53 protein-coding genes are annotated in these 57,671 nt (G+C 42.2%); 23 read left to right on the top strand and 30 right to left on the bottom strand.

Translation table 11 applies throughout. From position 1 onward, the window contains the following. The first annotated feature begins 254 nt into the window (after positions 1-254). Together yihA and rsmI are read left to right on the top strand one after the other, a co-directional pair. Positions 255-944 carry a ribosome biogenesis GTP-binding protein YihA/YsxC gene (gene yihA / locus U9670_RS08465; protein ID WP_323842425.1) on the top strand — a complete coding sequence of 230 codons (690 nt, stop codon included), beginning with the start codon at positions 255-257 and terminating at the stop codon, positions 942-944. A 165-nt stretch (positions 945-1,109) separates the two neighbouring features. Continuing rightward, positions 1,110-1,943 (top strand): 16S rRNA (cytidine(1402)-2'-O)-methyltransferase, encoded by an 834-nt coding sequence (gene rsmI, locus U9670_RS08460; protein ID WP_323842424.1) that lies wholly within the window; start codon positions 1,110-1,112, stop codon positions 1,941-1,943. Positions 1,944-1,998: 55 nt separating this feature from the next. Here the strand turns inward: rsmI and U9670_RS08455 are convergent, their stop codons facing one another. The 7 genes from U9670_RS08455 to U9670_RS08425 form a co-directional block, all read right to left on the bottom strand. Continuing rightward, a complete protein-coding gene (locus U9670_RS08455) occupies positions 1,999-2,850 on the bottom strand; it encodes a nitrilase-related carbon-nitrogen hydrolase (RefSeq protein ID WP_323842423.1) in 852 nt (283 codons plus the stop codon). Between the two features lie 54 nt (positions 2,851-2,904). Beyond that, positions 2,905-3,114 (bottom strand): sulfur carrier protein ThiS, encoded by a 210-nt coding sequence (gene thiS, locus U9670_RS08450; protein ID WP_323842422.1) that lies wholly within the window; start codon positions 3,112-3,114, stop codon positions 2,905-2,907. Positions 3,115-3,240: 126 nt separating this feature from the next. Further along, entirely contained in the window at positions 3,241-3,648 is a 408-nt protein-coding gene (locus tag U9670_RS08445; RefSeq protein WP_323842421.1) for a DUF423 domain-containing protein, read from the bottom strand. A 240-nt stretch (positions 3,649-3,888) separates the two neighbouring features. Next, positions 3,889-4,743 carry an RNA polymerase sigma factor RpoH gene (gene rpoH, locus U9670_RS08440; protein WP_323842441.1) on the bottom strand — a complete coding sequence of 285 codons (855 nt, stop codon included), beginning with the start codon at positions 4,741-4,743 and terminating at the stop codon, positions 3,889-3,891. A gap of 353 nt (positions 4,744-5,096) precedes the next feature. Beyond that, complete coding sequence (locus U9670_RS08435; protein WP_323842420.1) at positions 5,097-5,447, bottom strand: sulfurtransferase TusA family protein; 351 nt, start codon at positions 5,445-5,447, stop codon at positions 5,097-5,099. 246 nt (positions 5,448-5,693) lie between these two features. Next, positions 5,694-6,140 (bottom strand): GatB/YqeY domain-containing protein, encoded by a 447-nt coding sequence (locus U9670_RS08430; RefSeq protein WP_323842419.1) that lies wholly within the window; start codon positions 6,138-6,140, stop codon positions 5,694-5,696. Positions 6,141-6,258: 118 nt separating this feature from the next. Further along, complete coding sequence (locus U9670_RS08425; RefSeq protein WP_323842418.1) at positions 6,259-6,897, bottom strand: DedA family protein; 639 nt, start codon at positions 6,895-6,897, stop codon at positions 6,259-6,261. Positions 6,898-7,288: 391 nt separating this feature from the next. Between U9670_RS08425 and U9670_RS08420 the strand changes: the two genes are divergently transcribed. The 6 genes from U9670_RS08420 (at position 7,289) to U9670_RS08395 (ending at position 13,625) form a co-directional block, all read left to right on the top strand. Then, positions 7,289-8,176: a LysR family transcriptional regulator gene (locus U9670_RS08420; RefSeq protein ID WP_323842417.1), complete on the top strand. Its 888-nt coding sequence runs from the start codon at positions 7,289-7,291 to the stop codon at positions 8,174-8,176. A gap of 297 nt (positions 8,177-8,473) precedes the next feature. Further along, complete coding sequence (locus tag U9670_RS08415; RefSeq protein ID WP_323842416.1) at positions 8,474-10,696, top strand: NADP-dependent isocitrate dehydrogenase; 2,223 nt, start codon at positions 8,474-8,476, stop codon at positions 10,694-10,696. 101 nt (positions 10,697-10,797) lie between these two features. Continuing rightward, positions 10,798-11,298, top strand: a complete 501-nt coding sequence (locus tag U9670_RS08410) for a thioredoxin domain-containing protein (RefSeq protein WP_323842415.1) — start codon at positions 10,798-10,800, stop codon at positions 11,296-11,298. Between the two features lie 82 nt (positions 11,299-11,380). Then, the gene (gene gmk, locus U9670_RS08405) at positions 11,381-12,004 is read left to right on the top strand and encodes a guanylate kinase (RefSeq protein ID WP_323842414.1); all 624 of its coding nucleotides are present in this window, start codon (positions 11,381-11,383) and stop codon (positions 12,002-12,004) included. After that, positions 12,004-12,963: a multidrug resistance efflux transporter family protein gene (locus U9670_RS08400; RefSeq protein ID WP_323842413.1), complete on the top strand. Its 960-nt coding sequence runs from the start codon at positions 12,004-12,006 to the stop codon at positions 12,961-12,963. The genes gmk and U9670_RS08400 overlap by 1 nt, the downstream gene beginning before the upstream one ends. A gap of 26 nt (positions 12,964-12,989) precedes the next feature. Then, positions 12,990-13,625 carry a trimeric intracellular cation channel family protein gene (locus U9670_RS08395; protein WP_323842412.1) on the top strand — a complete coding sequence of 212 codons (636 nt, stop codon included), beginning with the start codon at positions 12,990-12,992 and terminating at the stop codon, positions 13,623-13,625. Between the two features lie 48 nt (positions 13,626-13,673). On the opposite strand, the gene hemH is transcribed toward U9670_RS08395, so the two are convergent. Then, on the bottom strand, positions 13,674-14,636 hold the full coding sequence (hemH, locus tag U9670_RS08390; protein ID WP_323842411.1) for a ferrochelatase: 963 nt from the start codon (positions 14,634-14,636) through the stop codon (positions 13,674-13,676). 228 nt (positions 14,637-14,864) lie between these two features. Here hemH and metX point away from each other — a divergent pair, with 228 nt between their 5' ends. The 3 genes from metX (at position 14,865) to U9670_RS08375 (ending at position 17,450) form a co-directional block, all read left to right on the top strand. Beyond that, on the top strand, positions 14,865-16,106 hold the full coding sequence (gene metX, locus U9670_RS08385; protein WP_323842410.1) for a homoserine O-succinyltransferase MetX: 1,242 nt from the start codon (positions 14,865-14,867) through the stop codon (positions 16,104-16,106). A gap of 19 nt (positions 16,107-16,125) precedes the next feature. Then, positions 16,126-16,737 (top strand): methionine biosynthesis protein MetW, encoded by a 612-nt coding sequence (gene metW / locus U9670_RS08380; protein ID WP_323842409.1) that lies wholly within the window; start codon positions 16,126-16,128, stop codon positions 16,735-16,737. Between the two features lie 128 nt (positions 16,738-16,865). Beyond that, a complete protein-coding gene (locus tag U9670_RS08375) occupies positions 16,866-17,450 on the top strand; it encodes a tetratricopeptide repeat protein (RefSeq protein WP_323842408.1) in 585 nt (194 codons plus the stop codon). Between the two features lie 56 nt (positions 17,451-17,506). Here U9670_RS08375 and U9670_RS08370 read toward each other — a convergent pair whose 3' ends face one another. From U9670_RS08370 to U9670_RS08345, 6 genes are all read right to left on the bottom strand, one after another. Next, on the bottom strand, positions 17,507-18,343 hold the full coding sequence (locus U9670_RS08370; RefSeq protein ID WP_323842407.1) for a DUF72 domain-containing protein: 837 nt from the start codon (positions 18,341-18,343) through the stop codon (positions 17,507-17,509). A gap of 133 nt (positions 18,344-18,476) precedes the next feature. Beyond that, the gene (locus U9670_RS08365) at positions 18,477-20,018 is read right to left on the bottom strand and encodes a pyridoxal phosphate-dependent decarboxylase family protein (RefSeq protein ID WP_323842406.1); all 1,542 of its coding nucleotides are present in this window, start codon (positions 20,016-20,018) and stop codon (positions 18,477-18,479) included. A gap of 77 nt (positions 20,019-20,095) precedes the next feature. Continuing rightward, positions 20,096-21,418, bottom strand: a complete 1,323-nt coding sequence (locus U9670_RS08360; protein ID WP_323842405.1) for a restriction endonuclease subunit S — start codon at positions 21,416-21,418, stop codon at positions 20,096-20,098. Then, positions 21,418-23,715 (bottom strand): N-6 DNA methylase, encoded by a 2,298-nt coding sequence (locus tag U9670_RS08355; protein WP_323842404.1) that lies wholly within the window; start codon positions 23,713-23,715, stop codon positions 21,418-21,420. Before U9670_RS08355 ends, U9670_RS08360 begins: the two co-directional genes overlap by 1 nt. Before the next feature lie 136 nt (positions 23,716-23,851). Further along, positions 23,852-25,225, bottom strand: coding sequence for a diaminobutyrate--2-oxoglutarate transaminase (locus tag U9670_RS08350; RefSeq protein ID WP_323842403.1), 1,374 nt, complete (start codon positions 25,223-25,225; stop codon positions 23,852-23,854). 465 nt (positions 25,226-25,690) lie between these two features. Next, positions 25,691-28,315, bottom strand: coding sequence for a bifunctional aconitate hydratase 2/2-methylisocitrate dehydratase (locus U9670_RS08345; protein WP_323842440.1), 2,625 nt, complete (start codon positions 28,313-28,315; stop codon positions 25,691-25,693). A 452-nt stretch (positions 28,316-28,767) separates the two neighbouring features. On the opposite strand from U9670_RS08345, the gene lipA reads away from it, so the two are divergent. The 9 genes from lipA (at position 28,768) to U9670_RS08300 (ending at position 38,668) form a co-directional block, all read left to right on the top strand. After that, positions 28,768-29,835 (top strand): lipoyl synthase, encoded by a 1,068-nt coding sequence (gene lipA, locus U9670_RS08340; protein WP_323842402.1) that lies wholly within the window; start codon positions 28,768-28,770, stop codon positions 29,833-29,835. 114 nt (positions 29,836-29,949) lie between these two features. After that, positions 29,950-30,894: an alpha/beta fold hydrolase gene (locus U9670_RS08335; protein ID WP_323842401.1), complete on the top strand. Its 945-nt coding sequence runs from the start codon at positions 29,950-29,952 to the stop codon at positions 30,892-30,894. 175 nt (positions 30,895-31,069) lie between these two features. Further along, on the top strand, positions 31,070-31,888 hold the full coding sequence (dapD, locus tag U9670_RS08330; protein WP_323842400.1) for a 2,3,4,5-tetrahydropyridine-2,6-dicarboxylate N-succinyltransferase: 819 nt from the start codon (positions 31,070-31,072) through the stop codon (positions 31,886-31,888). A 224-nt stretch (positions 31,889-32,112) separates the two neighbouring features. Next, positions 32,113-32,853: a 7-carboxy-7-deazaguanine synthase QueE gene (queE, locus tag U9670_RS08325; protein WP_323842399.1), complete on the top strand. Its 741-nt coding sequence runs from the start codon at positions 32,113-32,115 to the stop codon at positions 32,851-32,853. 87 nt (positions 32,854-32,940) lie between these two features. After that, positions 32,941-33,210: a DNA-directed RNA polymerase subunit omega gene (gene rpoZ / locus U9670_RS08320; RefSeq protein ID WP_323842398.1), complete on the top strand. Its 270-nt coding sequence runs from the start codon at positions 32,941-32,943 to the stop codon at positions 33,208-33,210. Positions 33,211-33,418: 208 nt separating this feature from the next. Next, the gene (locus U9670_RS08315) at positions 33,419-35,620 is read left to right on the top strand and encodes a RelA/SpoT family protein (protein WP_323842397.1); all 2,202 of its coding nucleotides are present in this window, start codon (positions 33,419-33,421) and stop codon (positions 35,618-35,620) included. 87 nt (positions 35,621-35,707) lie between these two features. Continuing rightward, entirely contained in the window at positions 35,708-35,899 is a 192-nt protein-coding gene (locus U9670_RS08310; protein ID WP_323842396.1) for a hypothetical protein, read from the top strand. 71 nt (positions 35,900-35,970) lie between these two features. Continuing rightward, positions 35,971-36,351, top strand: coding sequence for a RidA family protein (locus tag U9670_RS08305; protein ID WP_323842395.1), 381 nt, complete (start codon positions 35,971-35,973; stop codon positions 36,349-36,351). A gap of 37 nt (positions 36,352-36,388) precedes the next feature. Then, the gene (locus U9670_RS08300) at positions 36,389-38,668 is read left to right on the top strand and encodes a primosomal protein N' (protein WP_323842394.1); all 2,280 of its coding nucleotides are present in this window, start codon (positions 36,389-36,391) and stop codon (positions 38,666-38,668) included. Positions 38,669-38,673: 5 nt separating this feature from the next. Here U9670_RS08300 and U9670_RS08295 read toward each other — a convergent pair whose 3' ends face one another. After that, a complete protein-coding gene (locus U9670_RS08295; RefSeq protein WP_323842393.1) occupies positions 38,674-39,612 on the bottom strand; it encodes a DUF2628 domain-containing protein in 939 nt (312 codons plus the stop codon). Positions 39,613-39,718: 106 nt separating this feature from the next. On the opposite strand from U9670_RS08295, the gene trmB reads away from it, so the two are divergent. The 3 genes from trmB (at position 39,719) to U9670_RS08280 (ending at position 43,255) form a co-directional block, all read left to right on the top strand. Continuing rightward, positions 39,719-40,561 carry a tRNA (guanosine(46)-N7)-methyltransferase TrmB gene (trmB, locus tag U9670_RS08290; protein ID WP_416381524.1) on the top strand — a complete coding sequence of 281 codons (843 nt, stop codon included), beginning with the start codon at positions 39,719-39,721 and terminating at the stop codon, positions 40,559-40,561. A 699-nt stretch (positions 40,562-41,260) separates the two neighbouring features. After that, positions 41,261-42,361, top strand: a complete 1,101-nt coding sequence (gene recA, locus U9670_RS08285) for a recombinase RecA (RefSeq protein WP_416381523.1) — start codon at positions 41,261-41,263, stop codon at positions 42,359-42,361. A 15-nt stretch (positions 42,362-42,376) separates the two neighbouring features. Continuing rightward, positions 42,377-43,255 (top strand): regulatory protein RecX, encoded by an 879-nt coding sequence (locus U9670_RS08280; protein ID WP_323842391.1) that lies wholly within the window; start codon positions 42,377-42,379, stop codon positions 43,253-43,255. Between the two features lie 5 nt (positions 43,256-43,260). Here the strand turns inward: U9670_RS08280 and U9670_RS08275 are convergent, their stop codons facing one another. The 15 genes from U9670_RS08275 to U9670_RS08205 all read right to left on the bottom strand — a co-directional run bounded on the left by U9670_RS08275 (position 43,261) and on the right by U9670_RS08205 (position 57,528). Continuing rightward, on the bottom strand, positions 43,261-44,154 hold the full coding sequence (locus tag U9670_RS08275) for a PHP domain-containing protein (protein ID WP_323842390.1): 894 nt from the start codon (positions 44,152-44,154) through the stop codon (positions 43,261-43,263). Between the two features lie 65 nt (positions 44,155-44,219). Continuing rightward, positions 44,220-45,356, bottom strand: coding sequence for a cell division protein FtsZ (gene ftsZ, locus U9670_RS08270; protein WP_416381526.1), 1,137 nt, complete (start codon positions 45,354-45,356; stop codon positions 44,220-44,222). 54 nt (positions 45,357-45,410) lie between these two features. Further along, positions 45,411-46,709 (bottom strand): cell division protein FtsA, encoded by a 1,299-nt coding sequence (gene ftsA / locus U9670_RS08265; RefSeq protein ID WP_323842388.1) that lies wholly within the window; start codon positions 46,707-46,709, stop codon positions 45,411-45,413. 230 nt (positions 46,710-46,939) lie between these two features. Beyond that, positions 46,940-47,581: a cell division protein FtsQ/DivIB gene (locus tag U9670_RS08260; RefSeq protein WP_323842387.1), complete on the bottom strand. Its 642-nt coding sequence runs from the start codon at positions 47,579-47,581 to the stop codon at positions 46,940-46,942. Positions 47,582-47,985: 404 nt separating this feature from the next. Next, complete coding sequence (locus U9670_RS08255) at positions 47,986-48,897, bottom strand: D-alanine--D-alanine ligase (RefSeq protein ID WP_323842386.1); 912 nt, start codon at positions 48,895-48,897, stop codon at positions 47,986-47,988. Between the two features lie 36 nt (positions 48,898-48,933). Beyond that, positions 48,934-49,311 (bottom strand): type II toxin-antitoxin system VapC family toxin, encoded by a 378-nt coding sequence (locus tag U9670_RS08250; RefSeq protein ID WP_323842385.1) that lies wholly within the window; start codon positions 49,309-49,311, stop codon positions 48,934-48,936. Then, the gene (gene vapB, locus U9670_RS08245) at positions 49,312-49,545 is read right to left on the bottom strand and encodes a type II toxin-antitoxin system VapB family antitoxin (RefSeq protein ID WP_323842384.1); all 234 of its coding nucleotides are present in this window, start codon (positions 49,543-49,545) and stop codon (positions 49,312-49,314) included. A 143-nt stretch (positions 49,546-49,688) separates the two neighbouring features. Further along, on the bottom strand, positions 49,689-51,131 hold the full coding sequence (gene murC, locus U9670_RS08240; RefSeq protein WP_323842383.1) for a UDP-N-acetylmuramate--L-alanine ligase: 1,443 nt from the start codon (positions 51,129-51,131) through the stop codon (positions 49,689-49,691). A gap of 142 nt (positions 51,132-51,273) precedes the next feature. Further along, on the bottom strand, positions 51,274-51,924 hold the full coding sequence (locus U9670_RS08235) for a DUF2625 domain-containing protein (RefSeq protein ID WP_323842382.1): 651 nt from the start codon (positions 51,922-51,924) through the stop codon (positions 51,274-51,276). Between the two features lie 130 nt (positions 51,925-52,054). After that, positions 52,055-53,125, bottom strand: a complete 1,071-nt coding sequence (murG, locus tag U9670_RS08230; RefSeq protein ID WP_323842381.1) for an undecaprenyldiphospho-muramoylpentapeptide beta-N-acetylglucosaminyltransferase — start codon at positions 53,123-53,125, stop codon at positions 52,055-52,057. Between the two features lie 182 nt (positions 53,126-53,307). Continuing rightward, complete coding sequence (gene gshB, locus U9670_RS08225) at positions 53,308-54,258, bottom strand: glutathione synthase (RefSeq protein ID WP_323842380.1); 951 nt, start codon at positions 54,256-54,258, stop codon at positions 53,308-53,310. Beyond that, positions 54,255-54,905, bottom strand: a complete 651-nt coding sequence (gene pyrE / locus U9670_RS08220; RefSeq protein ID WP_323842379.1) for an orotate phosphoribosyltransferase — start codon at positions 54,903-54,905, stop codon at positions 54,255-54,257. The genes gshB and pyrE overlap by 4 nt, the downstream gene beginning before the upstream one ends. 149 nt (positions 54,906-55,054) lie before the next feature. Next, positions 55,055-55,933, bottom strand: coding sequence for a translation elongation factor Ts (gene tsf, locus U9670_RS08215; RefSeq protein WP_323842378.1), 879 nt, complete (start codon positions 55,931-55,933; stop codon positions 55,055-55,057). Positions 55,934-56,026: 93 nt separating this feature from the next. Beyond that, positions 56,027-56,842, bottom strand: a complete 816-nt coding sequence (gene rpsB, locus U9670_RS08210) for a 30S ribosomal protein S2 (RefSeq protein ID WP_323842377.1) — start codon at positions 56,840-56,842, stop codon at positions 56,027-56,029. Positions 56,843-57,060: 218 nt separating this feature from the next. Next, positions 57,061-57,528 carry a pilin gene (locus U9670_RS08205; RefSeq protein WP_323842376.1) on the bottom strand — a complete coding sequence of 156 codons (468 nt, stop codon included), beginning with the start codon at positions 57,526-57,528 and terminating at the stop codon, positions 57,061-57,063. Positions 57,529-57,671: the final 143 nt, after the last annotated feature.

The raw sequence follows: 57,671 nt of genomic DNA, 5'->3' as shown, positions 1-57,671 counted from the left end.
GTTGTCAAATAGTATCAAGGCAGCAATTTTGTTGACTATGCTGTACTTTAAAGCCATTAAAATTAAATCACCAATCCTACAATCTTCGTACAATCCCCCTACCCCCTACAATCCTTGGCGGATTTGTATCATCTACCATCTAAAAAAATCATCTCAAAACCATTTATTATCGCTATTTTTTGCCTTTCATGGTACACTACTTTTAACACATGATATGATCAGCTTTATTTTTAAAATTTTAACAAATACACAACATGAATACCACCGACTATCAAAAAATCATCCGCCAAACCGCTTTTACTCTATCTGCACCTACGCTAAAACTCTGCCCTGAAGACACAGGTTTTGAGGTGGCGTTTGCAGGCCGTTCTAATGCTGGCAAGTCCTCTGCCATCAACACCATCACCCACCAAAAACAGCTTGCTCGCTCATCAAAAACCCCAGGGCGGACACAGATGATCAACTTTTTTAATGTCGGCTCACCAGACAGTCGTATCGTGGATTTGCCTGGCTATGGCTATGCTCAGGTGCCAGAGGCGATGAAAATCAAATGGCAAAAAGAGCTAGAAAATTATCTGGTCAATCGCCAAAGCCTGATGGGCTTGATTTTGCTCACCGACATTCGCCACCCCCTAAAATATTTTGATGAGCAGATGCTTCATTGGGCAAAAGATGGTGGATTGCCCGTTCATGTCCTTTTAACAAAAGCGGACAAGCTAAAGCGTGGTGCCCAAAAAACCGCTCTGCTACAAACCAAAAAACAGCTTCAAGCATTAGAGCTACCTTTTTCTATCCAGCTTTTTTCTGCTCTTAATAAACAAGGACTTGATGAGCTTGCTGATGTTTTGGGTGATTGGCTACATTTGGGCAAAAACCCAAGCACTGATGAGCATTTAGATCATGATGAGTCACACAATGAACCATCAACGCAAGATTTGAGCTAAATTGGCAAACTAGCCAAGATAGGCTAAATAAAATTAGGTAGGCTAAGTCAATGGTAGCTTTCTTAATGCCAAAGCAAGCATCGGCCTGCCATTCATATTTTAAAGCCAAAAAAACTTAAAACCAAAAACTAAAAAAACTGCAAAACTAAAAAAACTGGAAAATCAATGACAGGCATTTTGTATGTTGTTGCCACACCGATTGGCAACCTAAACGACATGACAGCACGAGCGATAGACACTCTAAAAACCGCAGATGTGATAGCGTGCGAAGACACTCGCACCAGTGGCAAATTATTAAGTTTTTTTAACATCTCCACCCCCACCATCGCCTATCATGAGCACAATGCCGACAGCCAAACAGCACGGCTCATCGAACGCTTGCAAAATGGGCAACGCATCGCTCTCATTTCAGACGCTGGCACACCCCTAATCTCTGATCCAGGGTTTAGGCTGGTCAGGGCCTGCCATGAAGTTGGCATACAGACCGTGCCTGTTGTTGGGGCTTGTGCGGTCATCGGTGCTTTATCGGTGGCAGGCTTGCCATCTGATAGGTTTAGCTTTGTTGGATTTTTGCCCGCCAAACAGCATGGGCGAATCGAAACACTAAAAGCCTATCAAAATCGCAGTGAGAGCTTGATTTTTTATGAGGCACCGCATCGCATTGTAGAATGTCTTGGCGACATGATGGCGGTATTTGGTGGTCAGCGTACTGCGACATTATGCCGTGAAATCACCAAAACCTTTGAAACCATCAAAAAACTGCCACTTGGCGAGCTATTGGATTTTGTCAAAAATGATGGCAATCAACAACGAGGCGAGATTGTGCTGGTTGTCGCAGGCAACACCGAGCAGACCGCAGCGACCGATTATGACGATTGGCTACTTGCCCTAAACAAAGAGCTACCACCCAAAAAGGCAAGTGGCGTGGTCGCAGAGGTTTTGGGACTTAAAAAAAGCGTGGTGTATGACAGATTGATTGAGCTGACAAGAGCAAACTAAACAAAGTATAGTAAAAAAGATTTGCAAGAATGAATGATGGGTTGTTTTTTGTCAATCACGCCAGCTGATGGCAGTCAAAAATTGGCATACTTTGGCGAATTTGGCTTTGTTTGTTTTTATCAAATTCACCACAGACAATCAAATAACCTGACTCATCAACCAAGGTTTGCTCACTGTTTGCCATCAGCACGCCATGTGCGTCCACCATCATTGCATGACCCCAAGTCTTACGCACACTGCTACCGATATGATGCTCGCCCCCTTGGGTACTGCCGATCATCATGCATTGACTGTCCAAAGCGCGTGCTTGCAAGAGCATCTGCCAGTGTGCCTTGCCTGTTTGGTGAGTAAAAGCAGCTGGAACACTGATGATGTCTGCACCCATCTGGCGAAGTCGCTGTGCCATCACAGCAAATCTTACATCAAAACAAATCATCATACCCAGATTGACCGTCTTACCTTTGATATTCATGGGCACAACCACCAGTTTGTCGCCTGCTTCAAAGGTCTTGCCCTCATCATAGCTACCTATGCCATCATTGACAGTGGCACGAAACAGATGAATTTTATCATAACGAGCAATTTGCACGCCTTTTGGATCAAAGACAAGGCTGACTTGGCGGTACTTATCCTGCATGGTAGGCGTGCCGTCTGGGCGAATGGCACAAGGCAATGTACCTGCCACAAGATGAACGCCGTGTGTTTTGGCAAGATTGGCCATATGGCTAGCCACTTCATCAAAGCGTTGGGCAAGCTCTGCTTGCCTGCCCATCACACACATATTCTCTGGCAAGATGACCACATCAGCCTGTACAGACGCTTGGGCAACCGCACGGCTAATAATGTCAAGATTTTTATCAATGTCGGTTTGGCTATTAAGCTGAATACTGGCAATGTTAATGGGCATGACAACACCTTTTAAACCTTTTCATTTTCATAAGTTCAAAACACAAATCCAGAACTAACCACCACCAACCGCTTGCACAACCTCGACATTCATACCATCAATGATGACCGCCTCGCCTAGGCGAGATTTTGGCAAAAGTGTGTCATCAACCTCCACGGCAAATCGACCTTCTGTCATGCCAAGTTCACTCAGTAGCTCAAGCAGTGTCCGTTTGTCGGTGGTGTGTTTTTCGCCATTGAGCGTAATGTTTTTCATGCTTTTCATGTCATTCATTTCATATTATTCATGTAATCAGATCAACCAACTAACCAGATAAAATTGCTTTGGTCAATTTAGCATTTTGGTTTTATCATCATTTTGGCTGATTTTGAATGAAATCCAACCTGCCAGTCAGCCCCTAAGAACGCTTGGGTTAGAACGCTTGGATTTTTTTGAATGATGATATTTTTTTGATACACCAAAAGCAAGACTTAGCCAGCCAAGTATCATCAAAACACCACCAACAGGCGTGATCATGCCCAGCCATTTTGGTGCACCAAGAACGATGGCGTATAGCGTACCACTAAAAATCAGTACACCAAGTTGTAACAGATAGGCAGGCAAATTGACACGATAAGAACCAGCTGCATTTAGCACACCAAGCACAAGCAGACCTAGTGCATGAATGAACAGATAAAGCGTGGCTGTATGCCAAATTTTAAGCTCATACGCCCCCAAATCTGCCAAACCATGAGCACCAAACGCACCAAGCCCCACACCTAACGCCAGATTTAATGCAGCAATTTTTAACCAATTCATGAGCAATGCCTCAAACCACACAAAATTTCATACAAATTTACCAATCTTGTATTAAACAGTCTTTGTATTAAATAGTCTTTGTATTAAATACAAAAAATACAAATATTTTTCACGCATTGGCTTCATGCAAGACAAGCTTAGTACAAAGCCAATCTTTTATCATTCATCTTGTCATTCATCATCAGGGCAAGCGTTTTTTTAGATGTATCTTAACAATTCATGTTGCCGATTTTGCCGATTTTAATCATTTAGTATCGAGCCATCTAAGGTCATGGCTTCACGAATCTTATCCATGGCGTTTTTTTCTATTTGGCGAACACGCTCAGCAGAGATGTTGTACACAGCCGCCAAGTCATGCAGGGTGGATTTTTGGTCAGCAAGCCAGCGTTGTGTGATGATGTCTCGTGAGCGTTCGTCCAGTTCGCCCATCGCTTCTTTTAGGGCGTTTGTCGTATTTTCTTCCCAATCAGCTTCTTCAACCACATCAGCAGGGTCAATGGCATCTTCTAAAAATAGCTGCGGTGCATAGCGGCCATCATCTTCGTCCGAGTCCTGCATCTCAAAAGATGCATCATAGCTCGTCAAACGGCTTTCCATTTCAAGCACTTGCTTGACGGCAACATTCAAATCTTTAGCAATGGCTTCAGCCTCTTCCAAGGTCAGCTGATTGCTTGATTTTTTAAGACTTCTTAGATTAAAAAACAGCTTGCGGTGTGCTTTGGTGGTCGCAACTTTCACGATTCGCCAATTTTTTATGACAAATTCGTGAATCTCTGCCTTAATCCAATGCACAGCAAAGCTCACCAGACGCACACCCTTCGTTGGGTCAAAGCGTTTTACTGCCTTCATTAGGCCCAAATTACCCTCTTGAATCAAGTCAGCCTGCGACAATCCATAGCCTGAATAGCTACGAGCAATATGAATCACAAAACGCAAATGGCTCATGACCAACAAACGAGCCGCCTCAACATCGCCATCATGATAATAGCGTTCGGCAAGCTGTTTTTCTTCTTCAGGAGTCAGAATCGGGATCTGATGCACGGTATTGATATAAGCCCCCAAATTCACCCCTGGTGCTGCCAAGTGTGTTGGCATCGCAGGCACTAGGTCTCGTGTAGCCACCACATAATCAGATGTTCTATCACCATGCTCAATGACAGCGCGCACAGGATTTTTGGCAGGTTTTTCACCATAATCATCGCCATCATCGTCTGATTCATCATAATCCACATCGTCTATGTCATCAATGCCGTCTATACCATCAATCTCATAAAAGCCATCATCAAGCAACGACTCATCTAGCTCACAGTCATCTGCATAACCATCTATATAGTCGCCATCAAAGCTGTCTTGAAAGTCATTATCATAAGCATCAAAATCGTTGCGTTTTTTTGTCATCATTATACTTTAAAAAAATAATCTCAGCTCTATTGTAAGGCTTAATGGCTTTAAACGCTAGCCTTTTTTGTGATGATAAAGTGAAAATAGTTTTCTGCATTGTGCATCTGTGTATTGCTTTGCCAAGTCATGACCTCAAGGCACTGCTTTTGACAAAACATCACCAAATCCTTTTGGGAGTTTTTATCGCTTGCCACCAAATACAGACTCTCGCCATCTGCCACCGCACGCAAGCTGACCTTTGCCTTTAATAATGGCATCGGACAAGGCAGACCACGAGCATCAAAAAACGCAGCAATCACAGCATCTGTCATACATTCATCAAGATGGCTATGAATGAAGGTCATTTCAGCATCACTCAGACACTCTATCAACTTTGGAGCAAGGGTTAAATTTGACATAAAGACTCTTTATCAGATTATTATTAGCTCATTAGTAATCAAAAAATTATGAGTTAAAAATCAAAAAAAAAATTTTTAAAAAACTTGGCTTGATATCTGGGCAAAACCGTATTTTGCAAGGCAATATAAACTAAAAAATCATTAAATAAAAAACAACCAAACCAAAAAAAAATAAATAAAAAAACCCTGCCATCATAGCAAGGTTTTTTATTGCAGGGGGTTTGATAGCATCAGTCATTAATAAAGTCAGGCGGTCAAGGCTTTTTTAACCAAGGCTGAAATCACCGCAGGGTCAGCCTGTCCTACAGTCTTTTCTTTGACCGCATTCATCACACGACCCATGTCCTTCATGCCTGCTGCACCCAACTGCTCGATGGTGCTGGCAACAATTTTGGCAAGTTCATCATCAGACAGCTGTTCTGGCAAAAACTGGCCAATCACATCAATCTCAAACTGCTCTTTTTGTGCCAGATCCTCACGACCATTAGCGGTATAAATACCCAAAGACTCTTGGCGTTGCTTGATTTGTTTTTGCAAAATTGCCAGCACTTGTGCATCATCCAAATCCTGCTGATTGTCAATCTCTATTTGCTTAATCGCTGCTTGTACATTACGCAAAACCTTGACTTGTTCCATGTTTTTGGCTTTCATGGCGGTTTTAACAGCATCAGTGATGGTGGTTTTTAAGGTCATGGTTTACTCCGATTTGGTGGGTTGATGTATCATTATATCGTTTTTTGTCAGCAAAATAAATCGGGTGCGTAGCATCATTTGACAGCAATGATACAAATTTTGGCATCACCAACCCATCTTATTGACCCATCTTATTTTTGACAAAACCAATCAATACAGGCAAAGCGGTAAACACAATAATCCCAACAATCACATAGGTAAAATTATCTTTAATGACAGGCTGATTGCCAAAGAAAAAACCCAGTAAAATAAAAGACGCCGTCCAGCAAAATCCACCAATGGCATTATAAACAAAAAATCTTTGATAATTCATGCCACTCACCCCAGCCACAAAAGGGGTAAAAGTACGCACAAAAGGCAAAAAGCGAGCAAAGATGACCGTCTTGCCACCATACTCATCAAAAAAACTTTTGGCTTTTAGTAGGTGTTGTTGGTTGATGAATCGATAATTTTTATCAAAAACTTTTGGACCGATGTATGCACCAACATGATAATTTAAAGCGTCTCCAAGCACAGCAGCGATGAATAGCAATGCGATGAGTAAAGATGGGTCTAGTGCACCTGTTACCGCTGCCAACGCCCCTGCTGCAAACAACAGACTATCACCTGGCAAAAATGGCATGACTACAAACCCCGTCTCAACAAAGATGATCAAAAATAAAATGCCATAAATCCACAAGCCATAATCCATCAAGAACTCTGCCAAATGTATGTCAATATGTAAAATAAAATCAATGAATTGTAAGATGATGTCCATGACTTTTTGCCCGATGTATCCAACTTAAAAACCAATCATCTTAGCAAACTTTGCAGCTGATCACAAGACGGCATCACACAATAAATAATTGATAGATTGATGGCAACACCCATGTTAGGCACACCAGCATTGGTCATCAACACAAGCCAACACCAATATCAATACGACAAAACTTAAAACCATGATAAAAATAACAAAATACCAATCGTGATACAAGCATCAAACCACTTTTTAAGCCAAAGATTGTCAACCTCATGTTTTAAATCTTGTGCTAAAATAATGCCATGCTTTCATTATCCATCATCATAGCTTAATCACAGCTTAATCACAGCTTAATCACAGCTTAATCACAGCTTAGATTGACATACTAGGATCATCATACTGGATTATCATGCTAGAAATTCGCCATCTACAAATGCTCTCTGCCCTTTTTCGTCATGGTTCACTTGCTGCGACTGCCGACGAACTCAACCTCACCGCATCCGCCATCTCGCACCAATTAAAAGAACTAGAAAATTACTACGACATTACACTGGTCAATCGCCGTACACGCCCAATCACTTTTACGCCAGCAGGTAAGCTGGTGCTACAACTTGCCGACAATGTCCTACCACAAGTCGCACGCACCAAATCTGACATCAAACGCCTTGCACATGGACAAGCAGGACGGCTACGCTTGGCAAGTGAATGCCATAGTTGCTTTGATTGGCTCATGCCGATTTTGAATGCTTATCGACATGAATACAGCGATGTGGAGCTGGATTTTGCCACAGGTTTTGAACCCGAGCCACATCAAATGCTCATTGATGGCGACATCGACCTACTGATCACAACAAGCAACTTGCCAATTGATGGCATCAGCTATCAGCCATTATTTACCTACGAAAGCCGTCTGGTCATGTCGCCTGCACATCGTTTGGCAAGCCAGTCTGCCATCAGCCCTAATGATTTATCCGATGAAACACTCATCGCTTACCCTGTTGAACAAGAACGCTTGGACATCATTGCCAAATTTCTAAGTCCAGCTGGCATCACACCCAAACAAATGCGTACCACAGAGCTGACCGCCATGCTCATTCAGCTGGTGGCAAGCGAAAGAGGCGTTGCCGCCTTGCCCGACTGGGTGGCAAGTGACTATGAAAAAAAAGGCTGGGTGGTGAGTCGCACACTTGGAGATGGGGTATACTGTCAGCTACACGCCGCCATACGCACAAGCAGTCTTAAAACGACATACATGAAAGGTTTTTTGGCATTGCTTGATGGCATCATCAAACCCTAATCAAGACAAAATTGCCAGCTGATGATTCATTTGATATGGTATCATTTTTTAAATAAATGATTATCATCATTTTATTCTACAAACAAAATAGTTGCCATCATTCTTTAAATGTTATAATAGACAAGCAATAAATGGAATCATTGTAAAATGTAAAATGCAGTAAGTGCCACTAGAACATGGGCAAGCACACAAATACCCAACACCCTCACTGGCTCTTACCATCAAGTTTTATGTTAGATTTTTTAAATAACATTGCCACATTCATCAAATTTTACGAAACAATAAATTGGAGTTTTCATGAGTAAATCTACCATCATCTACACTTATACAGATGAAGCCCCTGCCCTAGCCACCCACTCTTTACTACCCATCGTTCAAGCCTTTACCAAAAGCTCTGATATCGACTTCATCACCAGCGACATTTCTTTGGCTGCTCGTGTTTTATCACAGTTTCCTGAATATCTCAGCGAAAACCAGCGTCAAGAGGACTCTTTGGCCAAGCTTGGCGAACTGGTTAAACGGCCTGATGCCAATGTCATCAAACTGCCCAACATTTCAGCCTCAATGCCACAGTTGCTTGCCACCATCAAAGAATTGCAAGACAACGGCTACAATGTGCCAGATTACCCAAGCGACACCAGCACTACAGAGCTACAAGAAATCCAAGCTCGCTACGATCGTGTCAAAGGCTCGGCAGTCAACCCTGTATTGCGTGAAGGCAATTCTGATCGCCGTGCACCAAAAGCGGTGAAAAATTTTGCCAAAAAATTCCCGCATTCAATGGGCGCTTGGAGCAATGACTCCAAAACTCATGTCGCCACCATGTCAAGCAACGACTTTTTTCATAATGAAAAATCATTCACCACCGACCATGCAACCAATGTAAGCCTAGTCTTTACTGACAACACAGGCACACGCACCGAACTTCGTAAACCAGTTGCCCTACAAGCCGGCGAAGTATTTGATGCGACCGTCATGAATAAAGATGCCTTGATTTCATTCCTAAAAAATGAAATCAAGGACGCCAAAGATAAAGGCGTATTGTTTAGCCTACACATGAAAGCCACCATGATGAAAGTCTCCGACCCCATCATTTTTGGTCATGCTGTACAAGCCTTCTTTGCACCAGTATTTGAAAGATACAATAAAGAGCTGAGCAACGCTGGCGTGAATGTCAATAACGGCTTAGGTAATCTATTTGCCAACCTTGATAAGCTGGACACCGACACACGCACCAATGTAGAAACATTGATTGCAAAATCATACTACGAAGGTCCTGCATTGGCTATGGTGGACTCCGATAAAGGCATTACCAATCTTCATGTACCAAGCGACATCATCATTGATGCTTCTGTTCCTGCGATGATTCGCACCTCTGGCCGTATGTGGAACGCCAAAGGTGAGCTACAAGACACAAAAATTACCATTCCAGACAGTACTTATGCTCCGCTATACGATACCGTTGTCAGATTTTGCAAAGAACACGGTGCATTTGACCCAACCACGATGGGCACTGTGCCAAATGTGGGCTTGATGGCTCAAAAAGCTGAAGAATACGGCTCACACGACAAAACCTTTGAAATTCCTGCCGATGGTAAAGTAGAGGTCATTGATGATGCTGGCAATGTCTTGTTATCGCATACTGTACAAGCTGGCGATATCTGGCGTGCCTGCCAAACCAAAGACGCACCAATCAAAGACTGGGTGCAACTTGCCGTCAACCGAGCCAGATTGTCTGACACGCCTGCCATATTCTGGCTAGACGAAAAGCGTGCACATGATGCTGAGTTGATTAAAAAAGTCAAGACTTATCTTGGCGAGCTTGATACCACAGGTCTAGATATTCGCATTCTGTCCATCGCTGATGCCACCCAGCTGACCCTTGAACGCCTAAAAAATGGGCAAGATACCATCAGTGTTACAGGCAATGTACTGCGTGACTACCTAACCGACCTATTCCCAATTCTAGAACTTGGCACATCGGCTAAAATGCTCTCTATCGTACCCCTAATGAACGGAGGCGGTATGTTTGAGACTGGTGCAGGCGGTTCAGCTCCTAAACATGTACAGCAGTTTAATGAAGAAAACCATCTGCGTTGGGACAGTCTGGGTGAGTTTTTGGCATTGGCAGTATCATTAGAACACACCGCCCAAAAAACAGGTAACGCCAAAGCACAAGTATTGGCCGATACGCTAGATACCGCAACCGAAAAACTACTACTCAATGACAAATCGCCAAAACGCAAAGCAGGTGAGCTTGATAACCGTGGCAGCCACTACTACCTAGCCAAATACTGGGCAGAGGCATTGGCAACTCAAAGTGCTGACGCAAGTCTTGCGGCAGAATTTACGCCAATCGCTAAGGCCTTGGCAGACAACGAAGATGCCATCATCAACGAACTAAACAGTGTTCAAGGTGCAGCGGTAACCACCAATGGCTACTACGCCGCCAACCGTGAACTGCTGAGTGCTGCGATGCGTCCAAGTGCAACATTCAATAATATCATCTCTCAGTTATGATGATTTAAACTCAAAAAAATGCCATCGCTTAGGTGGTATTTTTTATATTGTTAGCATGAGCATATCACACATTACCATACATTATTATCACAGTGATTTGAATGAAAAAGACGATTTTATCCACACTCACTTACTTATTAATATTTGCAATGATTTATGGCGTGGTCAATTGGTATCGCGCGCCCACCATGCCCAATGCACCCAGCTTAAGCTATGTAAACAGTCAAAATCAAACCATTGATGTCGTCGCACACAGCCATCATGAGCCAATTTTGATTTATTTTTGGGGAACTTGGTGTGCAATTTGCGAATTTACCACACCAAATATCCAAACTTTACATACCAATGGCACACCGATCATTACAGTGGCAGTACAGTCCGACAGCACCGAGCAATTAATACATCATATGCAGTCGCACGGCTATGATTTTACGACAATCAATGATTTAGATGGCAGTATTTTTAATGAATGGCAAGGCAAAGTTACCCCATCTTTTGTGATTTTAAAAGATGGCAAAATCAGCCAAAGATTCACAGGTATTGCACCGCTTTGGTCATTAAAATTACGGCTACTATTGAGTAGTTTGAGCAGCTTTAGCTGATTGAAACCCAATCAGCTTATACTGTACTCGTGTTATAATAGCGGCTTAAAAGATCAATCTTTAACATTTTAGGAAAAACATCATGAATGCACATGGTACGCTGTACATCATTACCGCCGCATCAGGCACGGGCAAAACCAGCTTGGTTAAAGAACTGCTTGCAAGTACAAAAGACTTACAAGTGAGTATTTCTCATACCACAAGACAGCCCAGACCTGCCGAAACTGATGGCGTACATTATCATTTTATAGATAAAAATAATTTTGAACAGCTCATCGCAGATGGTGCATTTTTTGAATATGCCGAAGTCTTTGGCAATTATTATGGCACAAGCAAACAGGCGGTTGATGAGCTGCTCGCCCAAGGCATTGATGTCATCTTAGAGATTGATTGGCAAGGTGCATTACAAGTCAAAAAACAAGCCCCTGATGCAATCATGATTTTTATCCTGCCACCAAATAAAGATGCCTTACAAAGTCGCCTATCCCATCGTGGGCAAGACAGCATTGATGTCATTAGGCTTCGTCTGGCAGGTGCGGTTACTGAGATGAAAAACTATCATCATTTTGATTATGTTGTCATCAATGACGATTTTTCTGATGCACTCAATGACTTACAATGTATCATCAAGGCACAGCGTCTCACCACCGCCAAACAACAAACAAATCACCGCACTTTAATTGATGCTCTATTGTCGGATGTTTGATGTTACGCTTGGTTTTACTGGGGCTGTTGGCAGGATTCTTTTTTAGCAGTACCTTTGTATTGAACGAGCTGATGGCAAGTCAAGGTGGTCATTGGTATTGGTCAGCAAGCGGCCGCTATATTTTTATGTGGCTGATTTTAAGTGTGCTGATCGCACTAAAGGACGGTTTTACCACACTCATCAGCTTATATCAGTTATTTTTACAACACGCCATTTTTTGGTGTTTGGCAGGTGGTATTGGGTTTGGTGGATTTTATGCGTTTTTGTGTTTTGGGGCAAACCACGCCCCTGGCTGGGTGATTGCCGCAACCTTTCAATTTACCAGCGTAGCCAGCCTAATTATCTTGACCTTATTTGGTGAGAGGTTAAACAAAGCCATCATTGGTACAAGCCTACTCATATTCTTGGGCGTACTTATCACCAATTTTGGTGAAGGCTTGCACGATGACTCAACATCGCTAAGCGACTTATTGTTATTAGGTGCATTGCCTGCACTACTGGCAGGGTTTTGCTTTCCTATTGGCAATCAGCTTGTATGGTACGCCTCATCAGCCATTAATAACAACCAAAGATTGGTGTATATTCCACGCATGACCTCACCTTTGATGTCAAGTGCCTTAAACAAGGTCTGGCTAATGAGTGTTGGCTCATTGCCATTTTGGATAGTTTTGGGTCTGATCATCGCTCCAAAACTGCCCAGCACATCTCAAACGATGCACACTTTTTTGGTGGCATTGTTCGCAGGCGTCATTGCCACCAGCATTTTTCTATTTGCTCGTGGTAAGGCAACAACAGGTGGGCAAATCGCCGCCATTGACGCCACTCAGGCCAGCGAGATGATTTTTGCCATCATTGGTGGCGTGCTACTGCTTGGATCATCATTACCATCAATGCTGAGCCAGATTGGCATCATGCTGGTGATTGTAGGTTTGATCAGATTTGCCAAAATGCAAGCCTAGCTGTATTTAATATTAAGGTCGTATTCATGGAGACATTCAGTCCAGAAATGATGATTTATTTGCTTGATATGGTGGGCATCGTGGCCTGTGCGATTGCAGGAACGACACTGGCACTGCATCGACAGTTTGACTTTTTTGGTTGTATTTTAGTATCCATGGTCAATGCCATTGGTGGGGGTACAATTCGTGATATCATGCTAGACCGCCACCCATTGTTTTGGATGATGGACTTAAATTATGTCATCATCATCACGATCACCTCGCTTGTCTGTCAGATGTTTTTTACATTGTATCAAAAAATCAATTGGACACTCAAATTCTTTGATGCCATTGGCTTGGCAGCATTTAGCGTGATTGGACTAAAAGTCGGATTGTTATTTGGCACCCACCCATTGATTGCAATCATGATGGCGGTATTAACCAGCATTGCAGGCGGTATCATGCGAGACATGATTTGTCATGAAATTCCACTAGTCCTACAAAAAGAAATCTACATCAGTGCCAGCATTGCAGGCTCATTGCTGTATCTGTTTCTTGGTTTGATTGGTATGGCAGACAACATTCAAGACACGCTGGCCTTGGTAACAATTTTTGCCATACGAATGCTGGCTGTGCGATTCGATTGGCATTTACCATCAATTCGCCTAAATTTTTCAAACTGATACTTAAAAACCCATCAACTTTGATGGGTTTTGTGGCAACAAGCTTAATCACAAATACCTACTCACCACATCTGCCATCAGCTCAATATGCAGTGTATCGGTATTTAAAGCAGGGATATACTCATAAGATTTACCGCCTGCATTGATGAAATTATCACGGTTTTCTACCGCCAGCTCCTCCAAAGTTTCTAGGCAGTCGGCCGAAAATGCAGGGCTTAGCACCTGTACCGACACGCCCTGAGCACCCCACTGAGTCAGCAATTCATCAGTATAGGGTTTTAGCCACTCTTGAGCCCCAAAGCGGGACTGAAAACTTAGTGCCCACTCATGCGTATCCAGACCCAGCTCACTTGCCACAAGCTCTGCTGTTTTATGGCATTGCTCAGCATAAGGGTCGCCTTTATCTGCATAAGGCTTGGGAATGCCATGAAAACTCATGAGCAGACGGTCAGCTCGCCCATATTCTGCCCAATGTTTACGCACGCTGTGTGCTAACGCCTGTATGTATAAATGATGGTCATGATAATCTCTAATAAACTGTACCGCAGGCACATTTCGCTCTTTTTTACAAAAATCCGCCACTTTGTCAAATACCGCCCCTGTGGTCGTGGCAGAATACTGCGGATATAAAGAAAAGACAATAAAATCATCATAGCCCTTATCTTGCAGTTCACGCATGACATTTTTAATATTAGGATTGCCATAGGTGGTTGCAGCAAAAACAGGAATGTCTTTACCGTTTTGTCGTAATTTATCCTGCAAAAGATGTGCTTGGTTTTTTAAAATCGCCAAAAGAGGTGAGCCTTCAGCTGTCCACACACTTTGATAAGCGTGAGCAACACGCTTAGGGCGAGTGGTTAATACAAAAAGATTTAGGATAATCTGCCAAATAAACGGAGGAATCTCAATCACCCGAGTATCAGACAAAAACTCACGCAAATAGCGACGAACGCTGGCTGGCGTCGGCTCATCAGGCGTGCCAAGATTAACAAGTAAAATGGCGGTTTTCATAAAAACATTATTATTTAGACCAAAAATCGACTTAGTTTAGCATTTTTTGGCAAAAATAGCAGGCACTTTTATCAATCGTTTTGTTTTTTTATTTAAAACAATGATGCAATGGTATGACTGCTCGTGTTTTAGGGCAAATCGCTTTATCAAAGATTGATTAAAAGCTGTCCAAAATGTTAAAATGACCATCAATCTGATCCAAAATAATAAACCATCATGGATAATTTCGTGGATAACCAAATACCTTCGTATCTTGACCCTACTTCGGTCGGCATTGTAACACCACAGACTTTGCACTTTGATGAGCCATTAAAGTTAGAATGCGAGCGGATATTGCCAAGTTTTGATTTGGTGATAGAAACCTATGGCAAGTTAAATATTGACAAAACAAACGCCATTTTGATTTGCCATGCTTTATCAGGCTCGCACCACGCCGCAGGCTATCATCACAAAACAGACGACAAAGCAGGTTGGTGGGACGCACTCATTGGCAAGGGCAAAGCCATTGATACTGATGAATTTTTTGTGGTGTGTCTTAATAACATCGGTTCATGCCATGGTTCAACAGGCCCTACCACAATCAACCCTGATACGGGCAAATTATGGGGGGCAGACTTTCCTTTGATTACAATCAAAGACTGGGTAAAAACACAAGTGCTACTCTCAGACCGACTTGGTATTGACAAATGGCACGCCATCATCGGTGGCTCTATGGGTGGTATGCAGGCACTGCAATGGTCGGTGGATTATCCAGACCGTCTAGAAAGAGCTGTCATCATCGCAAGCACGCCCAAATTATCCGCTCAAAATATCGCCTTTAATGAAGTCGCTCGCCAGTCCATACTTTGCGACCCTGATTTTCATAATGGCTGGTATGTCAATCACAACACCTACCCAAGACGCGGTTTGATTCTTGCCAGAATGGTGGGGCACATCACCTACATCACCGAAGAGGCAATGAAGGCAAAATTTGGACGAGATTTAAAATCTGGCAAGTTCATGTATGGCTATGATGTAGAATTTCAAGTAGAGAGCTATCTGCGATATCAAGGTGAAAGGTTTAGCAAAAACTTTGATGCCAATACCTATCTTTTGATGACCAAAGCCTTGGACTACTTTGACCCCACACGAGATTATGCCAACGACAGCTTAGACGAAAAAACTGCACTCAAACAGACGCTTGCACGCACCCAATGCCAGTTTTTGGTCGTCTCATTTACTACCGATTGGCGATTTAGCCCAGAACGCTCGGTAGAGATTGTAGATGCACTCATGGCAAACAGTAAGAACGTCAGCTTTATCAATGTAGATGCCCCGCATGGGCACGATTCTTTTTTGTTTGACATTCCACGCTACACCAATGCAATCAAGGGTTTTTTATCTGCTCCAATTTTAAAAAGTTCGCCAAAAGAACAGGCTCAGTATGACACAATAAACCCACAAGAAATTTCAAAACTGGCAAGAGCATGAATTTAAAATAGGAAAAACCATGAACAACATTGATCACCAACTTGCCGAAAAATGGATAAAACCCAACGCCAAAGTATTGGATTTAGGCTGTGGAGACGGGACGCTTTTGGCTCATTTACAAGACCGTCTGGGCGTATCGGGCTACGGCCTAGAAATTGACTCAGACAGAATCAATCAGGCAATTGCCAAAGGATTAAACATCATTGAACAAGATTTGAACGATGGGCTAGATCGCTTTGCTGATGACAGTTTTGATACTGTGGTCATGGCTCGTGCCTTACAAGCAGTAAAAAACCCACAAGCCCTACTCAATGATATGCTAAGAGTTGCCAAAGAGGGTATTGTTACCTTTCCTAATTTTGCCTACTGGCAAAACCGTGTCTATCTTGGCATCAAGGGCATCATGCCGATGAGCGAAACCCTGCCATACCAATGGCACAACACACCCAACATACATCTGTGCACTTTTAAAGATTTTGAACAGCTCTGCAAAGACAACAACATTTGCATACTAGATACGGTCGCCATCAATGACAATACCAATCTACCCACCCAATTGATGGGTAGATTTGTCAAGTACGCCCCAAATTTACTTGCCGATGTGGCCATTTATCGCATCAGTAAAAATTAGCACCGCCATGATACATTGAATTTATTAGTAAAAAATGCTAATATGTTGTCATATTGCATATGCCACGATATCATCAGTTTTATTTTGATTTTATGGCTCAGATGTGTCATTTTTTATTTGGAGTTCTCATGAAAATGCTTAAAGTTGCCCTGCTTTTTATAACACTTGGTACAGTTGCAACTGCCCACGCACAGACCGAAACAATCACCACAAGTCTTGAAAGCACCAACTTTGAATATATGAGTATCAGCAGTCTGGCCGTCAAAGCTGCACAAGGCGACCATCATGCACAATTTTTCTTAGCCAAACGACTACAAAAAGGTGAAGGTGTCGCCAAAGATGCTGTCAAAGCGGCTTATTGGTATACTCGTGCTGCCGAGCATAATATTGCTCCTGCACAATTAAATCTTGGCATCATGTATCTGCGTGGTGAAGGCATTAAAGCCGACATGGATGAAGGCAGAAAATGGCTTGAAAAAGCCGCCAACCTTGGTGATAACCGTGCCAGCTACGCCCTTGCGATGATTGATGAAAAACAACAACGCTTGGTTGATGCCTATAAATGGTACGACCTGTCAACGCGTGAGGGTATGCTTGACCAAAAAATCAAAAATAAAGCTCAAAATAAAATTGGTCAGTTAGCACTAAATCTTTCATCAAGCGACATACAAAAAGCCAAAAACAGTGCAGACAGTTGGTTTCAAATCAAATAACCGCCATATTTTTAAAAAACCGCTTTAATTTTAAAAGCGGTTTTTATTTATTTTTTTCAAAACAAACAACCTTGCCCTATTTGACTGACTACTTGATTAGCCACTTTGACATCAAAACCACGCACGACCAATTTTTCTTTTAGCGTTTTTATATTATAAAAAGAATGGGCGTTGGTGGTGTTTTGAAAATAAATAAACAGCTCATCAAATTGCTCAGATTTAGCAAAAATATCATCGGCAATTTTGCCAAGCTCATCATCGCTATAACGATAATTATGGCGGTCTTTGGCAGAATTTTCGTCCCACCAGTTTTTATTATGACCGTGCAGGCGATAATAGGCGGTGCGAGTGTTCACCCAAAATGGCGTATTGGGTAGTCCGATGTTTTTTGGATAATCGGCATTTACCCAAATAATATGGGATAATTTGGCAAAATAATCAAACACAGGATTGATGTGCCAGCTGGGGTGGCGAAATTCTATGGCAAGCGGATAACCGTCAAACCATTTTACCACTTCGCCCAAATATTGACGATTGGCAAGCGTACGCTCAAAGCTGTGAGCAAATTGCAATAACAAAGGGGCAAGTTGTGCGTCAAAGGGTGCTAACATCGCCAAAAAATCTTGGGCGAATTGGGCGATTGCTGTGTGATTATGGCTAAAATCTTGGTGCAGTTTAAACGAAAATTTTAGCCGTTCATCAGCTTTGGCAAACATACCTTGCACAGTCTTTTGACCGATAGGTGCGTGAAAACTGCTGTTTATCTCCACGCAGTCGTAATGATTGGCATAATGGTGCAAAAACTCACTGGGGCGTGTGCCGTGTGGATACAGCGTGCCAAGTAGGTCGCTATCGCTGTATCCACCTGTACCGATATAAATTATTGATTTCATTATAAAAATCCTGAAAAATAGAAAACCGTTCGTGCTGAGCTTGTCGAAGCATCGGACAGTTTTTTCGCTACCCTTCGACTTAGCTCAGGGCGAACGAAAAAAACCTATTTTACAACAGAATTTATATTTACAATCAAACAATCGGCGGTGTATAAGTGCCGTTTTGAATGTCATCTTTGATGCGGTCGGCTTGTGCAAGCACTTGATTTAACAATGCCTTGACATTGTCAAGCGTGGCAATGGGGCTTAGCGTTGTCATTTTTAAAGATTGCACATCACGGGTTTTGTCAATCACCCGAGTTACGCCAATATTGGCAACGCCACGGGCGAATAATTCATCGGCGACATTTTGGTTTAGGCTGTCAATCAAATGCGTTGGATACCCTTTTGGCACAACACGAAACAACACGCTGGCAAATTGCACATCAACCAGTAATTCTAAGCCGTCTGTTTGTTTGATGTAGTCCGCCACTTGGCGAGTTAAATCAACGCCGTGGTCAATCATTGAACCATACAACTCTTCGCCCAAGGCTTCAATGGTTAGCCACAGTTTTAGGGCGTCAAATCGGCGTGTGGTTTGCAGTGATTTTGACACCAAATTTGGCACGCCGTGCTCTTCGTCATAGGCAGAATTAAGATACTCGGCTTCATAGTGCATAAAGCGGTAATTTTGTTCGTCTTTTAATAAAAACGCCCCACACGAAATGCTTTGAAAATAATGCTTATGAAAATCCAGCGTTACCGAGTCGGATAGCTCAATGCCGTCAAGCATATCACGGTAATCGTTGGATAATAATAACGCCCCACCCCACGCCGCATCAATGTGTAGCCACGAGCCAAGCTCATCGCAAAGCGTACGAATGGTTTTGATGTCATCAATCGCCCCTGCGTCCGTTGTGCCAGCCGTTGCCACCACACACGCCACGATTTTACCGTCCGCCTTCAAATCCGCCAAAATCCGTGCAAGGGCATCGGTATCCATTTGGGCGTGGTCATTGACAGGCACAGCCACAACAGAGCCAAAGCCCATGCCCATCATCGCCATATTTTTTTGTACGCTAAAATGGGCGTTTTGTGAGCAGATGACCTTGACCGTTTGCAACGCATCAGGCGGTATGCCGTCTTGTTGCACGCGCCACGGCTTGCCGTCTTTTTGATAATTTTTGGCAATGCACCAATCCCGAGCAAGCATTACACCCATCAAATTAGACTGCGTACCGCCAGATGTGAAAACGCCTGCCTGCCCTGCCCCATAGCCAACCTTTTGGCGTAACCAGTCAATGAGCTGAGTCTCCATCAGCGAGCCTGCTGGCGACTGGTCCCACGAGTCCATAGATTGGTTGGTGGCATTAATCAATACTTCGGCGATTTGGCTTGCCACCATTGTCGGGCAATGTAAATGGGCAAGCGAATGGGGGTGGTGAACTTTTAGGCTGTTTTTTAAGAATAAATCAACCGCTCTATCTAATGATTTGTGTAGCCCCAAGCCTTGTTTTTGGGGGTTAAAGGCGATTTTGGCACGCAAATCTTTGATACTACCGCCTGTATACATTTTATCTTCTTGTAACCAGTCGGCTACGGCTTGTACCGCTTGGTTCATAGCACTTTCATAGTCGCTAATAGACTGGCTGTCGTTGCACAATAGAGCCTTACGGTGTTGTGGTAGGTTGGTCATATTTTTCCCCTGTCTAATTCAAAATTGCCATTATTATATCATAATTTGACACAATTTAATTACAACTTAATCTGACATCACTCAAAAACCGCTTTTTCAAATTCTTCTATTGCCTGTTCACGCAATATTTTTGCTTGGGTTTTGGCTTGTTTTTGGGCATTTTTGATATTATAAATATGGTTAATTATTGCAATCTGTTCATCATTGGAAATTATTGGTAGGGTCAGACTTTCCAAAAAAGACTTTGGTACTCGTTGCTGACCCGCCGACCCAGTAAAATAAGTCATTGCTGTTGTTAGTAATCTTTTACTTCTCAACAATAAATGTAATAAACGAATATCAAAACCACTATTTTTGATACGCAAAATATGAAATTCTGTTGAACCAAATCCAAAACCATTTAATAAATCATTAGCAATAGCGGATTTGCCATTTTGCATACAAGGTGTAATTTTTGCCCAAAGTAAATCATTTTCTTGAAAGCGAGTATAGTTATTTTGTAATTTATTAATTTCTTTACTCATAATCTCACCATATTCATCAGAAATATTTGCCATTGGAATAAAGCTAATATCTTTATCTTTTGGAATTGATGTACTTGGATTAACCAAAAAATAATTTGTAATCGGTTCATTGCTGTATTTTTTTGATAAAAATACTGTTTCAGCTGTAATATTATTTGTATCTTTTACACTCCATTTTTCCAACTCTTTAAACGCTACAAATTGCAAAATATCTTGTTTTTGCTGTGATACTGATTGCTCAATTTGCACACCTAAGCTATCAAATAAATATTGCTCAATTTCGTCATCTATTTGCTTGGCTTGATTTTCCAAAATTTCTGCCTGCTTGATTTTTTCTTGATAAGCGGATACTAAGGATTTTTGAATATCAATATCAGGTAGGGGGATTTCCAACTGTTTAATAAAATCAAAAGTTGCTTCGTTTTTAATTCCGTCCGCTCTTAAAAAGGATAAATACTCTTGGAACTTTGATGCTCGCAACGCCATTATCAAATAATCAGTATTTATGTCTTCATTAATAATCTCATAAGGTTGATAGTGTGTTGAGCAAACTAAATCACCAATATTGTTAATTGCCAAAGCTCCCTGATGAAAGTTTATTTTTGAAATCAATAAACTATTTTTTGGCACAAAATATAAATCCATTCCAGTTTTTCTTTCTGGGCGAATGTGAATTTTCCCATCGTTAAAAGAAATTTTTGCCACAACATCGGTTTGATTATCATAATCTTTTTTAGCAATTTTCTGTTTTTTTGGATATAAAACCTCTGATAATTTAATTAAATTGAATAGACTTTGAATTTTGTGTGGATTTGTATAATAACTAACATACCATTTATCAAGTTGCTTAAAATTAACAAATTTCAAAGTCTCCATTACATCACCCCATTTTCCCAAAGCTGATTTTGTTTACGATAATTTTCAAACTCTGCTTTTAAAATAGGTAATTGATTAGCATTGGTTGGCTTACCTGTACTATCAATACCAGCATCAGAAATTTCAGCAATCGCAATCTGATAATCAAACGTATCTTTGATAGTTTGACGAATTTCAGATTGAATTTGGATTTCTAATCGCTTTAAGTCAGCCTTGGCTTGGGATTTTTTAGCTTTTAACTCATTTTGCAATCGTTTATTTTCAGCTTTGATTTGAACTTTTTCTTCATCGCTGGCATTTTTGGGTACTCTTAATGTTAAGGCTTTCTCATCTAAAATCGCCGTTAATTCATCAATTTTTGTTTGATATTTCGCATAAACTTCATCGGTCGCACGCTGACTGATTTGCTGATATTGCAATTCTTCTGCTTCGCTAAAACGCTTCATAAATAATACACTTGTTTTTACAGTGGCTTTGGCAGAATTAAACACATCGGACGGTAAAGAAGTAATCAGCAAAATTTTGGCTCTACTTTCAAAGTATTCACGCACTTTTTGTAAATTGGCATTATTTAATACGCCTTCTGGCAATACAACGCCCATTCGTCCGCCTTTTTTGAGTAGTTTTAAACAGCGTTCCATAAATAATACTTCGGTTAAACTGCTAAATTGTCCCACATCAAATTTATCAATGATTGCCACGCCACTTTCAATATCCTGTTTGCGTGCATCGCTAATCATTTCATAATTGGGATATTTTTTAGCCCAATCGGTATAATGGGTTTTTGCAGTTAAATCATCTTCGGCAGTGAATTTTAAATCTTTGGCAACACTAGAACCAAAAGGCGGATTGGTTAAAATAATATCAAAGCGTTCTTCAAAAATGCCATTGATATTTAATAAGCCATCATTATGATGTACGCCACCGTGTCCATCGCCGTGCATAATCATATTCATTTTTGAAACGCGTGCCATTCGTGGATTGGCATCTGTGCCAAAAATACAGTTATGCGAAAGATGATACAGACGGCTATTGGTATTATCCAAGTTCAATTCATTGTTTAACTGTTTAAATAATTCATCTACTTGATTTTCTGTTGTAAGTTTTTTATTTTCATCAGCAATTTCGTATGCTTCATTAAAATATTCTTCTTTGATTTTTTCTTTTTGCAATTCAATATCTGTAATAATTTTTTCACGCATATATTCAAAGGCATTAATTAAAAAACCACCAGAACCACAGCAAGGGTCGCAGACCGTTTCTTTTTCTTGTGGGTCTAAAATTTCAGTCATAAACTCCACAACGGTGCGTGGCGTAAAAAATTGACCTAATTCACCACGAAATGTTGAACCCAAGAATTTTTCAAATGCAATGCCTTTAACATCATCTGATGTTTTAGATAAATTATAAATTTCCAATTTTTCTACAATCGCCAAAAAACTTTCACGACGGATTTTAATGACATCATCATCAGAAAATAGTGTTTCTTTGGTATAATTTTCTTTGGTTCTTCTAAAAATGAATTGTAAATAATCCGTATTTTTATCTTCTCCTTGTAAATAAGGGCGAATATTTTTAATAAAATTTTGTTCTTGATTTTCAAATTCTTTTTTGGAAAAAATCTGTGTTACGCCATTATTATTTTTATTTTCTCTTTCAAAAACAATTTTGGTAAATAAAATTTTACTAATTTCATCAAAACAGGCTTCTGGTGAAAGTTTATCGTTATTTCTGATAATGTTATGACATTGATGTAAAAGTTTGGCAAATTCATCTTTTTCAAAGACTTTTTCTTCGGTCAAAATTTGCTTAACTGCATTATCGTCTAATAGTTGCTGAGCTGTTGGAATATTAGCAAGCTCTTTGCCTAGATGTTTAGGAAGTTTGTCTTTATAAACTTGAAAATAACGGGTCTCTTTACTATTATGCGTTACAAAAAAATCTGCCCCTGCCCAAGTGGCATAATTTAATCCTTGATAATAATCTTCTGGAGCAATCGTTACATTGTCCGATTTACATTCAATGACAATGCTTGCAATTCTATTCTCGTTTTTATCTTGAGCTGTTTTCCAAATGACAATATCCGCTCTGGCTCGCCCTGTACCACGAGATGAATTGGTTAAACTTAATTCCTGTGCCATTTGCTTCAATGAATAACCATAATCATTAACCAAAGTGCAGATGAATTTTTGGCGGACTTCTTCTTCAGGGGTATACTTTAGCCATTTTTCTAAAAGTGGGGCAAAAATTTGATTTTTCTTATCATCAAATTGGTATACTAGGTTGCTTGGTTGCATTTTGCGAGTTTCCGTAGAAAATATTAAGTAAGATTTTTGTATACTAACAAATTTTTTGATAAATATAAAGCCAGTTTGTTCTATAAAAAGACGCACCATTTGGCACGCCTTTTTTGGTTGATTAGGTTAATTGGAATTACCCACGCACCGCCTTCATCGCTTCGCCCACCGCTTTTTTAAAGCGGTCAATGACCATCTCACATTCTTTACGGCTAATGGTAATTGGACACAATAAACGCACCACCGTGCCATTTCTACCGCCACGCTCCAAAAGTAGCTTATTATTAAAGCACGCCTTTTGAATCTCGGCTGCCAAAACGCCATCGGCAGGATACGAGCCCATATGGTCGGCAGACGCTCTGTCGTCCACAATCTCAATGCCTGTCATCAAGCCACGCCCACGCACATTGCCAATGCAAGGATATTCTTGTGCAATCTTACGCAATTCTTCACGCAAAAACTCGCCTTGAATGCGTGAATTTTCGGTGAGATTATTTTTGCTGATTTCTTCAAGTACATTATACCCTGCTGCCATTGCCAGCTGATTGCCACGAAAAGTACCAGTATGACCTGCTGGCGACCACGCATCAAATTTTTTGTGCATTGCCAGTACGCAAAGGGGCAAACCACCACCCACCGCCTTACTCATCACCACCACATCAGGGACAATGTCAGAATGCTCAAAGGCGAACATCTTGCCAGAACGAGCAAAGCCTGCTTGCACTTCATCTAGGATAAGTACAATATCGTGGCGGGCGGTTACTTCACGAATTTTTTGGAGCCATTTTTTGGGGGCGACAACCACACCGCCTTCGCCTTGAATGGCTTCTAGGATAACGGCAGCGGGTTTTACCACGCCACTTTCTACATCTTCAATAAAGTTTTCAAAATAATAAGTCAAGGCGTCCACGCCTGCTTCACCGCCAAGCCCCAAAGGACAGCGATACTCGTGTGGATAAGGCATAAATTGCACGCCTGCCATCAAATTACCCACTTTTTGTTTGGCGGACAAATTACCTGTCATCGCCAAAGCACCGTGCGTCATACCGTGATAACCACCGCTAAACGCAATAACATTATCACGCCCTGTATAGGTTTTGGCAAGTTTTATCGCCGCTTCGGTACCGTCCGCCCCTGTTGGGCCACAAAATTGCAAGACAAAGTCCTTGGGGAAAAACGACAACAGCTTTTCGCTAAATGCGTCTTTAATCGGTGTGGTGATATCCAGCGTATGCAGGGGCAAACCGCTGTCTAGCACATCTTTAATGGCGTTAATGGTCGCAGGGTGATTATGTCCCAGTGCCAGCGTACCAGCCCCTGCCAAGCAGTCTAGGTATTCATTACCTTCTACATCGGTAACCCAGCACCCTTGTGCTTTGGCAATCGCCAAAGGCAATTTGCGTGGGTAGCTTCTGACATTGGATTCCATCTGGTTTTGGCGAGACAGGTAGTAGTCGTTGGTTGCACCAGTTGGGGCTAAAACAGGGGTGTGTGTAGAATGAACGCTCATATCGGATTACCATCTCAGATAAGGGTTAGAAGAAAAACCTATGGACTTGCTCTGCAAATCCCTAAACCCAAACCCAATTTTTGCTTTTTAAGCGGTGAAATTTGGGTTTAACAAGGTCGCGACGTTCGGTATGTAACTCAATCGGCAGAAGGGTAAAAAAAGTAAAAATGCCAATTGCACACCAGTTTTGCAAGAGTAATCACCCTATTATTACAGGTTGATAGACAAAAAAACAGAGTGATTCAACCGCTTGCACGGCAATATCTTTTAAATTCGCTAGTTTTGGTCAGTTTTAAATATTAAAATTAAATAAAACAGCCATTAAAATTTAAAAGGCGGCAAATTATAACACATGAGCTGAATTTAACAAGCCTTTTGCAAAAAATGTATGTATTTTGGTAAAGCCAGCCAAAAAAAATACCACTCACCATCAGTGAGCGGTATTTTTATCAATCATCAACAAGACTATGCCAACTGAGCCACACTGATCTTATCAGACTTGTTGGTGTATTCGCTCATTTGGTCGAAGTTTAAATAATTATAAACCTCAGCCTCCATAGAAGACAATTTACCTGCATACGCCATATACTCATCTACCGTAGGCAACTTACCCAAAACCGATGCCACCGAGGCAAGCTCTGCAGACGCCAAATAAACATTGGCACCTTGCCCTAAGCGGTTGGGAAAGTTACGAGTTGATGTAGAAACGGCTGTACAGTTGGGGGCAATGCGTGCTTGGTTACCCATACACAAGCTACAACCTGGCATTTCGGTGCGTGCACCTGCCTGGGCATAAGTATTGTAGTAGCCTTCGTCCATCAATTGCTTTTCGTCCATTTTGGTGGGCGGAGCAATCCAAAGACGGGTGGTCAAACTGCCCGCTGGCACTTCTTGCAACAGTTTGCCTGCGGCACGAAAATGCCCAATATTGGTCATACAAGAACCGATGAACACCTCGTCAATCTTATCGCCTGCCACTTCTGACAACAGCTTGGCGTCATCAGGGTCATTGGGGCAACACAAAATCGGCTCTTTGATGTCGGCAAGGTCAATCTCATAGACTTTGGTGTACTCGGCATCAGGGTCGGCTTTTAGTAGGCTTGGATTGTCCAGCCATTTTTGCATATTTTCGGCACGGCGAGCCAAAGTACGAGCATCACCATACCCTTCGGCAATCATCCATTTGAGCATAACAATGTTAGAACGCAAGTACTCCGCCACTTTTTCTTCAGATACCGTGATGGCACAGCCTGCGGCACTGCGTTCGGCAGACGCATCGGACAACTCAAAGGCTTGTTCTACGGTCAAATCGTTTTCCATCTCGGTCAAGTCAATCTCAAGAATGCGACCGCTAAAGATGTTCTTTTTGCCTTTTTTCTCAACTGTCAAATCGCCTTCTTGAATGGCAACATAAGGAATGGCGTGTACCAAATCACGCAAAGTAATGCCAGGTTGCATTTTACCTTTGAATTTGACCAAAACCGATTCTGGCATATCAAGAGGCATAACACCCGTTGCTGCAGCAAACGCCACAAGCCCAGAACCTGCTGGGAACGAAATGCCAATTGGGAAACGGGTATGGCTGTCGCCCCCTGTGCCAACAGTATCAGGCAGTAGCATACGGTTTAGCCAAGAGTGAATCACACCATCGCCAGGGCGTAAAGAAACACCGCCACGGTTCATGATAAAATCAGGCAAAGTGTGATGGGTTACCACATCAATGGGCTTAGGATAAGCGGCGGTATGGCAAAACGACTGCATCACCAAATCCGATGAAAAGCCCAAGCACGCCAAATCTTTTAGCTCATCACGGGTCATAGGGCCTGTGGTGTCTTGAGAACCAACGGTGGTCATTTTAGGTTCGCAATAAGTGCCTGGGCGAATGCCTTGACCTTCTGGCAAACCGCAAGCACGACCGACCATTTTTTGTGCCAAAGTAAAGCCTTTGCCACTGTCGGCAGGTTGCTCTGGGGTGCGGAACAAATCAGACGGTGGCAAATCAAGCGCTTCACGAGCCTTGCTGGTTAGGTTACGACCGATAATCAAGTTAATACGACCGCCCGCTCTTACTTCGTCCAAAAGTACAGGGGTTTTTAATTTACTTTGAGCAATTTGCTCACCCTCTTTAAAGGCGGTAACAGTGGCTGTGGCATGATCAATTTTTAGGGTAACTTCATCACCCATGTTCATTTCGGAAACATCAAGCTCAATAGGCAGTGCCCCAGCATCTTCCATCGTATTAAAGAAAATTGGTGCAATTTTACCACCCAGACAAACGCCACCGTCTTTTTTGTTAGGAATGTGGGGAATTTCATCGCCAAAGAACCACAAAACCGAGTTGGTGGCAGATTTACGGCTTGAACCTGTACCAACCACATCGCCCACATACGCCACAGGGTTGCCCTTAGCAATCAGTTCTTTAATTTGACCCAAAGGACCAACTTCGCCATTTTTTTCAGGGACAATGCCATCACGGGCATTCTTTAACATCGCATTGGCGTGCAATGGAATGTCAGGACGGCTCCAAGCGTCTTGGGCAGGGGATAAGTCGTCTGTGTTGGTTTCGCCCGTTACTTTAAATACCGTGATGGTCATCTCAGCAGGAACATCAGGACGGCTGGTAAACCATTCGCCTTTCGCCCAAGACTCCAATACCGCTTTGGCATTGGCGTTGCCTGCTTTAGCTTTTTCTTCAACATCATGAAAGGCATCAAATACAAGCAAAGTCTTTTTGAGTGCGTCCGCTGCCAATCCACCAAGCTCGCTGTCGTCCAACAAATTAACCAACGGTGCAACATTATAGCCACCAAGCATTGTACCCAACAGATACACCGCACGCTCTTTGCTTACCAATGGAGAGGTTGCCTCACCTTTGACCACAGCGTTTAAAAATGCCGCCTTAACATAAGCCGCTTGGTCCACGCCTGCTGGCACACGGTTTTCAAGCAAATCCACCAAATAGGCCTCCTCGCCTGCTGGTGGATTCTTTAAAAGCTCAACCAAGTCGGCAGTTTGTGCATCAGTCAGTGGCTGTGGAGGAACACCCAAAGCTTCACGCTCTGCGACATGAGCTCTGTATTCGGCTAACATTTGAGACATAGCTTTTTTCCTTTTTTAAAAGTTGATAGTCTGTAAGTGCCTGATAATGAATATTTTTATGCAAATAATTATCAAGTGCCTAGACATTGATTTTACAGGCAATCTGCCTAAATTTACGCTCATATATAATAGCCTAAATTTACCATAAATTCAAAAAATTATCTTTCATAACCAACATTTATTTAAAAAATGATTCACCAACCATTATTTTAAGCAAATATTTTAAGCAAAATTTTTCAAAAAAATAAAGAATAAAGTTCAATAAAATGACATTTGCCCTGCATCATTTGGCATCAAGACAGATTTATCACCTTTAAATGTCAAATGACGCCAACCAACTTTTCCCATCGCTTTTTACCTTAAAATAAGGTAGAATAACCTCATTTATCAAAATATTTATCAACATTTAGAACATTAAACATATTTAATCATAAAGGCAAAATATGACCGCTGTCCAAACCTACACCCCCACCCCCAAAGCACCGCCCAAAAAAGCCGTACAAGGCGAAAAACTGCGTGGCTATGACAAAGTGGCACGCATTCCCATTAAGGTCATTCCGACACTTGACACGCCAAAAAAACCTGACTGGATACGAGTCAAACTGTCAAGCCCTGCCGAGGTAGAACGCATCAAATCCACCTTACGCACCCAAAAACTCTACACCGTCTGCGAAGAAGCCGCCTGCCCCAATCTGCCCCAATGTTTTGGCGATGGCACAGCCACTTTTATGATTATGGGCGATATTTGCACACGCCGTTGCCCCTTTTGCGAAGTGGCACACGGACGACCCAATCCCCTAGACACGGACGAACCACGCCATACCGCCGAGACGATTTTGGGACTGGGGCTTAAATATGCCGTCATCACAAGCGTGGATAGAGACGATTTAAAAGACGGCGGAGCGGGTCATTTTGCCGAAGTCATCAGCCAAAGTCGTCAATTATCGCCAAACTGTTTGATTGAAATTTTGGTGCCTGATTTTCGTGGGCGTGAACAGCTTGCCCTAGACATTTTGGCAGACACTGCCCCTGATGTGTTCAACCACAACATTGAGACCGTGCCACGCCTATACAAGGCGTTTCGCCCAGGTTCAGATTATCATCATTCTTTACAACTACTCAAAGACTACAAAGCACGCCGTCCAGACATCGCCACCAAATGCGGATTTATGGTGGGCTTGGGCGAGAGCGAAGACGAAGTGTACCGCCTGCTTGACGACCTAAAAGCCCACGATGTGGATATTATCACGATTGGACAGTATCTTGCCCCAAGCAAAAGCCACGCCCCTGTCACCCGCTATGTCCACCCAGACGAGTTTGCCCGCTATACCGAGTATGGCAAAAAATTAGGCTTTTTTAACATTTGGGCAAACCCAATGGTACGGTCAAGCTATTTTGCCGACCGCCAGTACTATGGCGAGCCTTGCCCACCGCCTGTGCGTTCGGCGAAGGCATTGGCAGAAGAAAAACTTGCCAAAGCCGAGCGTGGCGAAAAAGTGGGGTGTTTTTAAGCAAACTTAGCATAAAGTCAAAACAGATTGTGTATGCTTACGATGTTTTTTAATTGAGCAAAAATACCACCACTAAGCAAAAAGATAATTCCTAGCAACATTGCAGAGCCCTTTATGAGCCAAGTGATTTTATCCTCCAACCAAATCCATCGCCTGCATCATACTTTTTTTGTGCCGACAGGTGAAATCAGAGCAAGCCTACTCATCGTGCATGGCATGAGTGAACACAGTGGGCGTTATGCCGATTTTGCTCAGTTTTTGGCGAATCATGGTGTTTTGGTGGCGACTTATGACCAGCTTGGGCATGGTCGCACGGTCAAAGATAAATACGAGTTGGGTTTGATTGACGAAAAACACCCCATACAAGCTTTATGTAAAGATGCCATTATCATGGCAGATGCACTCAAAAAACAAGCGAGCAAACAAGGCGTGACGAATGTGCCACATTTTATCATGGGGCATTCTATGGGATCGTTTGTTGTACGGACAGTACTGACATACCACGCCACAAGTTTTCATGGGGCGATTTTAATGGGGACAGCAAATCGCTTTGGTCCGATCAATCACCTTGCTTTGGCCGTACTTAAACTCATGAATCATCTCAATCCCAAACGCCCCAATATGCGATTTGCCACACTCATCAACAACCATTTACAATCACAAATTCGCTCACCCATATCCGCCTCGCCCTTTGCGTGGTTGTCTGAAAATACCGATAATATCAAGGCGTTTGAAAGCGATCCTTTGTGTGGCTTTGCATTTAGCAACAATGGCCTTATCGCTTTACAAGCTCTCATCAAAAAAGCCACCTCACCCACATGGTATGCCCACACACCCAAAGACTTTCGCCTATTGCTTGTAAGTGGCAAGGACGACCCTGTGGGTAATATGGGACAAGATGTGATTGACTTACAAGATGAGCTCATCAAAAACAATAGGCACACCACCGCCTTGCTTTATCCCAACATGAGACACGAACCGCTACACGAGACAAATAAAATTAGGGTTTACCAAGACATTTTAAATTGGTTAAATGTCAGTATTGAGAAAATTGATTAAAAATTACAAAGAATTTTATGATAAAATAATGGCAATTTTAATGGCGTTTAAAACTGCTCATCACATCGGCAGGTGGCGATTTTTGCTTTATTTTTAAGTCATTCATCGAAAATTATTCATCATTTTAGCCATTTGGCCATCATCTTTAATCATTTAACATCAAACAGGAACCCCTATGAACCTTGAAAAAATCATTGAACAAGCCTTTGAAAACCGTGCCAATTTTGGGGCGACCGATTGCCCTGACGATGTGCGTGGTGCGGTCAATGAAGTGCTTGGCAAATTGGATAGCGGTGAAATTCGTGTCGCCCAAAAAATCGCTGGCAAATGGGTGGTCAATGAGTGGGTCAAAAAAGCGGTGCTATTGTCCTTTAAAATCAATGACAACCGTGTGATGAGCACAGGTAAGCTTGGTTTTTATGACAAAGTGGATACCAAATTTCACGATTGGAGCGAACAAGACTACAAAAATGCAGGCGTGCGAGTCGTACCGCCTGCGGTGGCACGGCGTGGCTCGTTTATTGGCAAAAATGTGATTTTGATGCCAAGCTATGTCAATATCGGTGCCTTTGTGGACGAAGGCACGATGGTGGACACTTGGGCGACCGTTGGCAGTTGTGCCCAAATTGGCAAAAATGTGCATTTGTCTGGCGGTGTGGGCATCGGTGGCGTGCTAGAACCTTTGCAGGCAAGCCCCACGATTATTGAAGACAACTGCTTTATCGGCGCACGCTCTGAAATCGTAGAAGGCGTAATTGTGGAAGAAGGCTCGGTCATCTCCATGGGCGTGTATATCGGACAATCCACCAAAATCTATGACCGCACCACAGGCGAAATTCTGTATGGGCGTGTGCCAGCTGGCTCGGTGGTGGTGTCAGGCACTTTGCCAAGCAAAGACAGCACGCACAGCCTATATTGTGCGGTAATTGTCAAAAAAGTGGACGCACAAACAAGAGCAAAAACTTCTATCAATGAGCTTTTGAGAGCGGATTAGGTTGTAATTTTTAAAAAAGCCAGTCAAATGATTGGCTTTTTGTTGTTGGCAGGTTTGGTATTGTGATTTTAGCAAAACATCAGCATTTGCAAAGGTTGTTTTTGCCACACAAGGTAATTTATCAAGTTGGTATCAAAAATCGCCCTTAACCGCATCAAAATTTGTTAAAATAGCCCATTTGCAAACTTGTTTTGCTATTTTTTATCAAACAAACAGTTATTCCAATGACATCATCTTTTGCTTTTTCAAATGACGCACCCAAATTACGCACCCAAGCCATTCCCACCACCGACCCATCGGCAGGGCTAAAACTCACCGAAATTTTTTATTCTTTGCAAGGGGAGGGCTTGACATCAGGCTTGCCCACGATTTTTATTCGCTTGACAGGTTGCCCTTTACGGTGCAGTTATTGCGATACGACCTATTCGTTTACAGGCGGTGTACGCTTGTCGCTTGATGACATTTTGGCAGACATTGCCCAGTATCCGTGCAAGCGTGTGTGCGTAACAGGGGGCGAGCCTTTGGCACAGCCCAATGCCATTGCCTTGATGAAATTGCTTATAGACCAAGGCTATGAAGTGTCTTTGGAGACAGCAGGGGCGTTGAGTGTCAAAGAGGTGCCAGTACAAGTCTCCAAAGTGATGGACTTAAAAACGCCAAGCTCTGGCGAATGCAAGCGTAATTTGTGGGAGAATTTGGATTATTTAACCGCTCACGACCAGCTCAAAATCGTCATCGCCGACCGCACCGACTATGAGTGGGCGGTGGCAAAATTGTGGGAATTTGACTTGCACAAAAAATGTGGTGTGGTGTGGTTTTCGCCCATGTTTGAGATAGACGAAAGAAAGTCTGATGTGCCAAACATTGCCATACAGCTTGCCGAGTGGATATTGGCAGACGGCTTGCCTGTCAGGTTGCAACTGCAACTACACAAAATCATCTGGGCGGACGCAAGGGGTAAATAATCTTGAGAAAATACTTTTAAAAACAAAGCGAATTTGCTAGAATAGTAAGATTATCAATCCAAATCAACTAAAAATAAGAGAGAGTTTATGGCACGAGTTACGATTGAAGATTGTCTGGACAATGTCGATAATCGCTTTGAGCTGATTTTGGTGGCAAGCAAGCGTGCACGCCAGCTTGCTAAAGGTAGTGCCGAACCAACAGTTATTGTTGAAAACGACAAACCAACTGTACTTGCTCTGCGTGAAATCGCTGCTGGCAATGTGACTCGCACAATCCTAGACGAGCCAGATGAAGAAATTATCATCAAAGTGCCAGAACTTGTGGACATCTCAAAATTCACCCCTGATGATTTTTGATTGGCATCAATCCACTTAAAATCATGAACTGCACGACCACCGTGCAGTTTTTTGTTTTTTCATAAAAAAACAATGACTTACACTAATCACAATATATTTACAATCAACAAAAATAGGCAAATGATAAAAATTAATCAATCAAGCTATTGACAAGCAACTCAATCCTTGATATTTATAATATCTTTATTCATCAATATCAAGAGTCCTTATGCTACCCAACTACCGTCCGCATGACATTCCCAGTCAACTAAGCCACCCCTTAGTCGATGAAGCTCGTGACAGCTTGATGCGTGCCATTGGTTATCTGGAAAGAGCAGAAAGGCATGATGTGTTGCGCGCCTGTCATTTTGGCGATGTGGCACATATTAAAGATAAGCGTAAATCTGGAGAGCCATACATCACGCACCCGATTGCAGTGGCGGAGATTTTGGCAGGTTTTCGTCTGGATAAGGACACCATCATTGCAGCCATTTTACACGACACAGTTGAGGATACTGAGGTTACCAACAAGATGCTAAGCGTAGAATTTGGCGATACCATTTCTCGTCTTGTTGATGGTGTAACCAAACTAAAATCCTCCAGCATGAATAAGCAACAAAGCCAAGCCGCCACTTTTCATAAAATTCTCACCGCCACACTCATTGACCCACGCGTACTCATCATTAAGCTCTCTGACCGCCTGCACAATATGTCCACACTAGATGCAGTCAGCGAGGAAAAACAAAAACGCACTGCCACCGAGACGCTCAATTTTTATATTCCTTTTGCACGCATCATGGGTCTTAATGACATCGCCGACTATATTGAACTGCTTTGCTATCGCAATCTCAATCCTGAGATGTACAATAAATTTACCGATAAGTTGTTACAACATGGGCTTGGCCGTAATTTCCAAAAAATAGAAATCAGCACCTATCTACAAAATTTATTAAGCCATTTGAATTTAAACGGTCATGTGCAAGTGCTTGACAATCGTACTTCAATGTATCGCCAGTTCTTCAAAAATCGTGGGCAAATCAACCGTTTGATTCGACAGTATGACTTTGAGGTGGTGCTCAATGATATTGAATCATGCGATAAATTGGCATCTTATCTGGTACAAAAATACGAAATCAGCGATGATCAAATTCGTGATAATATCCGAAAGCCCCAAGCAGGCGGCAACCAGTCGCTTTGCCTTATTTATGAGCGAGATTACAACCACATAAAAATCACACTTCTGACCAAACGCATGCAGGAAGCTGCCAGACTTGGTGTCATTAGCAATGACAAAGGCGATATCAGTCATTCTGTTGTACAGGCAAGCTTACGCAATATGCAAGACCTTGCCAATCATGAGTCAAAGCAAAATGATGTTGAAGATAGCGAGCATTCAGTCGCCGTCATTAATGAACTATTAAATTACCTACACGAGCGAAAAATAGTCTGTTACAGCCCACAAGGTCGTGCGTACGAACTGCCTCGTGGCTCAACCGCACTGGATTTTGCCTATGCTGTTGGCCCCAGTATCGGCAATATTGCCACTGGTGCAGACATCAATGGCGAGCATGGAAAGTTAGGTCTGGTGTTGGCTGATGGCGATTTTGTCAGCATTGATACCGATAAAGAAGCAACACCAAAAGCTGACTGGCTTGGTTTTGTGGCAACCAACAAAGCACGAAGCGAGATTCTAAAATTTTTAAAACGCCTACCAGATGATCAAAAAGAACACGCTGGCAAAGAAGCACTCATACGCGCTCTAAAAGCCTATGATAAGGCCATTGACGACATTACAGACAACGAATGGGCGGATATTCTGGCATGGCGTGGTGCATCTGGCAGACAAGAAATTTTTATGCAAATCGCCACAGGCACGCTACTGGCACAGCTTGTTGTTTCTCGTCTATTTAGCGAAGAGGTGGACATCGCTGATGACAACGAAATTACCCAATCCAAGCATTTACTTGCTGGTGTTAAGGGCGTGGAAGTTACCTTTGCCAAGTGTTGCAACCCCATCTATGGCGACCACATTGTTGGTCATTTATCTGCTCGTCAAGGACTGGTCATTCACCGCCATAAATGCTACTCGCTTAACGCCATTCGTACCATCAACCCATACCAAATTATTCAAGTGAATTGGAAAGATGGCATAAAAATTGATCATTCAGCACACCAATTGCACTTTTCGGCAAAACTGCGTATTTTTGCCACGCTCAACGAAGAGCAAATCAGTCAGGCCATCTATGAGTTACGCTCGCTTAATATTGGCGTAGAAAACACAATCATTAAAGCTGATGATAAAGATAAAAATAGCAAAATTGGCACAACCACACTTGATGTTGTGGTGCGTTCACGCGTACATTTAGAAAATGGCATTCAAAAACTTCGCCAAATTCTAGGCTATCCAAATATCATGCGACTATACCAATAATATTTTAGGCATCTTAAAAAATTACTTGAATATTAAGCGTAAAATTGCTTTAATATGAACGATGAATCATTTAAAAGGAGCGTCCTTATGTGCTGTAATATTGATTTAAATTCCAAAGAAGAAGTGGCCTTTTTTTTGGGTAAAACTGAACCAAACACCCTGCCAAAGACCGCTGACAATGTTGCAGGTAAAATCATCTATACAGATGCACCTGCCATGAGTTTGTTTGATAAAATTGTCGCCCGCCTACAAAGCACCAAGGCTCAAAGCCATCACTGATGGTCATCACATTCATATTGCAATACATTCAAATTTAGACACATCAAGTTAAAGCCCATTAAGGAATTTTCATGGCAAGACAAATCATTCATACCGATGATGCACCTGCTGCAGTTGGCACCTATTCACAAGCCATCAAAATTGGAAACACTGTTTATATCTCAGGTCAGTTGGGCTTAGATCCAAAAACCATGCAATTAAAAGAAGGTTTTACTGCCCAAGCTGAACAGGCTTTTGATAATCTGGCTGCCATTGCCAAAGCTGCTGGTGGCACACTAGATGATGTCGTAAAATTCAATGTGTCTTTGACTGATTTGAATGATTTTGGTGCATTAAATGAAGTGTTTGATGCACGGCTAAGTGCCCCCTACCCTGCTCGTGCGGCAGTACAAGTTGCTGCTCTGCCCAAAGGTGGTGAGGTTGAGATTGAAGCCATTTTGCATTTAGAATAAGTATTTTTAAGGCTTGGTAAGCCAAGTCTTTTTTCTCATGCAAAATTCCCTGATTCGCATCGCCCTACCAACACCACTATATCAACTGTTTGATTATCTTTGCCCAACAGAGTGCCTGATTGACGGCACTCTGCCAGCAATAGGTAGCCGTGTGCGTGTGCCTTTTGGTCGTCAAGAACTCATTGGCATTGTCATCGCCCACATCAACCATGCCGACAGCAATATCTCACAAGACAAGTTAAGACCGATTGATGAATGCCTTGATGAGACACCCATCATCACAGACCAATTGTTACGCTTGGCAAATTGGCTGTCCGCTTATTATCATTACCCACTGGGCGAAACTTTATCCGTCATGCTACCTAGTCTCATCAACCAAGGCAGGAGCATTATTCAGAAGCTTAACTTTTGGGAGATTGTAGATGGCATTGATGATACATTTATCCAAAGTCAAATCAGCAAATCAGCCAAAAGACAATGGCAAATATTTAATACCATCAAAGAAAGCCCAGCAGGCCTAAGTGAACTTAGGTTAAAAGAGCTGGAGGTCAATAAAACTCAATTAAAAATTCTAGAAAACAAAGGGCTTATCCGCTCTTTTATTAGCAATGTCAAACCAAATTTAACACCCAAGACCGCCCAATTACTAGATGAGATTTTACCGCTTAATCATGAGCAAAAAGATGCTTTTGACACCATCAAACACACCATTGATGATGGTATTTATCAAGGCATATTATTAAACGGCATTACAGGGTCTGGCAAGACCGAAGTTTACCTACAAGCCATATGGCACGCCTTATCATCTGGCAAACAAGTCTTAATTTTGATACCTGAAATTGGACTCACGCCACAGACAAAAGCTCGATTTAGCTCACGCTTTGATGCCAACATCTGTGTACTGCACTCTGGCATGACAGACGCCGAACGCCTGCAAGGCTGGCAAGACTGCCAAACAGGTCAGGCCAACATCATCATCGGCACTCGTTCAAGCGTGCTTTATCCGTTTGCCAATCTAGGGCTTGTCATCGTTGATGAGGCCCATGATAATTCCTATAAGCAACAAGACCACCTACGCTATCACGCCTGCGAGGTGGCCATGTGGCGTGGTCATCAAATGGGTGTACCTGTGGTATTGGGAACCGCCACACCAAGCCTTGAACAGCTTAAATTAAGCCATGACCACAAACTGACCGAATGTCGTCTAACAAAGCGTGCTGGCAATGCTAAAAACCCTGTTTTACAGCTCATTGACATTCGTCAAGGCACAAAAAGCATCATACAAATGAATGGCAATGAGCAAAAAACCCTATTATCCAATGAAAGTATTCATCAAATCAAACAACGCCTAGCCCATGGCGAGCAGGTACTGGTTTTTTTAAATCGGCGTGGATATGCACCAATACTCATCTGCGATGCGTGTGGCTGGCAAGCAGACTGCCCACATTGTGATGCACATTTAACCCTACATAAATATCCTTCTGGGCAATTAAAGTGCCATCATTGCGGATTTTGTACACACACGCCACGCACCTGCCCTGAGTGCAATAGCCAAAATCTGCAAGACTTAGGACTTGGCACAAGTAAGCTGTCCGAACAATTACACGCCATCTTTGCCAATCCACAGACCACCGAGCAAGTTTACCCCATTTTACAAATTGATCGAGACACCATGCGTAAAAAAGGTGCGTGGGAAGCCATGTACACAAAAATCCTAACGGGTGAACCTGCCATCTTAGTGGGGACACAAATGATTGCCAAAGGTCACCATTTTCCCAATGTAACACTTGTGGTGGTGGCTGATGCAGATTTGGGATTTTTATCACCTGATTTTCGCTCACCTGAACATACCGCTCAGCGAATCATACAAGTGGCAGGGCGTGCAGGGCGTGCCGAAAAAGCAGGTGATGTACTTATTCAAACTCGCCAGCCCAATAACCCTCTACTCATCACACTTATTAAGTATGGCTATCTAGCCTTTGCCGACATCTTGCTAAAAGAAAGGCAGCTGCTCGGTTTGCCACCCTACACTCATGCCGCACTCATTCGTGCAGAAAGCCACAACCAAAATCGTGCCAGAATTGCCATCAAACAAATCGCCAAAGATTTGCCCGATGTGCCAAACCTGATCACAAGCGGTGCAACCGATGCCCCCATGAATAAGAAAAACAATCGATATCATACGCAGTTACTACTACTTGCCAAGGATCGCAAAACCTTGCACGCTGTATTATCCGCACACTGGCAAAACCTCCTTGCCCTACCAACTTCTAAAGGAGTCAAAATCTCACTTGATATCAATCCAATCGGCTGGTAGTTGCATCATACACAGCTTTTGGGGTGGCGTTTTTTGTTGAGCGAAGTTTGGCACCGCCACACACTTTGCCCCTTATAATCAACATAATGATAAATGACAAGCGTTTCACCGTTTAAATAGCGTACAGGGTAGCCAGATCCAGAAACCGTCGCCATGACCGCACAATCAGTCTGCACTCCTTCCACCTTATCAACAACCACCATAGAAACTCGTTGATTATCCACAGAGACTGGCAAATCAATTGGGCATTTTTGTGTGGTATTATAGATTTGCTCCACGCGTTTTTGTACCGCTTTGGCAGAACGATAACTCTCAAAAATCACAGATTGTTCTTTTTGCATGGCGATGATCGGTACAAATTGCCCAACAATAATCGCCAAAATCACCCCAAATATGCCAAATGCCACCGACATACCAAACAAACTGGTACCACCCTCACGCCTTAAGTGCATCTTTTGTTCATCTTTATTGCGTGGATAAAAGTCCAATACATCAGCAATTTCACGGCGTGCCATACGATAATAATAAGCATCTGCCCAGCGTGCCACCTGACTTGACCAAAACAACCAAATCATCACACCCGCCAGCACACGCACAGCCATTTGATATTCTTGTGGCAAAAATGAAATGACGGCAAATTCAAGCACCACCAGCGTAATGGCAATGGTTACTTTAATAAATGACCAACCCGCCACACAATACACCAAGCAATCAAGGTAGCGTTTACGATACAAAAGCCAGCCAAAAGTACAAAAAAATGCTGCCCAATTCCAGCAAGGGTGCATCTGACCAGCCCGATCAAACTCTTCAAACCGCTTTAAATAATACTTTTGTGATCGCAAGCCAATAAACCATCTGTCAAGCTCGGTACGCTTAGCATCGGTGAGGTCGGCACGATAAAATGGTGGTGGTGTGGTATCTTCTAAAAAAGGCAAACGAATCATGAATTTGACCAATAGATTGAATGATAAAATGATTTGCGGTTGGGCGTTGGTTGGCTTATAATGACATCCTTAACATTTTACGCCTTTTTTTAATGCAAATAAAGCCATGACTGATTCAAATTCACAATTTTTAACCCCTGTTGGTGGCGACCGCCAAAGCCCAGATACCGACCGTGAAGCCATCAGCGAGCAAATCGCCCGTCTTGCCCAAACACCCGAACAGTTTCGTCAAATTGACACTTTCATGAAACGCCGTACACACATGAGTCAGGCGAGTGAGCTTGCCCTAACCAATAGCACTTACGCACCATATATTCTCAATCACGGTTTTGAGCTCGGCAAACTGGGCGATGTCAGCAACATTAATAATTTACGCACCCATTTTGCCAACACGCCCAACGGTATGGATGCACCTTTAACGCTAGAAATTGGCTTTGGCATGGGAGACAGTCTTATTGAGATGGCAAAAAACAATCCAGAGCATAACTTTGTTGGCATTGAAGTTCATGAACCAGGCATTGGGCGTATCGCTTATATTGCCCACGAATTAGGCTTGCAGAATCTAAAGGTATTAAGCGGTGATGCAATTGCCCTTTTAAGCAACCTACCCGATGAACACCTTGATGCCATACAGCTTTATTTTCCCGACCCTTGGCAAAAAAAGCGTCATTATAAACGCCGTTTTGTTACCACCCATCGCATGGAAATTGTCGCACGCACACTCAAAATTGGCGGTACTTTTCATGCCGCAACCGATTGGGAGCATTATGCCCTATGGATGCTTGAGGTACTTGACAACATGAGTATTCTTGAAAATATTTCAGGTCAAGGCAACTTTACACCTCGTCCAGCTTTTCGCCCACAGACTAAATTTGAAAAGCGTGGCCTTGACTATGGTCGTACTTCTTGGGATTTGATGTATCGCAAAACACAAAACCCAAACGATTAAATTGGTCAAAAAGCCAATCACATCCCAATGGCGATTTGTCGCCATTTTTTTATCTTTTTCACCCATTTTTCAAATTCAATATAAAATAAGATTAAATAGTTTCACAAGCAGACATCATCACCATCGTGAAACATTGACATTTTGATGAATGTGAGTACAGATTGAATAGTAATTTTCAATGCTCAATAATCACAAAAAAATTCATCAACATTCACTCAGGCCTTATCACATATTGGCTGAATCAGTTATCCATTTTTTATCCACAAAAATTGTGGATAACTTTGTGGATAAAAGACAATCATCATGATGAATGCTTTGATAAATAGGCACTTTAAGCGTATTGCTAAATTTTACAAAAAATTGTGTGCTATTTTATTTTTAATATAAAAATCAATAACTTAATAAAAATCATTGGGTTGACATTTACCAATTCATTATTGTCATTTTATTCATTAAAAAAAACAAACCATGTTTCACAAAATGGTCATTTTTTACTTGTGAAACCTGTGGATAAGTTTTTTATATTCTATTTTGGTTATGCTAAGCAATTAACTTTTAATCAAAATAATAAAGCCAACAAGCATAACAAAATACGCATGCATCTGGATAAATACCTTAGATATAAAAAGATAATTTATGCTATAATAATGGCAATTTAGATGATAAATCATGACAATAAAAGTCAATCAGTAAGGTGAAATGATGAGCAAAACAAAAGAGGCAGCCGCCAGCGTCAATGAAAATAAAGACAAAGCACTCAAAGCAGCTTTAGCACAGATTGAAAAATCTTATGGCAAAAATACCATCATGTACTTAGGTGATGAGTCTGCCAAGATTGATGCCGATGTGGTGTCAACAGGATCACTGTCATTGGACATTGCTCTAGGTATTGGCGGACTGCCAAAGGGGCGTATCATTGAGATTTTTGGACCAGAAAGCTCTGGTAAAACCACTCTTACCTTACAAACGATTGCCGAATGCCAAAAGCAAGGCGGTACTTGTGCTTTTATTGATGCCGAGCACGCTTTGGACCCAATTTATGCACGCAAATTAGGCGTAGATATCGACAAACTGATGGTATCTCAACCTGATAATGGTGAACAAGCACTTGAAATTGCTGATATGCTTGTGCGTTCGGGTGCGGTAGATATGATCGTTGTGGACTCGGTGGCGGCTCTTACCCCAAAAGCTGAAATTGAAGGTGAAATGGGTGACAGTCACATGGGGTTACAAGCACGCCTGATGAGCCAAGCTTTGCGTAAAATCACTGGTAATGCCAAACGCTCAAATTGCATGGTAATTTTTATTAACCAAATTCGCATGAAAATAGGCGTGATGTTCGGCTCTCCTGAGACCACCACAGGTGGTAATGCCCTTAAATTTTATGCTTCGGTTCGATTAGACATTCGCCGTATCGGTCAGATCAAAGAAGGTGAGGCGGTAATTGGCAACGAAACCAAAGTTAAAGTCATCAAAAACAAGATGGCGCCTCCTTTTCGTGAGGCGATATTTCAAATCATGTATGGCGAAGGCATCAATCATTTGGGCGAAGTTGTTGATTTGGGTGTGGATATTGGTGCAGTGGGTAAATCTGGTGCATGGTATAGCTATGGCGAGAGTAAAATTGGCCAAGGCAAATCCAACACTGTCAAATATCTTGCCGAAAACCCTGAAATCGCCCAAGAAATTGAAGCGAAAATCCGTAGCGAAAAAATGGGCGCACCCACAACAACACAAGACTCTGGCCAAAATCAAGTGCCAGAATTCATTGAAGATGCGGACGATGAAAGTCAATTCTAATTTGCAATTGGCATCATGACAACCATCAAAACTTTAGCAGAAATCTTAGCGGATATGGGTGAATCTATATCCGCTGATTCAACTTTATCATCACAAACTTTGCCAACAAGCCCCAAAACAACAGGTCAAACCAAACGCACTACCAGCAAAGATATATCAGCAAAACCAAATCTTAGAACATTTAGCAAATCCAAAAAACCCAACCAACCAATCAAACAAGACAAAACAAACAAAACCAATGACAACCATATTTTGCCAAATGATATTTGGACAGCTGTGGACCAGCACACTTTGTCTGCCTTAAAAAATGTGGCAATTGAGCCCATTTATCAAAATGATCAAAAAATAAATCGCCTACGCTGGCTGGCATTTTATTATCTGTCTAATCGAGAGCTTTCCCAACAACAATTACGCCAAAAACTGCTTAATAAAGACTGCGATCCACAGACGGTGGCAGATTTACTTGATGAATTTGCCACCAAAGGTTATCAGTCCGACGAACGCACCGCTTTTATGCTCATTCGTGAAAGCATCAGGCGTGGTCGTGGCAAAAGATACATCAGTCAAGCATTAAAAAATACAGGGATACAATTGCCATACTCACTTGATGAACTGATACAGATGGCAGACATTGCCAACCTAAGCGATGGTACAATTTTAGAAAATCAACTCAAAATTAATGATAACATGAATGATGAGCAAAAAAACGAGGTGAATTGGCTCGCACTTGCCATCGAAGCTCGCTGTAAAAAATACGGCAATACCCTACCAAAAGACCAAAAAGAAAAATCCCGACAGCTTCGGTTTTTGCAGTATCGGGGCTTTGAAATGAGTGTCTGTTTTGATGCATTAAAGTACACATTGGATGATATTGATGAGTTGAATTTTATCTAAACTCATCACTCAGACTGACTTTTAAATCTTTGCCATATACCAGTTTGATTTGGTTTAAGTTTGGCAACCAGCCCCAATTTACGCCATGGCATATTCTCGCCATGAAAATCACTGCCGACTGACACAAATAACCCATGCTCCGCAAGACTTCGATCAATCATCGCACGCAGACTATCAGGTTCATTATTGGGCAACTCACAAGCATCGCCACCCAAACTGGCAAAATCAGCAATCAATTTTCTGGTGCGAGTTGCAGACAGCCCATAACGAGTTGGGTGTGCCAATACTGCAAACCCACCACAATCATGGATCAATTTGATAGTGTCTGCCATACTCATTGCTTCTATCGCCACATAGGCACACTTGCCATCAGCCAGATATTTATCAAAAGCCGCTTGCACATTATGTACAAACCCAAGTTCATGCAACACCTGCCCAATATGTGCACGCCCAATTGCTCGTGGATTATTATCCACCTTAGCCAGTGTCGCCTGCCAAATTTTTTCAGTAAGTTGAGCTTGATTATTTGTTGCTAATAACTCACCAAGCTTTTCAATCATACATCTACCACGCAGATGACGACTGTCTTGTACAGCCTGCAAAGCATCATGCATTTTTTTAGTATCATCAAAATCAAGTGCAACCACATGAATGATTTTATTCAACTCTTGATTTTTTCCATACCCACCAATCAGGGCGTGCGCACAACTTATCTCCACCCCATTAATCAGACACATACCCAACTCATCAGCAGCTTCTTTAGCTTCTTTTATGCCTTTAATGGTATCATGATCGGTTAAGGCAAAAGTACGAATGCCTGATGAATACGCTTTTTGAATGAGCATCATTGGCGTATTTGTACCATCTGATGCTGTACTATGGCTATGCAAGTCTATCATATTTACACATTTTTCTTTAAAATAAAAGCCCTATACCATCGTATAGGGCGTTGATAAGGCGATAATCAACCATTATCCTGTTGCTGTCTTTTTAGAAAGTCGCCAACACTGATCGGCTTAACCACCGCACGAGCAGAGCTCTGTATTGGTGATGCCGTTGTCTGAGCCGTAGATGGTTGTTGGCTGATTGCACTAGCATGCCCCACAGGTGCTTGCTGACCAACTGACTGAACCTTTGGACTGTCATCTACAGTCAGACCTGTGGCAATCACAGTTACATGAATTTCATCACCCATTGATTCATCAACGACCGCACCATAAAAGATATTGCCTTCATCAATATCAGCAATGCGACCCACCACCTCTGCCACCTCATTAGGCTCGCCCATACCCAAATCTGATGCAGCAATATTAATAATAACACCTTGTGCATTTTTAAGTAATAAGTCATCAAGCAGCGGTGAGCGAATCGCTTTTTCGGCGGCGGCGGCGGCACGGCCCTCACCACTGGCACGACCGATACCCATCATCGCATGACCTTTAGAAGTCATGGCAGTACGCACATCGTTAAAGTCAATATTAATCATACCCTCTTCACGAATGGTGCGAGTAATCCCGTCAACAGCATGCAACAATACATCATTTGCCTTGGCAAAAGCATCTTTCATGGTTAAGCCACGATAAACTTGTAATAGTTTTTCGTTAGGTACGGTAATGATGGAATCAACATATTGGGACAATTGCTCAATGCCTTCTTTGGCAAGTTTTGCACGCTTTCCACCCTCAAATTTAAACGGTGTGGTAACAACTGCTACCGTCAACACACCCTCTTCTTTGGCAATGCGTGCAATGACAGGAGCAGCACCTGTACCCGTACCACCGCCCATGCCTGCGGTAATAAAGACCATGTCGTAGTCAGCCAATAACGCTCGAATTTCTTCTTCATCACTCTCAGCCGCTTCACGACCCACCTCTGGGTTTGCACCAGCACCCAAGCCACGAGTGAGTTCGCTGCCTAATTGTAATTTTTTTGGCGTGGTCAATTTATTTAATGCCTGACGGTCAGTATTAGCCGAAACAAAACTAATACCAGTGATTTGCTGATTAATCATATGCTCAACAGCATTGCCGCCGCCGCCGCCAACACCAAACACAACGAATCTCGCCTGCCCATCTGTATCAAATTGCGTCTCGTCTGACATGCTATAAGAAATTGACATAGCTTACTCCAAAATATAAATCATTGTCCAAAGACACTAAAACCATTTTTTAACTCGTTTGGCAAACGACTGCCAACCGTCCGAAATTTTATTCACCAGTTTATTGTGCGGTGGTGATTTACCGTAATTATCCTTCAAAAACTGCTCACCATTTTGATAAAGTAGCGAACCAATCACCGTATGAAGTTTATTATCTTTTAAATAGCTGTTTAATAAGGCAATATTTTCATCGGTTAAATTTTTAGGACATACACTGACAAGCTCATTGGTTGTGATCATACGCACAGGCAACCCCCATCTATGACCAACAAAACGAGCCAAGCCATCAATTCGAGAGCCACCGCCTGCCAGAACCATGCCAGCACCAAGGCATTGTAACAAACCTTGCTCATTCAGACGCTCAACAACACGCCCAAAAATGTCATCGTAACGCGCTGAAATAATGTTACTTAGCTGACGCAAGCTTATCGTCATCTCGCCATCGGTGCGTTGTTTTAAGGTAATGAATGAAGCACGCTTGGTGGGGTCAAGTTGTACCGTACCTTGCTGATGCTTTAAGCTTTCAGACTCAGAAAGCGACAAGCCCAGCTCAGATGAAATATCAAAAGTTACCGTCTGCCCACCAACATCCAAGCAATCAGAAAATATCAGTAAATCGCCCAGATAAACACACACTTTGGTTGTGCCTCTGCCAATATCAATAAAGCACACACCGCGTTTTTTTTCTTCTTTATTTAACGCATACTCCGCACTTACCACGCCATCAAATAGCGTTACCCCGACCTCTGTACCTGCCGCATTGACTGCGTTAATCACTTGAGTGTGGTAGTTACTTGGCAACATCATCACATGATGCATTACCTTGATTTTATTAGCGTGCATATTTAGCGGATCTACAACTTCTTGAGAACCGTCATCTAAATAAGTGATTTGCTGACACGATTGCAATAGCGAGTAGCCCTCTGCACGCAACTTGTTGGCAATCAACTCTTTGGCATGGTGCAAATGGCTTCGCTGTACGGTGGTATCCGTCCCCATGCTATACAACTGAACATCTTGACTGTCATTGATGCTTTTCATGAGTGATGACGCAAAAGATAGGCATACCTCATGAATCTGCACGCCTGCCATATCCACCGCTTCTTGTATAGATTTATGTACCGCACTCAGTAAGTGCTCACGACGGTCAATCTTACCACCAATAAAGGCATCGGTGTGTGCCAAACCCACAGCAACAATCTTAATTCTCGGTTGTTCAGGCGTGCCTATTGCATAGCCGACCACTGTATAAACTGCTGTCGAACTCAAATGCAAGACTGCCTGCAACTCCATCATAACAACTCTCAATCACCGGTAGACCCAACAAACAAAAACCACACAAAAAATCATTTTTTAATATTATGATATTTTAGCACCAATACCTCTTTTTCAAAAGAGGTAAAATCTATAAAAATCATCAATTTACTCAGCTTTACTTCTTTTTTGATAAAATCTACAATATTTTGGTATCTTGTGATTAAAAAAAATTAAAAAATCACATGGTGTCATCTGATGTTTTTACCAAATCAAACACCAGCTTGCAGATGATTGCTACTTGATGTATTTTTCCAAGCAACCGCAAATCCATTTTTATAACGCAAATCAACTGATTGAATTTTTGGTAACTCCTCCGCCAGACTGCCACGCAATAATACCGACAAGCCATACAATTTTTGCTCAGTATTCTCATGGTCCACGATAACACGAAGCCCATTATTAAAACGAATCAACCAGGTTTGTCGAGAGGTTAAAGTAACATCTTGTGCAGTCATACCAAGCGGTGCAAACCATTCATTGATCTGATGCATCTGTTGCATCATGTCGCCAGCATCTTTAAAATGATTACTATACAAATGTACAAGCGACGCATTCATCAGTTCATGTTCGTCAGCAGGCACAAACACCTGACCTGTCGCATCAAGCAAATGTTGACTACCAAAATTTGCTATCGCACGCCTTGGTGTGACCGATACCAGCACACCCTGTTGCCAATCACGCTTCACACTCACGCTCTCCACCCAAGATAATTGAACAATGAGGCGTTGAATGTCTGTTAAATCTGTCAAAAAAAATTGCACATCACTTACTGGCTCCACTGCCGCCTTCAATGACGCAAATTGGACCGCAGTCAAATCGCCCCGATCAATCACAAGCGGTTTTGTTGGCATGCGATTTATTGCCCGAATCCCAAAAAATCCAGCCACAACAAATAACAACAGCACAAGTATGGACACATGCCATGTTTTAACGAAGTGCTTTTTGGTGGTTTGAGCATAAAGATTCATAAGGCTTTGTGCTATATACAATAAATTGTATATAGTAACGCATTTTAGCAATAACACCAAGCAAAATCTTATATAAAAAGTGAATTTTTACATCAAGTTACATTTTACTTGTCAGGTTGTCAACAACATCAGATCCAATATTGACACATCAAATATAATAACCATCGATTTTCAAGCTACTTTTCTTATCAAATGCAAGTCATCAAAGCAATTGAAAAATGATATAAAGCAATAAAAATATATAAAATTCAATCACTTGGATTTATGACTCAATATCTTTGACAAACCTAGCAATCAAGTGTCTGCACTAAAATCTGCACACAAAGCTCCCCAAATTCAATCCCCACCTGACGACTTGCCATTGGCACAAGGCTATGGTCGGTCATACCGGGTACGGTGTTTAATTCAAGCAAATACAATTTGCCGTCATCGCCCTTTAAAAAATCCACCCGCCCCCAACCTTTACCCCCCACCGCTTCAAAGGCACGCTTGGCAAGCTCGCCCATTTGACGCTCTTCATCAGCGGTCAAATCGGACGGACACAGATAAGCGGTATCATTACGCAGATATTTGGCATCATAGTCGTAAAATTTTCCCTTGGGGACAATCTTAATGCTTGGCAATGCCCTATCGCCCAGTAGCGACAAGGCGTATTCGCCCCCTGTGATGGCTTTTTCTGCCAAAATTTCGCCATGATACTGCTTTAAAGTGGGGTACACTTTTGCCAAATCGCCCGCCTGTTCAATCATCACAACCCCAACACTTGACCCTTCGCTTGCAGGCTTGACAAAAAGCGGTAAGCCAAAATCTGTCTCCACCGCATCAAAATCGCTGTCATCGTGTAACACCACATATGGCACATTGGGCAAGCTAAGTGCCTGCCACACCAAACGACAACGAAATTTGTCCATCGCAATGGCAGATGCCAGCACGCCACAGCCTGTATAAGGCACGCCCAAGCCGTCTAGCACGCCTTGTAAACCGCCGTCTTCGCCAAAAGTGCCGTGCAAGACATTAAACACACGGTCAAAGTTTTTAAGCTGTGTCAAATCACGCTCTTTGGGGTCAAAGTGGTGGGCGTCTATACCTTTGGATAGCAGGGCGTCAAGCACCGCCTTGCCACTTTTTAAAGACACTTCTCGCTCGCTACTTGTGCCACCGCACACCACAGCGACTTTGCCAAAATTTGGGTTGTTCATAAATACTCTCTTTTAAAAAATTACTAATTAATAAAATTACCACAATAAATTAACACCATACTCAGCAAATTTACTGTCTTTACTGATTAAGGTTAAACCGCCATTTAATGCTTGGGCGATAATCAAACGATCAAATGGGTCTTTATGGTAAAATTTTAATTGATTGACAATTGTTAAATGCACCATTTCAATCGGCAAAACATTGATATCATTCATCATTAACTGACTGGGGAAAATCTCACCAAAAGGCAATGGCAAATCCAACTTTCCCAAACTATGTTTAATGCCAATTTCCCACAAACTTGCCATACTCACACAAACATCATTGGTCTCAATAATTTTAAGAGCGGTTTTGCTAAGTTGCGTATCGTTTTGCAAAAACCATAATAAAATATGCGTATCCAGCAAATACATTTACATATAATCCTTAAAATCGTCAAGCGGTTCATCAAAATCAGGGGCAAAAACCACTTTACCTTTTAATGTGCCTGCGGTGCGTTTTTTTAGGGCATTGATTGGCCTAGCAGACTGATTTTTTTGTGTCATAAATTCATCAATCAATCCAAAAATTTGTTTTTGTTCCACTTGTGGCAAAGACTGAATATAATCCACCGCTTGCCCCAGTGTTTGAATGGATTGCGTCTGCATCACTACTCCTTATTCAATGTATCAGCACAAACTTTTAGCCCATTGATTGGTTTGGCTAATTGACCTTTAAAATAATAAAACTCGCCTGCCTTTGGCAAGGGTTTTAAGATAAATTGATATTTACACCAATCGCTTATTAACCCTTAGTTTAAATAAACCCCATTCTCCTTTAATTCCACACACAACTGCCCCACATTGCCTGCCCCTTGCGTGATTAATAAATCATTCGCTTTTAGCCCTGCTTGCAATACTTGCTTAATTTGTGTTTTGTCGTCTACATTTAACACAATGGGCTCAACTTGCCCACGCTCACGAATAGAGCGTGCCAAATCATCGCTTGTCGCCCCCTTAATTGGCTCTTCGCCTGCCCCATAGACATCAAGCAATATCAATTTGTCCACCTGCGACAACACCGCCACAAAGTCATTAAAACAATCTCGTGTACGACTGTAACGGTGCGGTTGAAACATCATCACCAAACGGCGGTCTGGATAACTTTGCCGAGCGGTGGCAATGGTGGCTGACACTTCGGTGGGGTGATGCCCATAATCGTCAATCAACAGCACATCGCCACTGCCCAATGCCACTTGTGCCTGCTGTTCAAACCGCCGTCCCACGCCTGCAAATTTACCCACCGCACGCACAATCGCATCGTCCGACACGCCTTCATCGCTTGCCATCGCAATCGCCCCAAGGGCGTTATAGACATTGTGTAACCCTGGGATATTTAAGGTAATTTTTAACGGCTGTTTATCTTTTCGCAAAACGGTAAAATGCGTGCGAGTGCCGTCCACTTGCAGGTCGGTGGCTTGCACATCGTTGTGCGGTTTTAGCCCAAAAGTCAAAACAGGGCGAGCAATCTCATCAATCATCTGATACAATTCATCGTCATCGCCACACACCACCGCCAAGCCATAAAAGGGCATATTGTGCAAAAACTGAATATAGGCTTGTTTTAATTTGTCAAAACTGTTTTCATAAGTATCCATATGGTCTTCGTCAATATTGGTAACAATACACGCCATCGGTCTAAGACTTAAAAAAGACGCATCGGACTCGTCCGCTTCTGCCACCAAATATCGGCTGTTGCCCAAAGACGCATTTTTGCCAGAGGCATTTAATTTACCGCCAATCACATAAGTGGGGTCAAAGCCTGCTTCGGTCAGCATCATCGTCAAAAGGCTTGTGGTCGTGGTTTTGCCGTGAGCGCCCGCCACCGCAATGCTATGGCGATAACGCATAAGCTCACCGAGCATATCAGCACGGCGAACCACAGGCAAGCGAGCTTGCAATGCCGATTTAATCTCTGGATTGTTCTTGTCAATGGCAGATGACACCACAATCACATCGGCGTTTTTGATATTATCGGCGTTATGTCCAATAAAAATGGTCATACCCAATTGGCTAAGCCTTTGGGTAACGCCACTTTGCTTGATATCCGAGCCTGATACGCCATAGCCTTGATTAAATAACACTTCGGCAATGCCACACATTCCTGCCCCACCAATCCCAACAAAATGAATGTGTTTAATACGACGCATTTCGGGGATTTGGATCAGTTGTTTGGGAAGTTGGGCGTGGTTCATTTGTTGTTCCTTTAAAAATTAAATTGGGGTTTTTAAAATGGGGTTTGGGCGTAAGGTGCGTAATACGCACCGTTTATTTTTAATATTTAAAATAATTAAATATTAAATGGCGTATAATGTACATCTACTTACCCTAAAATTTTTATTCACAAAAAGCCGAATAATACTCTTGGATTGAAATAACTTTTCTGCTGACTTTATCAATTTCTTTTCCTTCTTGGGTAGATAAAAAAGGAAAAAATGAAAAAACTTGATTACCGTCTAATTGCTTAGCTTCATCTTGCCAATTTTGCCAACGAAACCCTTGATAAAATTGCTCCAAATCGCCAGTCAAAGCCCACTCAATAAAATGCGAATAAGTGATATTTAAATCTTCCCAAGCCAATAAATCGGGATCAAAATAATAAATCATTCCCAAATTATCGCCCAATCCGCCACCGTTAATGGCAAAATAACCACCAAGCACATCATCAGCAATCAATAAAAATGACGGCACATCGCCAATATTTTCAAAAGATTTTCCTTTATTCCAGCCACTAAGGGTGCGGTTTAATTTTTTGCCACCCGAACCCAAAATTCTAAGCCAACCATTATCTATTAACATTCCGCCTGTTTCGTAAATAATCGCTCCCATAGACGAACGGGTCGTTACTTGATTGGCAAGCAATTCTTGTTCTGCTTGCTCTTGATTTTTTGGAATGATTTCGTAAGGTTTATTGGCGTTATTTAACCATTCTTGTATCAATTCCCAAGCAGGTTCATCTAAGTTTATTAACTCTTGTAAGGTTTTCATATTTTTAACTATTGAAATTTATTAATCGTAAGGTATATAATACGCACCGTTTTTATTTCAAACTTTTTAATGGTGCGTGGTACGCACCTTACTTTCCAAAACTTTAAAATCAATTTTTAAAATTAACACCCTACCCTTTCACACTCGCCAATACCATCTCCGCCACCGTTTTGGCGACATCGTGTTTGGCATAACTTTTGGCTTTTTGTGCCATCGCCAAACACTTTTCACGGTCAAGCGTATTTAAAATTTGGGCAAGTTTTTCACCCGACAATTCACTTTGGGGCAACAAAATCGCTGCCCCATTATCGGTCAAGGATTTGGCATTAAAGGTTTGGTGGTCGTCCACCGCTGTCGGCAAAGGGATAAAAATCGCCGCCACGCCAAGGCTTGCAATCTCGCTCACCGTCAAAGCACCCGCTCGGCACACCACCACATCCGCCCACGCATAAGCAGCCGCCATATCGTCAATAAATGCCAACGGCGTGGCACGCTGTGGGTCAATGCCTGCCTGCGTGTAGGCGTTTTGCACGGCATCAAAATTGTCACGACCGCATTGGTGCTTGATGATAAGATTGGGCTTGGTTTTTAATAAATCCACAATCGCCGTATTGATAGCACTTGCTCCCAAACTGCCCCCCACCACCAACACTTTTAGGGGCGACTTATCGGTCACATCATAGCGTTTGTCAGGGGCTGGCACAAGTGCAAAATCGGCACGCACAGGATTGCCCACCGTCAAGGTTTTGTCGGCAAATTCACCACCAAACGCATTATCAAAGGCTTGCAATACCACATCGGCAAAGCGTGCTAGGGTGCGATTGCTCATACCACAGATGGCGTTTTGTTCGTGGATAATCAGCGGTTTGCCTGCCAATTTGCCTGCCAGTCCACCTGCCGAGCTGACATAACCACCAAAACCCACCAAGATATCTATGTTGTTGTTTTTGATAACTTTTTTGGCGTGGTTTGTGGCGTTAAAGAGCATAAAAGGCAATTTGATTTTACGCATAAGACCGTTGCCACGAATGCCTTGCATCGCAATGTGGTGCATCGGATAATCCTTGACCAAGCGGTTTTCCATACCATTTGGCGTGCCAAGCCAATGCACCACCGCCCCACGGCGTGTCAGCTCGTCCGCCACCGCAAGGGCAGGAAAAATATGCCCACCTGTGCCTGCTGCCATAATTAAGACATTCATGTTTTACCCCCTTTTTTATCATCCAAAATAGCAGTCGGATTAATTCCAACTTAGCCATATTTATGGTCAATAACATATTCGATATGATATTCAATTCATCATTTACTCAACAAAATCTCATACTACATAATGTGCCTTTACACATCAAAGACAGCAACTCTGCTCATTTTACTTTTATTGGCTCAAGCCAGCAAGTGCTCAACACATTTCACAAAATCCACAGCAATCTGTGTGCCGCATTGCTCATCAATTTCACGAATGCAGGTGGGGCTGGTTACATTAATTTCGGTAATGTAACCGCCAATCACATCAAGCCCCACAAAATACAAGCCTTTTTGCACCAAAATTGGGGCGATTTCATTTGCCAAGGCTCGCTCTTTGTCGGTCAGTGCCATTGCCACGCCTGTTCCGCCTGCCGCCAAATTGCCCCGAGTCTCGCCACTGGCAGGAATACGAGCTAGGCAGTAATCCACAGGCTTGCCACCGACAATCAAAATGCGTTTATCGCCTTCTGTGATTTGGGGGATAAATTTTTGAGCCATAATGGGTAGCGTTTCATTTTGGGTAAGCATTTCTAGCGTTGCCCCAATATTGGGGCCGTCCGCACTTAGGCGAAAAATCCCCATTCCGCCCATTCCGTCCAAGGGCTTGACAATCACATCATTATGATTTTGGATAAAATCACGGATATGGCTTTGCTTTTGGCTGACTACGGTTGGGGTCATCAGATGACTAAATTGCACCGCAAACAACTTTTCATTGCATTCTTTGACGCTCATTGGATCATTAACGACCAAAACCTCTGCTCGTTTGGCAAAATCCAGTAAATACAAAGCATACAAAAATTTCATATCAAAAGGCGGGTCTTTTCGCATTAAAATCACATCAAAATCGGTCGCTTTGACGGTATTTTTTTCGCCCAATTCATAAAAATTATCAGGGTTTTTAAAGACTTGTAATGATTGACAATCAATCATCAATTCGCCATTATCTAACCACAAATCGCTGATTTGACAATAATAAAGCTGATGATTTTTATCGCTAATCGCCCACGCCATTGCAAGAGTGCTGTCTTTTTTGTAGTTAATGGTTTTAATATCGTCCATTACGATTAAAAATTTAAGCGGTTTCATGATACAACTCCATATTGCTCACGATAAGCTTGCATTTTTTCCAGATACTCAATCTCACCCTTTGCTTGTAAAAATCCAATAATATCATCAATATTCACAAGGCTATGCACAGGCACGCCAAAGTCATCTTGAATTTGCTGAACTGCCGAGCGTTGATCTTGGCCCTTTTCCTTGCGATCAAGTGCGATGACAATTCCAGCAAAATTTGCACCTGCATTTTTTAAAATGTTCATCACTTCACGCACCGCCGTTCCTGCAGTCATCACATCGTCAATCACCCATACCGACTTTCCTTGCAGACTAGCTCCAACAAGATGCCCACCCTCACCATGATTCTTAACCTCTTTACGGTTATAACCCCACTCAACATCAACGCCATGATTACGCCATAGCGTTTGTGCCGTCGTCGCTACAAAAGGAATGCCCTTATATGCCGCCCCAAAAATCATCGAATTATGCTGTTTATTTAACTCAGTTACCAAAATGTCTGCATAACCTTCAGATAATATGGATAAGACTTTACCACCAGATAAAAGTCCAGCATTAAAAAAATAAGGGCTGATACGACCAGACTTTAAGGTAAATTCACCAAATTTTAACACCTGATAATCAAGCAACAATTGAATAAAATTATTTTTATCAAACACTTTACACACTCCAATAATAAAGTAATCTCTATTGTACTTTTTTTTGGTTAATTTATCCAATATTTAGTAAGGTTTTTATGATTTTTAAATTTCTATACAATAAAAAACGCACTGTTTGAGTGCGTTTTTTATTGTATAGAAATGATTGATTATGCTTTAGCGGCAGCTTGTGCAGCAGCAACTTCAGCAGCAAAATCTTCCTGCTTCTTCTCAATACCCTCACCAACCTCTAAGCGTTTGAAGCTAACAACAGTAGCATTTTCAGCTTTTAGCACCTCACCAACTTTTTTATCATTATCTATCACATATGGTTGATTTACTAAGGTAACTTCGTTTAGGTATTTTTGAACACCACCAGTAATCATTTTTTCGATAACCACTTCTGGCTTACCAGATTCTTTTGCTTTTGCTTCAATAATATCTTTTTCACGAGCTAAAATATCAGCAGGTACACTCTCTTCATCAACAGCCAACGGATTAAATGCAGCAACTTGCATTGCTACAGATTTACCAAGCTCTTCTGAACCACCTTCGTAAGAAACCACAACACCGATACGCAGACCATGACGGTATGCAGCAAGGTTGGAACCTTCAATAACTTCAGCACGACGAATTTGGATATTTTCACCAATTTTTTGAACTAAAGCAATACGGGCCTCTTCAACAGTTTCACCATCACCATAAGGCAGAGCAGAGATTACCTCTACATCAGTCGTGTTATTCGCCAACGCCAATTCAGCTACTTTGTTAGCAAATGCAGTGAAATTCTCATCTTTTGCCACAAAGTCAGTTTGGCAGTTTACCTCTAAAAGCAATGCTTTACCAGCAGTTTGAGCAATAATGATGGCACCATCAGCAGCGATATTCCCCGCTTTTTTGGCAGCTTTTGCCTGTCCTGATTTACGCAAATTATCAATAGCAAGCTCAATATCACCACCCGCTTCTTCCAAGGCTTTTTTGCACTCCATCATACCAAGACCCGTGCGATCACGAAGCTCTTTAACGGTTTTTGCAGATACTTGAGACATAGTTACAACCTTATTTTTAATTAAATCTTTGAAAATAAATCGCATTAGTTGCTAAATATTAACAACCAATGCTTGTCATGAACGATTTTGTAATCAGTAGTTGTTTACCACTTGACCTGATTGGTCAATCTTATCTTCCAATTCTGCTGTTGCATTTTCACGATCAGCGGCTTTGGTGTCATCTAACTCAGCCTTATTGCCTTGTGTTTTCGCATATTCTTTACCAGCAATAATCGCATCTGCCACTGCAGTTGCATACAAACTCACTGCACGAATTGCATCATCATTAGCAGCAATCACATAGTCAACATTATCTGGATTTGAGTTGGTATCAACAATACCAATAACAGGAATACCAAGATTTTTTGCTTCTTTAATGGCGATGGCCTCATGATCAACGTCAATAACAAATAACGCATCTGGCAAACCGCCCATCTCTTTGATACCGCCCAAAGCACGCTCCAACTTTTCCATATCTCTGGTGCGTTCCAATGCTTCACGCTTAGTTAGCTTGGCAAAAGTACCATCTTCAGCTTGTTTTTCCAGCTCTTTTAAACGAGTAATAGACTGACGGATAGTTTTCCAGTTAGTCAGAGTACCACCCAACCAACGATGGTCAATATAAGGCATGCCAGCACGCTGTGCTTGCTCACGAATTACACCACTTGCTGCACGCTTAGTACCAACAAATAAAATCTTATTGCGATGAGCAGCTTGTTGATTAACAAAAGTCAGTGCTTCGTTAAATTGCTTAACGGTATGCTCAAGGTTAATGATGTGAATGCGGTTGCGAGCACCAAAAATATATTGGTTCATTTTTGGGTTCCAAAAACGAGTTTGATGACCAAAATGAGCGCCTGCTTCTAATAAATCACGCATTGAGATTTGAGTTGGGTTTTTTTCTGACATAAAAGTTCCTAAATTAAGTTGGGTTACGCCTCCACAAAAGTAAAATATCGAATCCAAAGGCACGCATTTGCCATGACAGCAAATTAATCAAACCTTCAAACACCCCGTTATTTTTTGCTTATGCAACTTTTGTGTGTGTAGTATGAATCAAAAAATATGCCTATATAAAAATAGACGCACTATTATAGCAAAAGAATAAGATAACTGCAATCAATTTATCACTCTGTTGAAATTGCCTGACAGCCTTGTGTACGCAAATCTTTGTCAACATCGGTAGTACAGGTCCAAACTCCATCTTTACTACGAGTCCAGATTACTTTTTTGCCATGTAATGAGCGAGAAGCATCACCACCCAATGTTGCTTTAATGCTTGATGTCTCACCCAAAGTAACCGACAGGCCAGACTGGCCAGTTGCAGGGTTGGTATCACTAGCAGCAGCTGATGCATCAGTACTTTCCAATAGGTTGCTTTTTGTCCAACCCAAAGCACAGTCAGTACCCTTGCTTCCTTGCATTAAACAAATATCAACAGAGCTACGAATTTGGCTAGTCTCCATTGTAACACGGCTTACTTGAGCAACCGCTGTACGATTTTGAAATTTTGGAATAGCAAACATTGCAAGAACACCAATAATCACAATTACAATGAGTAATTCAATTAAGGTAAAGCCCTTTTGAGCAATCATAAAATAACCTTAAAAAATAAATGAGTGTGAATTATGACATTTTACACACCCCACTGTCAACCCCCAAAAACCCCCTCCAACAACCGTTGAAGGGGGCTAAATAAGGTGCTGACGATGACCTACTCTCACATGGGCGAACCACA

Origin of the sequence: Moraxella tarda, from assembly GCF_035181405.1 — a bacterium.
In the GTDB taxonomy this organism is placed as follows: Bacteria; Pseudomonadota; Gammaproteobacteria; order Pseudomonadales; family Moraxellaceae; genus Moraxella.
Note: the sequence above shows the minus strand (reverse complement) of the source record. Positions and strands in the feature narration are given on the sequence as shown.

Excerpts from the sequence above, each read along its gene's own strand:
- yihA (WP_323842425.1), top strand. The coding sequence starts at position 255 with ATGAATACCACCGACTATCAAAAAATCATCCGCCAAACCGCTTTTACT.
- rsmI (WP_323842424.1), top strand. The coding sequence starts at position 1,110 with ATGACAGGCATTTTGTATGTTGTTGCCACACCGATTGGCAACCTAAAC.
- U9670_RS08455 (WP_323842423.1), bottom strand. The coding sequence starts at position 2,850 with ATGCCCATTAACATTGCCAGTATTCAGCTTAATAGCCAAACCGACATT.
- thiS (WP_323842422.1), bottom strand. The coding sequence starts at position 3,114 with ATGAAAAGCATGAAAAACATTACGCTCAATGGCGAAAAACACACCACC.
- U9670_RS08445 (WP_323842421.1), bottom strand. The coding sequence starts at position 3,648 with ATGAATTGGTTAAAAATTGCTGCATTAAATCTGGCGTTAGGTGTGGGG.
- rpoH (WP_323842441.1), bottom strand. The coding sequence starts at position 4,743 with ATGCCAACACACTTGGCAGCACCAGGGGTGAATTTGGGGGCTTATATC.
- U9670_RS08435 (WP_323842420.1), bottom strand. The coding sequence starts at position 5,447 with ATGTCAAATTTAACCCTTGCTCCAAAGTTGATAGAGTGTCTGAGTGAT.
- U9670_RS08430 (WP_323842419.1), bottom strand. The coding sequence starts at position 6,140 with ATGACCTTAAAAACCACCATCACTGATGCTGTTAAAACCGCCATGAAA.
- U9670_RS08425 (WP_323842418.1), bottom strand. The coding sequence starts at position 6,897 with ATGGACATCATCTTACAATTCATTGATTTTATTTTACATATTGACATA.
- U9670_RS08420 (WP_323842417.1), top strand. The coding sequence starts at position 7,289 with ATGCTAGAAATTCGCCATCTACAAATGCTCTCTGCCCTTTTTCGTCAT.
- U9670_RS08415 (WP_323842416.1), top strand. The coding sequence starts at position 8,474 with ATGAGTAAATCTACCATCATCTACACTTATACAGATGAAGCCCCTGCC.
- U9670_RS08410 (WP_323842415.1), top strand. The coding sequence starts at position 10,798 with ATGAAAAAGACGATTTTATCCACACTCACTTACTTATTAATATTTGCA.
- gmk (WP_323842414.1), top strand. The coding sequence starts at position 11,381 with ATGAATGCACATGGTACGCTGTACATCATTACCGCCGCATCAGGCACG.
- U9670_RS08400 (WP_323842413.1), top strand. The coding sequence starts at position 12,004 with ATGTTACGCTTGGTTTTACTGGGGCTGTTGGCAGGATTCTTTTTTAGC.
- U9670_RS08395 (WP_323842412.1), top strand. The coding sequence starts at position 12,990 with ATGGAGACATTCAGTCCAGAAATGATGATTTATTTGCTTGATATGGTG.
- hemH (WP_323842411.1), bottom strand. The coding sequence starts at position 14,636 with ATGAAAACCGCCATTTTACTTGTTAATCTTGGCACGCCTGATGAGCCG.
- metW (WP_323842409.1), top strand. The coding sequence starts at position 16,126 with ATGAACAACATTGATCACCAACTTGCCGAAAAATGGATAAAACCCAAC.
- U9670_RS08375 (WP_323842408.1), top strand. The coding sequence starts at position 16,866 with ATGAAAATGCTTAAAGTTGCCCTGCTTTTTATAACACTTGGTACAGTT.
- U9670_RS08370 (WP_323842407.1), bottom strand. The coding sequence starts at position 18,343 with ATGAAATCAATAATTTATATCGGTACAGGTGGATACAGCGATAGCGAC.
- U9670_RS08365 (WP_323842406.1), bottom strand. The coding sequence starts at position 20,018 with ATGACCAACCTACCACAACACCGTAAGGCTCTATTGTGCAACGACAGC.
- U9670_RS08360 (WP_323842405.1), bottom strand. The coding sequence starts at position 21,418 with ATGGAGACTTTGAAATTTGTTAATTTTAAGCAACTTGATAAATGGTAT.
- U9670_RS08355 (WP_323842404.1), bottom strand. The coding sequence starts at position 23,715 with ATGCAACCAAGCAACCTAGTATACCAATTTGATGATAAGAAAAATCAA.
- U9670_RS08350 (WP_323842403.1), bottom strand. The coding sequence starts at position 25,225 with ATGAGCGTTCATTCTACACACACCCCTGTTTTAGCCCCAACTGGTGCA.
- U9670_RS08345 (WP_323842440.1), bottom strand. The coding sequence starts at position 28,315 with ATGTTAGCCGAATACAGAGCTCATGTCGCAGAGCGTGAAGCTTTGGGT.
- lipA (WP_323842402.1), top strand. The coding sequence starts at position 28,768 with ATGACCGCTGTCCAAACCTACACCCCCACCCCCAAAGCACCGCCCAAA.
- U9670_RS08335 (WP_323842401.1), top strand. The coding sequence starts at position 29,950 with ATGAGCCAAGTGATTTTATCCTCCAACCAAATCCATCGCCTGCATCAT.
- dapD (WP_323842400.1), top strand. The coding sequence starts at position 31,070 with ATGAACCTTGAAAAAATCATTGAACAAGCCTTTGAAAACCGTGCCAAT.
- queE (WP_323842399.1), top strand. The coding sequence starts at position 32,113 with ATGACATCATCTTTTGCTTTTTCAAATGACGCACCCAAATTACGCACC.
- rpoZ (WP_323842398.1), top strand. The coding sequence starts at position 32,941 with ATGGCACGAGTTACGATTGAAGATTGTCTGGACAATGTCGATAATCGC.
- U9670_RS08315 (WP_323842397.1), top strand. The coding sequence starts at position 33,419 with ATGCTACCCAACTACCGTCCGCATGACATTCCCAGTCAACTAAGCCAC.
- U9670_RS08310 (WP_323842396.1), top strand. The coding sequence starts at position 35,708 with ATGTGCTGTAATATTGATTTAAATTCCAAAGAAGAAGTGGCCTTTTTT.
- U9670_RS08305 (WP_323842395.1), top strand. The coding sequence starts at position 35,971 with ATGGCAAGACAAATCATTCATACCGATGATGCACCTGCTGCAGTTGGC.
- U9670_RS08300 (WP_323842394.1), top strand. The coding sequence starts at position 36,389 with ATGCAAAATTCCCTGATTCGCATCGCCCTACCAACACCACTATATCAA.
- U9670_RS08295 (WP_323842393.1), bottom strand. The coding sequence starts at position 39,612 with ATGATTCGTTTGCCTTTTTTAGAAGATACCACACCACCACCATTTTAT.
- trmB (WP_416381524.1), top strand. The coding sequence starts at position 39,719 with ATGACTGATTCAAATTCACAATTTTTAACCCCTGTTGGTGGCGACCGC.
- recA (WP_416381523.1), top strand. The coding sequence starts at position 41,261 with ATGATGAGCAAAACAAAAGAGGCAGCCGCCAGCGTCAATGAAAATAAA.
- U9670_RS08280 (WP_323842391.1), top strand. The coding sequence starts at position 42,377 with ATGACAACCATCAAAACTTTAGCAGAAATCTTAGCGGATATGGGTGAA.
- U9670_RS08275 (WP_323842390.1), bottom strand. The coding sequence starts at position 44,154 with ATGATAGACTTGCATAGCCATAGTACAGCATCAGATGGTACAAATACG.
- ftsZ (WP_416381526.1), bottom strand. The coding sequence starts at position 45,356 with ATGTCAGACGAGACGCAATTTGATACAGATGGGCAGGCGAGATTCGTT.
- ftsA (WP_323842388.1), bottom strand. The coding sequence starts at position 46,709 with ATGATGGAGTTGCAGGCAGTCTTGCATTTGAGTTCGACAGCAGTTTAT.
- U9670_RS08260 (WP_323842387.1), bottom strand. The coding sequence starts at position 47,581 with ATGCCAACAAAACCGCTTGTGATTGATCGGGGCGATTTGACTGCGGTC.
- U9670_RS08255 (WP_323842386.1), bottom strand. The coding sequence starts at position 48,897 with ATGAACAACCCAAATTTTGGCAAAGTCGCTGTGGTGTGCGGTGGCACA.
- U9670_RS08250 (WP_323842385.1), bottom strand. The coding sequence starts at position 49,311 with ATGTATTTGCTGGATACGCATATTTTATTATGGTTTTTGCAAAACGAT.
- vapB (WP_323842384.1), bottom strand. The coding sequence starts at position 49,545 with ATGCAGACGCAATCCATTCAAACACTGGGGCAAGCGGTGGATTATATT.
- murC (WP_323842383.1), bottom strand. The coding sequence starts at position 51,131 with ATGAACCACGCCCAACTTCCCAAACAACTGATCCAAATCCCCGAAATG.
- U9670_RS08235 (WP_323842382.1), bottom strand. The coding sequence starts at position 51,924 with ATGAAAACCTTACAAGAGTTAATAAACTTAGATGAACCTGCTTGGGAA.
- murG (WP_323842381.1), bottom strand. The coding sequence starts at position 53,125 with ATGAATGTCTTAATTATGGCAGCAGGCACAGGTGGGCATATTTTTCCT.
- gshB (WP_323842380.1), bottom strand. The coding sequence starts at position 54,258 with ATGAAACCGCTTAAATTTTTAATCGTAATGGACGATATTAAAACCATT.
- tsf (WP_323842378.1), bottom strand. The coding sequence starts at position 55,933 with ATGTCTCAAGTATCTGCAAAAACCGTTAAAGAGCTTCGTGATCGCACG.
- rpsB (WP_323842377.1), bottom strand. The coding sequence starts at position 56,842 with ATGTCAGAAAAAAACCCAACTCAAATCTCAATGCGTGATTTATTAGAA.
- U9670_RS08205 (WP_323842376.1), bottom strand. The coding sequence starts at position 57,528 with ATGATTGCTCAAAAGGGCTTTACCTTAATTGAATTACTCATTGTAATT.